At 68.2% G+C, this 56574-nt stretch carries 49 protein-coding genes and 1 pseudogene (2 of these 50 cut by a window edge); 21 read left to right on the top strand and 29 right to left on the bottom strand.

Going from position 1 to position 56574, the window contains the following annotated elements:
- On the bottom strand, nt 1–105 hold the start of the coding sequence (tyrS, locus tag PJ250_RS04865; protein WP_271647415.1) for a tyrosine--tRNA ligase. Its footprint begins 1104 nt before the window's first position; the window shows 105 of its 1209 coding nt (coding positions 1–105); its start codon is at nt 103–105; its stop codon lies off the left edge, out of view.
- A gap of 182 nt (nt 106–287) precedes the next feature.
- Here tyrS and PJ250_RS04870 point away from each other — a divergent pair, with 182 nt between their 5' ends.
- Entirely contained in the window at nt 288–1745 is a 1458-nt protein-coding gene (locus PJ250_RS04870) for a M23 family metallopeptidase (RefSeq protein WP_271647416.1), read from the top strand.
- Nucleotides 1746–1777: 32 nt separating this feature from the next.
- Nucleotides 1778–2896 carry an anhydro-N-acetylmuramic acid kinase gene (locus tag PJ250_RS04875; protein ID WP_271648533.1) on the top strand — a complete coding sequence of 373 codons (1119 nt, stop codon included), beginning with the start codon at nt 1778–1780 and terminating at the stop codon, nt 2894–2896.
- Nucleotides 2897–2954: 58 nt separating this feature from the next.
- Here the strand turns inward: PJ250_RS04875 and gloA are convergent, their stop codons facing one another.
- From gloA to PJ250_RS04895, 4 genes are all read right to left on the bottom strand, one after another.
- Nucleotides 2955–3488: a lactoylglutathione lyase gene (gene gloA / locus PJ250_RS04880; protein ID WP_271647417.1), complete on the bottom strand. Its 534-nt coding sequence runs from the start codon at nt 3486–3488 to the stop codon at nt 2955–2957.
- 104 nt (nt 3489–3592) lie between these two features.
- Entirely contained in the window at nt 3593–4384 is a 792-nt protein-coding gene (locus PJ250_RS04885) for an acetoin reductase (protein WP_271647418.1), read from the bottom strand.
- A 118-nt stretch (nt 4385–4502) separates the two neighbouring features.
- Entirely contained in the window at nt 4503–6089 is a 1587-nt protein-coding gene (locus PJ250_RS04890; RefSeq protein ID WP_271647419.1) for a GMC family oxidoreductase, read from the bottom strand.
- Between the two features lie 46 nt (nt 6090–6135).
- A complete protein-coding gene (locus tag PJ250_RS04895; RefSeq protein ID WP_271647420.1) occupies nt 6136–6690 on the bottom strand; it encodes a hypothetical protein in 555 nt (184 codons plus the stop codon).
- Nucleotides 6691–6947: 257 nt separating this feature from the next.
- On the opposite strand from PJ250_RS04895, the gene PJ250_RS04900 reads away from it, so the two are divergent.
- Entirely contained in the window at nt 6948–7250 is a 303-nt protein-coding gene (locus PJ250_RS04900; protein WP_271647421.1) for a ribbon-helix-helix domain-containing protein, read from the top strand.
- 43 nt (nt 7251–7293) lie between these two features.
- Here PJ250_RS04900 and PJ250_RS04905 read toward each other — a convergent pair whose 3' ends face one another.
- The 3 genes from PJ250_RS04905 to PJ250_RS04915 are packed head-to-tail and all read right to left on the bottom strand — an operon-like array spanning nt 7294 to nt 9642.
- Nucleotides 7294–7521 (bottom strand): hypothetical protein, encoded by a 228-nt coding sequence (locus tag PJ250_RS04905; RefSeq protein ID WP_271647422.1) that lies wholly within the window; start codon nt 7519–7521, stop codon nt 7294–7296.
- A complete protein-coding gene (locus PJ250_RS04910) occupies nt 7499–8845 on the bottom strand; it encodes an AmpG family muropeptide MFS transporter (RefSeq protein WP_271647424.1) in 1347 nt (448 codons plus the stop codon). Before PJ250_RS04910 ends, PJ250_RS04905 begins: the two co-directional genes overlap by 23 nt.
- Nucleotides 8842–9642, bottom strand: coding sequence for an exodeoxyribonuclease III (locus tag PJ250_RS04915; protein ID WP_271647425.1), 801 nt, complete (start codon nt 9640–9642; stop codon nt 8842–8844). Before PJ250_RS04915 ends, PJ250_RS04910 begins: the two co-directional genes overlap by 4 nt.
- A gap of 106 nt (nt 9643–9748) precedes the next feature.
- Here PJ250_RS04915 and pyrE point away from each other — a divergent pair, with 106 nt between their 5' ends.
- Nucleotides 9749–10408, top strand: coding sequence for an orotate phosphoribosyltransferase (pyrE, locus tag PJ250_RS04920; RefSeq protein ID WP_271647426.1), 660 nt, complete (start codon nt 9749–9751; stop codon nt 10406–10408).
- Between the two features lie 21 nt (nt 10409–10429).
- On the top strand, nt 10430–11083 hold the full coding sequence (locus PJ250_RS04925; RefSeq protein WP_271647427.1) for a hypothetical protein: 654 nt from the start codon (nt 10430–10432) through the stop codon (nt 11081–11083).
- Between the two features lie 394 nt (nt 11084–11477).
- On the opposite strand, the gene PJ250_RS04930 is transcribed toward PJ250_RS04925, so the two are convergent.
- The 3 genes from PJ250_RS04930 to coaBC are packed head-to-tail and all read right to left on the bottom strand — an operon-like array spanning nt 11478 to nt 15525.
- On the bottom strand, nt 11478–13826 hold the full coding sequence (locus PJ250_RS04930) for a phosphomannomutase/phosphoglucomutase (RefSeq protein WP_271647428.1): 2349 nt from the start codon (nt 13824–13826) through the stop codon (nt 11478–11480).
- A gap of 17 nt (nt 13827–13843) precedes the next feature.
- Entirely contained in the window at nt 13844–14302 is a 459-nt protein-coding gene (gene dut / locus PJ250_RS04935; protein WP_271647429.1) for a dUTP diphosphatase, read from the bottom strand.
- Nucleotides 14299–15525 carry a bifunctional phosphopantothenoylcysteine decarboxylase/phosphopantothenate--cysteine ligase CoaBC gene (gene coaBC / locus PJ250_RS04940; RefSeq protein ID WP_271647430.1) on the bottom strand — a complete coding sequence of 409 codons (1227 nt, stop codon included), beginning with the start codon at nt 15523–15525 and terminating at the stop codon, nt 14299–14301. The genes dut and coaBC overlap by 4 nt, the downstream gene beginning before the upstream one ends.
- 134 nt (nt 15526–15659) lie before the next feature.
- On the opposite strand from coaBC, the gene radC reads away from it, so the two are divergent.
- From radC to PJ250_RS04965, 5 genes are all read left to right on the top strand, one after another.
- Complete coding sequence (gene radC / locus PJ250_RS04945) at nt 15660–16334, top strand: RadC family protein (RefSeq protein ID WP_271647431.1); 675 nt, start codon at nt 15660–15662, stop codon at nt 16332–16334.
- Nucleotides 16335–16441: 107 nt separating this feature from the next.
- A complete protein-coding gene (gene argS / locus PJ250_RS04950; protein WP_271647433.1) occupies nt 16442–18133 on the top strand; it encodes an arginine--tRNA ligase in 1692 nt (563 codons plus the stop codon).
- Between the two features lie 25 nt (nt 18134–18158).
- Nucleotides 18159–18977, top strand: a complete 819-nt coding sequence (locus tag PJ250_RS04955; protein WP_271647434.1) for an SPOR domain-containing protein — start codon at nt 18159–18161, stop codon at nt 18975–18977.
- Between the two features lie 11 nt (nt 18978–18988).
- The gene (locus PJ250_RS04960; RefSeq protein ID WP_271647435.1) at nt 18989–19414 is read left to right on the top strand and encodes a hypothetical protein; all 426 of its coding nucleotides are present in this window, start codon (nt 18989–18991) and stop codon (nt 19412–19414) included.
- Between the two features lie 10 nt (nt 19415–19424).
- Nucleotides 19425–20177, top strand: a complete 753-nt coding sequence (locus tag PJ250_RS04965; protein ID WP_271647437.1) for an SDR family NAD(P)-dependent oxidoreductase — start codon at nt 19425–19427, stop codon at nt 20175–20177.
- A gap of 21 nt (nt 20178–20198) precedes the next feature.
- Here PJ250_RS04965 and PJ250_RS04970 read toward each other — a convergent pair whose 3' ends face one another.
- The 5 genes and pseudogenes from PJ250_RS04970 to PJ250_RS04990 all read right to left on the bottom strand — a co-directional run bounded on the left by PJ250_RS04970 (nt 20199) and on the right by PJ250_RS04990 (nt 26220).
- A complete protein-coding gene (locus tag PJ250_RS04970; protein WP_271647438.1) occupies nt 20199–21347 on the bottom strand; it encodes an acyltransferase family protein in 1149 nt (382 codons plus the stop codon).
- A complete protein-coding gene (locus PJ250_RS04975) occupies nt 21344–22105 on the bottom strand; it encodes a LytR/AlgR family response regulator transcription factor (RefSeq protein ID WP_271647439.1) in 762 nt (253 codons plus the stop codon). Before PJ250_RS04975 ends, PJ250_RS04970 begins: the two co-directional genes overlap by 4 nt.
- On the bottom strand, nt 22102–23184 hold the full coding sequence (locus PJ250_RS04980; RefSeq protein WP_271647440.1) for a sensor histidine kinase: 1083 nt from the start codon (nt 23182–23184) through the stop codon (nt 22102–22104). The genes PJ250_RS04975 and PJ250_RS04980 overlap by 4 nt, the downstream gene beginning before the upstream one ends.
- A 233-nt stretch (nt 23185–23417) precedes the next feature.
- A pseudogene (locus PJ250_RS04985) lies at nt 23418–24488 on the bottom strand (acyltransferase); the annotation flags it as partial.
- Nucleotides 24489–24732: 244 nt separating this feature from the next.
- The gene (locus PJ250_RS04990; RefSeq protein WP_271647442.1) at nt 24733–26220 is read right to left on the bottom strand and encodes an MmgE/PrpD family protein; all 1488 of its coding nucleotides are present in this window, start codon (nt 26218–26220) and stop codon (nt 24733–24735) included.
- 98 nt (nt 26221–26318) lie between these two features.
- Between PJ250_RS04990 and PJ250_RS04995 the strand changes: the two genes are divergently transcribed.
- Nucleotides 26319–27233: a LysR family transcriptional regulator gene (locus PJ250_RS04995; RefSeq protein ID WP_271647443.1), complete on the top strand. Its 915-nt coding sequence runs from the start codon at nt 26319–26321 to the stop codon at nt 27231–27233.
- A 175-nt stretch (nt 27234–27408) separates the two neighbouring features.
- On the opposite strand, the gene PJ250_RS05000 is transcribed toward PJ250_RS04995, so the two are convergent.
- Nucleotides 27409–27972 (bottom strand): nuclear transport factor 2 family protein, encoded by a 564-nt coding sequence (locus PJ250_RS05000; RefSeq protein WP_271647444.1) that lies wholly within the window; start codon nt 27970–27972, stop codon nt 27409–27411.
- A 123-nt stretch (nt 27973–28095) separates the two neighbouring features.
- Nucleotides 28096–29985, bottom strand: coding sequence for an arginine decarboxylase (speA, locus tag PJ250_RS05005; protein WP_271647445.1), 1890 nt, complete (start codon nt 29983–29985; stop codon nt 28096–28098).
- Between the two features lie 162 nt (nt 29986–30147).
- Between speA and speE the strand changes: the two genes are divergently transcribed.
- The 5 genes from speE (at nt 30148) to PJ250_RS05030 (ending at nt 35138) form a co-directional block, all read left to right on the top strand.
- Entirely contained in the window at nt 30148–31002 is an 855-nt protein-coding gene (speE, locus tag PJ250_RS05010; RefSeq protein WP_271647446.1) for a polyamine aminopropyltransferase, read from the top strand.
- Between the two features lie 232 nt (nt 31003–31234).
- Nucleotides 31235–32275 carry a glycerophosphodiester phosphodiesterase gene (locus PJ250_RS05015; RefSeq protein ID WP_271648534.1) on the top strand — a complete coding sequence of 347 codons (1041 nt, stop codon included), beginning with the start codon at nt 31235–31237 and terminating at the stop codon, nt 32273–32275.
- 240 nt (nt 32276–32515) lie between these two features.
- Complete coding sequence (locus PJ250_RS05020; protein ID WP_271647447.1) at nt 32516–33175, top strand: BUD32 family EKC/KEOPS complex subunit; 660 nt, start codon at nt 32516–32518, stop codon at nt 33173–33175.
- A gap of 165 nt (nt 33176–33340) precedes the next feature.
- Nucleotides 33341–33595 (top strand): ubiquinone biosynthesis accessory factor UbiK, encoded by a 255-nt coding sequence (locus tag PJ250_RS05025; RefSeq protein WP_271647448.1) that lies wholly within the window; start codon nt 33341–33343, stop codon nt 33593–33595.
- Between the two features lie 28 nt (nt 33596–33623).
- The gene (locus tag PJ250_RS05030; protein ID WP_271647450.1) at nt 33624–35138 is read left to right on the top strand and encodes a YifB family Mg chelatase-like AAA ATPase; all 1515 of its coding nucleotides are present in this window, start codon (nt 33624–33626) and stop codon (nt 35136–35138) included.
- 195 nt (nt 35139–35333) lie between these two features.
- Here PJ250_RS05030 and garD read toward each other — a convergent pair whose 3' ends face one another.
- From garD to kdgD, 5 genes are all read right to left on the bottom strand, one after another.
- Nucleotides 35334–36875 carry a galactarate dehydratase gene (gene garD / locus PJ250_RS05035; protein ID WP_271647451.1) on the bottom strand — a complete coding sequence of 514 codons (1542 nt, stop codon included), beginning with the start codon at nt 36873–36875 and terminating at the stop codon, nt 35334–35336.
- A gap of 25 nt (nt 36876–36900) precedes the next feature.
- On the bottom strand, nt 36901–38250 hold the full coding sequence (locus tag PJ250_RS05040; RefSeq protein WP_271647452.1) for an MFS transporter: 1350 nt from the start codon (nt 38248–38250) through the stop codon (nt 36901–36903).
- A 34-nt stretch (nt 38251–38284) separates the two neighbouring features.
- Nucleotides 38285–39475, bottom strand: coding sequence for an OprO/OprP family phosphate-selective porin (locus tag PJ250_RS05045; RefSeq protein ID WP_271647454.1), 1191 nt, complete (start codon nt 39473–39475; stop codon nt 38285–38287).
- A 181-nt stretch (nt 39476–39656) separates the two neighbouring features.
- Nucleotides 39657–41240 (bottom strand): aldehyde dehydrogenase (NADP(+)), encoded by a 1584-nt coding sequence (locus PJ250_RS05050; protein WP_271647456.1) that lies wholly within the window; start codon nt 41238–41240, stop codon nt 39657–39659.
- The gene (kdgD, locus tag PJ250_RS05055) at nt 41240–42157 is read right to left on the bottom strand and encodes a 5-dehydro-4-deoxyglucarate dehydratase (protein WP_271647457.1); all 918 of its coding nucleotides are present in this window, start codon (nt 42155–42157) and stop codon (nt 41240–41242) included. Before kdgD ends, PJ250_RS05050 begins: the two co-directional genes overlap by 1 nt.
- A 327-nt stretch (nt 42158–42484) precedes the next feature.
- Here kdgD and PJ250_RS05060 point away from each other — a divergent pair, with 327 nt between their 5' ends.
- Entirely contained in the window at nt 42485–43402 is a 918-nt protein-coding gene (locus PJ250_RS05060; protein WP_271647458.1) for a LysR family transcriptional regulator, read from the top strand.
- 48 nt (nt 43403–43450) lie between these two features.
- On the opposite strand, the gene PJ250_RS05065 is transcribed toward PJ250_RS05060, so the two are convergent.
- The gene (locus PJ250_RS05065) at nt 43451–44713 is read right to left on the bottom strand and encodes an MFS transporter (protein WP_271647459.1); all 1263 of its coding nucleotides are present in this window, start codon (nt 44711–44713) and stop codon (nt 43451–43453) included.
- Nucleotides 44714–45046: 333 nt separating this feature from the next.
- Here PJ250_RS05065 and PJ250_RS05070 point away from each other — a divergent pair, with 333 nt between their 5' ends.
- Nucleotides 45047–46432, top strand: coding sequence for a 2-oxoadipate dioxygenase/decarboxylase HglS (locus PJ250_RS05070; protein WP_271647461.1), 1386 nt, complete (start codon nt 45047–45049; stop codon nt 46430–46432).
- A 78-nt stretch (nt 46433–46510) separates the two neighbouring features.
- Nucleotides 46511–47425, top strand: a complete 915-nt coding sequence (locus PJ250_RS05075; RefSeq protein ID WP_271647462.1) for a LysR substrate-binding domain-containing protein — start codon at nt 46511–46513, stop codon at nt 47423–47425.
- A gap of 15 nt (nt 47426–47440) precedes the next feature.
- On the opposite strand, the gene PJ250_RS05080 is transcribed toward PJ250_RS05075, so the two are convergent.
- Entirely contained in the window at nt 47441–48337 is an 897-nt protein-coding gene (locus PJ250_RS05080) for a LysR substrate-binding domain-containing protein (protein WP_271647464.1), read from the bottom strand.
- 142 nt (nt 48338–48479) lie between these two features.
- On the opposite strand from PJ250_RS05080, the gene PJ250_RS05085 reads away from it, so the two are divergent.
- Nucleotides 48480–51524: a D-2-hydroxyglutarate dehydrogenase YdiJ gene (locus PJ250_RS05085; RefSeq protein ID WP_271647465.1), complete on the top strand. Its 3045-nt coding sequence runs from the start codon at nt 48480–48482 to the stop codon at nt 51522–51524.
- A gap of 13 nt (nt 51525–51537) precedes the next feature.
- On the opposite strand, the gene PJ250_RS05090 is transcribed toward PJ250_RS05085, so the two are convergent.
- The 4 genes from PJ250_RS05090 to aceB form a co-directional block, all read right to left on the bottom strand.
- Entirely contained in the window at nt 51538–52464 is a 927-nt protein-coding gene (locus PJ250_RS05090) for a DUF2884 family protein (RefSeq protein WP_271647466.1), read from the bottom strand.
- 205 nt (nt 52465–52669) lie between these two features.
- Nucleotides 52670–53041: a hypothetical protein gene (locus PJ250_RS05095; protein ID WP_271647467.1), complete on the bottom strand. Its 372-nt coding sequence runs from the start codon at nt 53039–53041 to the stop codon at nt 52670–52672.
- Nucleotides 53042–53211: 170 nt separating this feature from the next.
- Entirely contained in the window at nt 53212–54504 is a 1293-nt protein-coding gene (aceA, locus tag PJ250_RS05100; protein WP_271647468.1) for an isocitrate lyase, read from the bottom strand.
- Nucleotides 54505–54614: 110 nt separating this feature from the next.
- Nucleotides 54615–56261 (bottom strand): malate synthase A, encoded by a 1647-nt coding sequence (gene aceB, locus PJ250_RS05105; protein ID WP_271647469.1) that lies wholly within the window; start codon nt 56259–56261, stop codon nt 54615–54617.
- A 117-nt stretch (nt 56262–56378) separates the two neighbouring features.
- Between aceB and PJ250_RS05110 the strand changes: the two genes are divergently transcribed.
- A protein-coding gene (locus PJ250_RS05110) for a LysR family transcriptional regulator (protein ID WP_271647471.1) crosses the window boundary here: on the top strand, nt 56379–56574 show its start. 767 nt of this gene lie beyond the right edge of the window; only the first 196 of its 963 coding nucleotides appear in the window; it begins with the start codon at nt 56379–56381; the stop codon falls past the right edge of the window.

Consider the following 56574-nt stretch of genomic DNA (forward strand, 5'->3'; position numbering starts at 1 on the left):
GATCCGCAGCGGCCGGCCGGTGCGCAGGCGCTGCTCGAGTTCTTCGAGCTTGAGGATTTCATCGGCCCCACGACCGATCAGTTGCAATGCTTCCGCGTGTGACACGTGACTTCCTGAATGAATGAAGACAGGCGGGCCGTGACGACAAACTTGAACGTACGGTTAAACCAAGGTTAACGACGATCTGGACGAAAAATCCAATCGGCTCAAAGGTTTGACCTGCACTTCCCGCCTGTCTATGGTAGCCGGATTGGGCCTTCCTCTTGGGCCCCAGGGTGAAGACATCGATGCAGATACCGGGGGACGGCAGCCGCCGCAATAAGCAGCGTTTCCGCGAAAGACTGGAAGTTCTCAGGGAATCGGCGATCCATCAGCACGTGACCCGGCACCTGCCCAAGGGTCGCTGGACGCGTCGGCAGTGGATCCATGCCTCCTTGTTCACGACCATCGGCATCATGGTGGCGACGATCGTGCCGGGCTTCTCGACGGCCATGCAGCCGACGATCAAGCCATTGGCCACCTTGCCACTGGCGCTGCCGCCGCTCGATGCGGACAAGGCCAGCGCGGCCCTTCCCGATAACTGGATGACCGTGAGCGTGCGCCCCGGTCAGACGCTCAGCGGCATGTTCGAGGACATGGGCGTGCCGGCCTCCACCCTGGCGCGCATCCTGGAGAACAAGGATGCGGCCCAGGCGTTGAGCCACCTGCATCCGGGCGATGAGCTGGCCTTCGATCTGCCGCAGGGCGGCGCGCTGCGTGCGCTGCGCTACGACCGGGACATGGCCACGCGCGTCCAGCTCGACGTGACCGACAGCGCGGTTGCCGAAAGGGTGATCAAGCGCGACGTCAGCACGCGCACCGCCGTGCTCAGCGGGCGCGTGGGCACTTCGCTCAATCGCTCTGCGCGCAAGGCGGGACTGACCGCGGCCAACATCAACGCGCTGACCGACGACATCTTCAAGTACGACATCGACTTCAATTCCGACCTGGACGCTGACGACCGCTTCAGCGTGGTGGTCGAGCAGACCTGGCGCGAAGGCCAGCTGGTGGCCACCGGTCCGGTGCAGGCGGCGACCTTCACCGTGGACGGCAAGCTGCATTCAGGCTTCCGCTTCACGCCGCCGGGCGGCCAGGCGCAGTATTTCACCGCCAACGGTCGCCCGCTGAAGAAGAGCTTCATCCGCATGCCGATTCCCTACGCGCGGCTGAGTTCGCGCTTTGGCGCGCGCCACCATCCGGTGCTGGGCAAGATGCGGATGCACAAGGGCGTGGACTACGCGGCCGCCAGCGGCACGCCGATCATGGCCGCCGGTGACGCGCGCGTGCAGTTCGTCGGGCAGCAGCGTGGCTATGGCAACGTCGTGATCCTGGATCATGGCCGCGGCCGCACCACCCTGTACGGACACATGTCGCGCTTTGCCAAGATCCACCGCGGCGAGCGGATCGCCCAGGGGACGGTCATCGGCTACGTGGGCATGACCGGACTGGCGACCGGTCCGCACCTGCACTACGAATTCCGCGTCAACGGCGTGCACCGCAACCCGCTGACGGTCACCATGCCGCCGCCGGAGCCGCTGTCGGGCAAGGTGCTGGCCCAGTTCAAGACCCAGACCTCCAGCGCAATGGCACGGATCCGCACGGTGGAAAGCGCGATCTATGCCGATGCCGCGCCGGCGCCATCGCAGGGCAAGGTCAGCCTGGCCCAGGCGCTGGACGCCTCGCACAGCCCCCTTTCCAAACAGTGACTCCGCCAGGCGCGCCACGTGCCGGCGGACCGCTGGCGCGCAAGGCCGCGCCAGGCGACCTCTATCTCGGCCTGATCTCCGGAACGAGTGCCGACGGAATCGACGCGGCCCTGGTCCGCTTCGACCCCGATCCGCAGCTCGTGCTGGGCCGCACCTATCGCTGGGACGACGCGCTGCGCGCCCGCCTGATCGAGCTGGGCCAGGGCGGCGAGGCGACTTCGCTGGACGAACTGGGCGAGCTGGACGTGCAGGTGGCCCTGGCCTTTGCCCATGCCGCCGGACGCCTGGTCTCTCAGGCCGGGCTTGAACCCAAGCAGGTGCGCGCGATCGGATCGCATGGGCAAACCGTCCGCCATCGCCCTGAAGGGGCCTTCCCTTTCACCTGGCAGATGGGCGACGGCAACGTGATTGCAGAGCGCACCGGCATTTCCACGGTGGCCGATTTCCGCCGCCGCGACGTGGCCGCTGGCGGGCATGGCGCGCCACTGATGCCCGCCTTCCACGCCGCCATGCTGCACAGCGCCCAGGAAGACCGCGCGGTGCTGAACCTGGGCGGCATCGGCAACCTGACCTTGCTGCCCAGCCAGGGCGAGATCCGTGGATTCGACACCGGCCCGGCCAATGCCCTGCTCGATGCCTGGTGCGAGCGCCACACCGGACAGGCCTTCGACGCGGGTGGCGCGTTTGCGGCCAGTGGCCAGGTCGATGCCGACCTGCTCGAGCGCCTGCTGGACGAGCCCTGGTTCGCCCTTCCTCCGCCGAAGAGCACGGGACGTGAGCAGTTCCACCTGGACTGGGTGGACGCCAAGCTGGGAGACGCGACGCTGGCGCCGGCCGACGTGCAGGCCACGCTGGTGGAGCTGAGCGCACTGACCGTCGCCGAGGCGTTGCGCGCGACCCAGGCCGAGACCAAGCGGGTCATGGTCTGCGGAGGCGGTGTCCACAATCCGCTGCTGATGCAGCGCCTGGCCTTGCGCCTGGTCGGCATGACGGTCGAGTCGACCGAGGTCCACGGCCTGCATCCGGACTACGTGGAGGCGATGGGCTTTGCCTGGCTGGCCCGCGAAACCCTGGCCGGCCGACCGGGCAACCTTCCCAGTGTCAGTGGCGCCAAGGGCCTGCGCGTGCTGGGCGCGCTCTACCCCGCGTAAGCCTTGAGTTTCCTTCGGGAGCGCTACACCCCTTGGGGTGCAGCGCACGGTGTCCGGATCAACGGCCCAGATTGGCGTTAAGGCTGGGCTGGACGATCTCGATCCAGTAGCCGTCCGGGTCCTTCACGAAGGCCACGTCCTTCATCCTGCCCTGCTCGGGCCGCTTGACGTATTGAACCCTGTTGTCGTCGAACCACTGCACCGCCTTGGCCAGATCCGGCACGGCAAAGCAGATGTGGCCGAAGCCCTGCGGCTGCGCGTTGCCGTCGTGGTAGGCGAAATCGGCCTGGTCCTCGGTGCCCCAGTTGTGGGTCAGCTCCAGGATCCCGCGCTGGGCGAAGGTCCAACTGGTGCGTGCGCCGACATCCTCAGGCACCTGGTCCTCGTCATTGAGCCGGGCCAGGAAGTAAAGCGAGAACTTCATCTCCGGGAAGTCGAGCTTGCGCAGCAGGCTCATGCCGAACACATGCGTGTAATAGGCCAGCGACACCGCCGGGTCCTTGACCCGCAGCATCGTGTGGTTGAGCACGAAACCTTCGGTGTCGGCGGTCGGCGGCTTGACGCCGGGGTGGGATTCGGAAGTGAAGGTCATGGGGGATCCTTAAGTTTTGGCACAACCCGCTGCAGAGGCGTGTCGCCCAGGCAAACGGTGCGGCGTTGGGGGAGGAAGCGGGCCACGGACGGCGCAAGCCGCGATCAGGAGAACTGGATCCCGCCGTCGATCATCACCGACTGGCCGGTCATGTAGTCCGAATCGGGCGAGGCTAGATAGGACACAAATTGTGCGACATCCTGGGGCACCGAGACACGCCCCAGCGCAATGGCCTCGGAATACTTCTTGAGTGCCTCGCCCTTCTGCATGCCCTCCTCGGAGGCGAGCTTCTCGTCGATCAGTTCCCACATGTCGGTCCCGACGATGCCCGGGCAATACGCGTTGACGGTGATCTTGTGTTTGGCCCACTCCATGGCCGCGGCCTGGGTCAGGCCCCGCACGCCCCACTTGGAAGCCGAATACGGGCCCAGCAGCGCGAACGGGCGATAGGCCACGATCGAGGCAGCACCGATGATCTTGCCACCACCGCCCTGCTTGATCATCTGCCGCGCCGCGGCCGTGTAGCACAGGAAGGCCCCGCGCAGGTTGACCGACATGATGCGGTCCCAGGTCTCCACATCGACCTCCAGCAGCGAGGTGACGTTGGCGATGCCGGCGTTGGCGACCATCACGTCCAGCTTTCCCAGGTCCTTGGTCACCGCATCGACCATCGCGGTCACATCGGCCTCCTTGGAGACGTCGGCCAAGGCAACGGTGCTGCGCACGCCTTTGGCGTGGATCTCCTCGGCGGTCTTCTCGGCCAGGGACTGGTTGGCGGGGACGTCGTTGATCGCCACATCCAGGCCATCGTCGGCCAGGCGCAGGGCGATGGCCTTGCCGATGCCGCGACCGGCACCGGTGACCAGGGCGACGCGATTGGAGCTTGCTGCATTCATTGGAGGGTTTCCTTTTGCTCAGCGGGGGAACACGCGGCCGCGCCCGGCGCGGAAACGCCGGATGGAGCCGTAAGTCGAAGCGGTGGGGCGCCACGCTGCGCGGCGCGGGTGAGCCGGCCTACACGGCGCGTGCCTGCATCTGCGCGGCGATGTACTCGGCCTGGCGGATGGCCAGGGTCACGATCGTTAGCGTCGGGTTTTCCGCGGCCGAGGTGGTGAATTGGCTGCCGTCGGACACGAACAGGTTGGCGATGTCATGGCTCTGGCCATGCTTGTTCACCACCCCATCGGCCGCCTTGGCACTCATGCGACAGGTGCCCAGGTTGTGCGTGGACGGATAAGGCGGCGTGCGATAGGTGCGCTTGGCGCCGGCAGCCATGTAGATTTTCTCGCCCGCCTTGAACGCATGCTCGCGCATCGCGTTGTCATTGGCATGGTCGTCGTAGTGCACGTTGGCCACCGGAATGCCCCACTGATCCTTCACGTCGCCGTTGAGGGTCACCCGGTTGCTCGCTCGAGGCATGTCCTCGCCAACGATCCACATCCCCGCCATTCGCGCATAGCTGTCCATGGCCTCGGTGAACTCCGAGCCCCAGCCGCCCGGATTGAAGAACGCCGCCATGAACGCCGGTCCCAGGGAGATGGTTTCCAGTTCGTAGCCACCGACAAAGCCGCGCGATGGATCATGCCGGGCTTCGTCACGCACGATGCCGGCCATGGTGGTGCCGCGGAACATGTGCACCGGCTCGTCGAACACGCCCCAGACGCTACCGGTGGTGTGGCGCATGTAGTTGCGGCCGACCTGGTCGGAGCTGTTGGCTAGGCCGGTATCGAAGGTGCCGGAGGCCGAATTCAGCAGCAGGCGCGGGGTCTCGATGGAGTTGCCGGCCACCGCGACGATGCGCGCCTTCTGGCGCTGTTCCTTGCCGTCCTTGTCGAAGTACACCACCGCGCTGACCTCGCCCCTGGCATCGTGCTCGATGCGTGAGACATGCGCGCCGGTACGCAGTTCCAGGTGCCCGGTGGCCAGACCCTTGGGGATCTCGGTATACAGCGTCGACCACTTGGCGCTGTAACGGCAGCCCTGGAAGCAGAACCCACGCTGCATGCAGTGCGTGCGCCCATCGCGCACCACCGGGTTGATCGCCATGCGACCGGTGCTGACGTCCTTGTAGCCGGCCTTGGTCGCGCCATTGTACATCACCTTGAAGTTGTTGTTGCCCGGCAGGCCAGGCAGGCCTTCGGTGCGGGTGATGCCCATCTTCTTCTCGGCCAGCGTGTAGTACGGCGCCATCTCTTCCAGCGTTACCGGCCAGTCGAGCAGTTGCGCACCGTCCAGGTCGCCATAGGTGCTGCGCGCGCGAAACTCGTGCGCATCGAAGCGCAAGCTGGCGCCGGCCCAGTGCACCGAGGTGCCGCCGACGGTCTTGCAGATCCAAGCCGGCAGGTTGGGAAAGTCGCGTGCCACGCGCCAGTCGCCGGTGACCGTGCGCATGTCGGTCCAGGCGAGCTGCTGGAAGGACGGCCACTCATCGGCGATGAAGTCGCCCGGGGTGTGCAGGGCCCCAGCTTCCAGTAGCACCACATCGATGCCCTTCTGGGCCAGTTCGTTGGCCAGGGTGCCGCCGCCGGCGCCGGACCCGATGACCACCACCACGCTGTCGTCGGTGTTGGCGTAGGTCTTCTTGTTGTCGTATTCGCCCATGGCGATGTCTCCTGATCTGTGTCTGGAAGGAAGCGCGCGGTGCGCGCTAGACCGTCGGCACCGGGCCGCTCGCGGCCAGCGGTGGATCGGGCAGCCAGGTCAGATCGTTGAAGCCACGGAAGATGTAGCCGGCGTCGCCTTCTGCGCCGCCGTAGCCGAAGTACGCGTAGGCCATGTCGTTGCTGTAAAGGGACACCACGGCGGTGGAGCGCACCTTCTCGAAGAACGGCGTGCCCGCCAATGCCTTCACCTTGTCCGCCTGCGCCTGCGGGCTGGCCTTGAGCCAGGCACCGTCCCGGTCTAGCTGGGTCACGCCCTCCAGCAGCAGCTTGCGCACCGCTGGATCCTTGGCCGCCGCCGCGTCCAGATCCTTGACCACCAGGGCGTAGACCGCATCCTCCATGTCCTTGTGCGGATACAGGTGGCGGGTGAAGGTGAGCAGCACCTTGCCCTGCGTCTCGTCGAAGGCCTGCATGGGCAGCGCCCAGCTGCGCGAGGGTGAAAGCAGCGCCACAGGTCCCGCGGCGAACAGCAGCGTGCCTGCCAGCATCCCGCCGGTTCTGCGCAGGAACCGCCGACGCGTGAGTTGAAGTTCGGACATCGTGCAACCCCTCCCGAGGTGTCGTTCCGATGCGAGGCCAACCGGCCACCCCATCGATGGGCGGCGATGCAGCGACTGCCTCGCCATGCCGTCCACGCTAAGCGCCCTGGGCATGAGGCGGGTAACAGCGACGTACTACAGCGACTTAGGTCGCATACGTCGGTTCATGCCCCGGTGCTAAGGTGCCTTGACTGCGGCGCGGCATGCTGCGTCGCGACATCGCGAGCACAGCCATACCTCAACGCCAGGAGTTTTCGATGTGTCATGTCTATGCGTCGACCGAGCCGTCGCGCTATGAGAGCACCACCCGTTCGGTCCGCCTGCAGGGTTACGTGACCAGCGTGCGGCTCGAGAACGAGTTCTGGGGCATCCTCGATCTCCTCGCCGCGGATCAGTCGATGACGACCGCGCGTTTCATCAGCAAGCTCTATGACGAGGTCACCGCCGACAAGGGCGGCGTGTCCAATCTGGCCTCGATGCTGCGCGTGGCCTGCGCCGTTTACCTGCACGGCCAGGCCGAACTGGCACGCGCCGCCGAGCCAGTGCGCGTTCGCGCCTGAATGCTGCGGTCGCGACGCATGGGCGCGACCGCCACCTGAGGCTTCAGAACGTCGCGCCCTGCGGCACGGCTCTGAGGGCGGCAATGGCGTCGGACAGGGCGCTGACTTCGGGATCGCTGAAGCCTCCACGAACCTCGGACTCGACCGAGAACAGTCCGTGTTCGAGCAAACGGATGATGGTTTCGGGGATGCTCCAGCCACGGGCGGCCGACACCCGCTGGATGCGGTCGGTCAGGATTGGGTCGAGGTCACGGATGAGCAGGTCGGTCATGGGCTTCGGGGGCAGCGCCTGTCCTGGATTCGGGCTCCTTGATACGACGCCACAGCCACGCAAGCAAGCCCAGGGTGGGGATCACCGTCAGCGCGCTCAGGGTGAAGAAGGCTGAATAGGACGTCGCCTCGACGATATAGCCCGACACGCCGCCCACGAACTTGCCCGGCAGATTGGCCAATGAGACCAGCAGGGCGTACTGGGTCGCGGTGAAATTGCGGTCGGTCAGCGAGGACATGAACGCCACCAGCACCGTGCCGGCAAAGCCCTGCGAGAAATTGTCCGCGCTCAACGCCGCGTAGAAGGCCCACAGCTGTCCCGGGTGCTGGGCCATCAGCAGGAAGGCCAGGTTGGACAGGGCCACGGCCAGCGCCGCCACCAGCAGCATCCGCCGGAAGCCGAAGGCGGCGATCGCCACGCCCCCGCCGAAGGCCCCCACGATGCTCATCCACACCCCGAACAGCTTGGAGACCGTGGCGATGTCGGCCTTGGTGAAGCCCGAGTCCAGGTAGAACGGGCCGGCCATCACCCCGATCACCTGGTCCGGAAACTTGTACAGCCCGACGAACAGCAGCAGGCCCAGCGCCAGCTTCCAGCCATTGGTGGTGAAGAAGCTCACGATCGGCTGCCAGAACGCCCCGGCGAAGTCGATCCGGCGCACCACGGTGGCCTCCGGCTGCACCGGCTCACGACTGAGCAGCGTGGTGAGCACCGGGATGAGCATCAGCGCGGCCATACCGAAGTAGGCGATGCGCCAGCCCTCGAACTGGGCCAGGTACAGCGCGCCGGCACCGCTGACGATCAGCGCCACGCGGTAGCCGAGGATGTAGGTCGCCGCCAGCGCGGCCTGCGCGCTCTCCGGCGCGATCTCGATCCGGTAGGCGTCGACCACCGAATCCTGCGTCGCCCCGGCGAAGGACCCCACCAGCACCCAGGCCACCAGCCCGCCCACACCCAGCTCCGGACGCATCGCGCCCAGGGCGAACAGGCTGACGGTGACCAGGACCTGCGCAGCCAGCAGCCACGAGCGACGTCGGCCCAGCCCGGCCAGCAGCGGCAACCGGTAGCGGTCGATCAGCGGCGCCCAGGCGAACTTGAGCAGGTAGAAGAAGCTGGCCAGGCTGATCAGGCCGATCTCGCCCAGCTGCAGGCCCACGTCGCGCAGGCGCGTGGACAGGGTCTGCGAGGCGATCAGCAGGAACGGCAGGCCGCTGCCGAAGCCCAACAGGGCCATGGTCAGCGCCGAGGGCGTGCCGAAGGCGTCGCGGATGCCACGCCAGCCCTTGTAGCGCCGCGCCGGGGCAGGCGCCTTGCGATCGCTCATTGCGCGTAGTCCACGATGAACGGCGCATGGTCGGAGAAGCGTTCGGCCCGATAGATCGCGCAGCCCTGCAGACGCTCACGCAGGGACGGGGTGGCGAACTGGTAATCGATGCGCCATCCCACGTTGTTGGCCCGGGCCTGGCCGCGATTGCTCCACCAAGTGTAGTCCTCACCGGCCGGATGCAGCGCGCGATAGACATCGACCCAGCCGCGCCCACTGGCCAGGTCGGCATCGGCTGCCTGGTCGGCGCACAGGCCGTTGAGCCAGTCGCGCTCCGGTGGCAGGCAGCCGGAGTTCTTCTGATTGGATTTCCAGTTCTTGATATCCAGCGCGCTGCGCACGATGTTCCAGTCCCCGCACAGCACGTAGTCGCGGCCACTGGCCAGCCACTGATCCAGGATCGGCCGCAGCCAGTCCATCACCTTGAACTTGTAGTCCTGGCGCACCTCGCCCGACGAGCCGGACGGGATATAGAACGACACGACGCTCAGGTTGCCGTAGCGCGCCTCGATGTAGCGCCCCTCCTCGTCGAAGGCCTCCCAGCCCAGCGCGGTGCGCACTTCGTCCGGCTCGCGGCGGCTGTAGATCGCCACACCCGAGTAGCCCTTCTTGGTGGTGGCGTCGCGAAACCAGGCCTTGTAGCCGGCCGGCAGGAACGCCGGCCCGGTGAGCTGGTGCTCCTGGGCCTTGGTCTCCTGGACGCACAGCACGTCGGCGTCCTGCTCGTTGAACCAGTCGAAAAAGCCCTTGGAGGCGGCCGAACGCAGGCCGTTGGCGTTGAAGCTGATGATGCGCATGAGGTCTGACAAGTCTGGAGCAGCGGACAAGCCCCCAGCATACCGTCCAGCGACCGGTGCGCTGCCTGTTACCCTTTCGCGCCCCCCACTTCCAGGCCTGTCCGCCATGTCCGACCATCGCTCGCGCTTCCTGCAGCTGGCCCTGCGCGCCAACGCGCTGCGCTTTGGTGAGTTCACCCTCAAGTCCGGGCGCCTGAGCCCGTATTTCTTCAACGCCGGGCGCTTCGACAGTGGCGCGGCCATGGCCGAGCTGGCCGTCTGCTATGCCGATGCCATCGAGGCGGCGGGCGTCGAGTTCGACCTGCTGTTTGGGCCTGCCTACAAGGGCATCCCGCTGGCCACGGCGCTGGGCGTGGAATTTGCCCGCCGCGGGCGCGATCTGCCGCTGGCCTTCAACCGCAAGGAGGCCAAGGACCATGGCGAAGGCGGCACCCTGATCGGCGCGCCGCTGGACGAGCGCCGGGTGCTGATCGTCGACGACGTGATCACCGCAGGCACCGCCATCCGCGAGGCCCTGGCCCTGATCGACACCGCCGGCGGCCGCCCGGCCGGCATCGTGGTGGCGCTGGACCGCCAGGAAATCCTGAACGAGGCCGGCGAGCGGCGCTCTGCCGCCCAGAGCGTAGCCGCCGAGACCGGCGTGCCGGTGATCGCCGTGGCCAGCCTGCAGGACCTGCTTGCATTCGCCGGGGAAAACGCCGAACTTGTCGGCCATCGCGAGCAGTTGCTGGCCTATCGGGCCCGTTACGGCTCGGCCGCGACGTAACCGACAGCAGGGGGCTGTCTCATGTCCAGGTCCATCCTCGCTCTGCTCCTGATTCCGCTGGCGGCGACGGCCCTGCCGGCACAAGCCGCGCAGGACAAGGCAAAGCCCAAGAAGCTCTACTGCTGGAACGACCCCAAGAGCGGTCGTACCTGCAGCGATGCGCTGCCGCCGGACCAGGTGAACAGTGCCCGCGACGAGTTCAGCGCCAAGAGCGGGATGCGCGTGGGCGAAGTGGATCAGGCCATGAGTGCCGATGAGCGCGCCGAGGCCGCCGCCGCCGCCGCACAGGCCCGGGCCGACAAGGCCGCCGAGGACACCCGTCGGCGCACCGAGCAGGCCATGCTGCTGTCCTATCCCAATGAAGAGCAGCTCAAGCGCGTCTTCGACGAACGCACCTCGATCGTGGACAACAGTGTGGACACGGCCCGCTACAACGTCGCCAGTCTGCGCGACGGCCTGGTCAGCAAGCTGCAACAGGCCGGCAGCGCCGAGCTAGCCAGCAAGCCGGTCAACGCCAAGTTGGCCGATGAGATCCGCCAACGCCACCTCGAACTGATGCGCCAGCAGGCGCTGCTGCAGAGCTTCGAACAGCAGCGCCGTGAACTCAGCAGCGAGGTCCAGGACACGCTGCAGCGCTACCGGGAACTCAAGAGCGGCAGCACGCCGACCGGCTGATCCCAGCGCCGGACCAGCGTCTCAGGGAGGAGACCTTGCACCAGGACGGCCCGCACGCCGCCAGACAGGTCGACGCCATCGCCCAGGCGAGACTGCAGCAGTGCGTCCACCACCAGAGCTGGCCCACGCCCCCGCCGCTGCCTGTGGTCACTATGTGCGTCCCGGGTTCCAGCGAGCCGCGAGACCGTGGCCGTGCTTGGCATCGCCGTGATAGCCACGGCGGGCTTGTGGATGGCACAGCCCAAGGAGCACGTCGCGCCGACGCTCTGCCTGGGGTCGCCGGGGCTGTCGCCGTGCATCAAATCCCCACGCTAGCGCGGCTCGCCTTCTGCAGTCACATCAGCGGCAGCTCTGGTCGGCTGCCGCTCGGCCCGCTCGGCCCTACCAGGCTCGGCTAGAACGTGAGCGTCAGGTCCGGCGCGACGGCCTTGAGCTGCTCGCGGAAGGCGGAGCGGACCCGCTCCAGCGCGGCGGTGTTCTCTCCCTCGAAGCGCAGGACCAGGATCGGCGTGGTGTTGGATGCCCGGATCAGACCCCAGCCGTCGTCCCAGTCCGCGCGCAGGCCATCGATGGTGGACAGCCGCGCGCCATCGAACTGGGCCGACGCCAGGAACTGCTCGACGATCGCATGCGCATCCCCACTGGCGACCGGGACCTTGATCTCGGGAGTCGACACACTGTCGGGTAAGGCGTCGAGCACCTCGTCCGGGGTCTCGTCGCGGGCCGCCAGGATCTCCAGCAGACGCGCCGCCGCATACAGGCCGTCGTCGAACCCGTACCAGCGCTCCTGGAAGAAGAAATGGCCACTCATCTCACCGGCCAGCTCGGCGCCGGTCTCGCGCATCTTGGCCTTGATCAGCGAATGCCCGGTCTGCCACATCAGCGGCGTCCCGCCGTTGCGCAGGACCCAGCCCTGCAGGCCACCGGTGCATTTGACGTCGTAGATCACCATCGCACCGGGATTGCGCTCGAGCACGTCGGCCGCGAACAGCATCAGCAGGCGATCGGGGAACACCACGCGGCCGGCCTTGGTCACCACGCCGAGCCGGTCGCCATCGCCGTCGAAGGCCAGGCCGATATCGGCATCGAAGCGCTTGACCGTCTGTTCCAGGTCCTTGAGGTTGTCCGGCTCGCTCGGATCGGGATGGTGGTTGGGGAAGGTGCCGTCGATGTCGCAATACAGCGGCACCACCTCGGCGCCGATCGCCTCCATGAGGATCGGTGCCAGCTCGCCGGCCACGCCATTGCCGGCATCGACCACCACCTTGAGGGGACGGGCCAGCTGCACGTCCTCGGCAATGCGCTGGACGTAGTCCTCGGCCACTTCGCGCTGCTGCAGGTTGCCGCGCTCGGCGCTGTGCAGACGGTTCTCGCTGATCCGCGAGTACAGGTCGGTGATGGTGGCGCCGGAGAGGGTCTCGCCGCCGATCACGACCTTGAAGCCGTTGTAGTCCGGGGGGTTGTGACTGCCGGTGACCGCCACGCAGGTGCCGGTGCGCAGGTGGAACGCCGCGAAGTACGCCACCGGCGTGGGCACCATGCCGATGTCGATCACATCGCGGCCAGCCTTGCGCAGGCCTTCGATCAGGGCCGAGGACATTTCCGGGCCGGACAGGCGGCCGTCGCGGGCCACGACCACTTCGGTCAGGCCCTGCTCGGCCATCACCGAGCCGATCGCCTGGCCGATGAGTTCGGCCACCGGCACGCTCAGGGTCTTGCCGACCACGCCGCGGATGTCATAGGCGCGGAAGATGCCCGGATCCACCGTGACCGAACGCGCGGCCTTGGCCACGACAGCGGCCTCGGCGCTCGCGGCTGCGGCGGCCGGGGTCTCGGCGGGGGTCCCGGGCGCGCCCGGCGAGGGCGGCGCAGACGCCCCGACCTGCAGGGCCTGGCCCAGGGTCAGGCCCGAATCCTCTTCCTCGCCTGCGCCCTTGCGCGCCAGCTTGGGCACCTTGAGCCGGCCCATGGCCAGCAGCGCCACCAGGATGGCCAGCACCACCAGCAGCCCCGCCACGATCAGGCAGGGCATCGCGCCCAGACCCATCGGACCCTCGGTCTTGGCCGGCAATCCCGCGACCACGCGCAGACCGGAGCTACCCACCGGGCGTGACAGCGCATCGGCGCTGCCGGACAGATCGGTCTGCCCGATCTCGCGCAGTGTGTAGTCTCCCTGCCGCAGGCCGAGGTAGGCGTCAGACACGCGGGCCTGGTCCAGCGCGCCGGTCAGCAGGGTGATCGGCAGGCGCACATAGAGCAAGCGCGAACTCACCGGCACCGCCATGCCCAGGCCGGTGTCCTTGCCATCGCGCACGGCGCGTACCACCGCACCCTTGGCCTGTGCGGCCGACTCCAGCAGCGCCAGGCGGCTGTAGCCGAACGTGGCCGCATCGGCATAGGCCTGCTGCAGCTCGATCGGCAGCAGGGCCACGCTCTGCACCTCCGGCCAGCCGCTCTGGATGGCCGCGCCGACGGCCACGGTGTCATCGGCCGCCACGGCGGCCTGCATGGCCGGGCTGGCCACGCGCTCGTTGAGACGATCGGTCTGACGCTTGATGGTCTGCGTCAGCGCGGTGACCGCGGCATCGCGTGCTTCGATCAGCGCGTCATGGCGCGCGTCCTCGCGCATCTGCACCCAGCCACTCCAGCCGAACCATCCAGCCAGCAGTATCAACAGGACCGACAGCAGCAGGATCTTCTGCGTCGAATCCTGCTTGGCGTTCCCCAGTTTCGATCCGGCCATGCGTACATCTGCCCCTGTCAGCGGACGCCCGTGTGGCCAAAGCCCCCTTCTCCACGCGCGCTTTCTACGAAAGTATCCACGATCTTCAACTGAACGCGCGCGATGGGCAACACCACCAACTGCGCGACGCGGTCCCCGGGCTGGATCACGAAGGACTCCGCGCTGCGATTCCACAGGCTGATCAGCAGGGGGCCCTGATAGTCGGCATCGATCAGGCCGGTGCCGTTGCCCAGCACGATGCCGTGGCGATGCCCCAGGCCCGAGCGCGGCAGCACCACGGCACACAGGTTGGGATCGCCCAAGTGGATGGCGATGCCGCTGGGGACCAGCGCCGACTCGCCCGGGGCCAGCGTCAGCGACGTTTCCAGGGCCGCGCGCAGGTCCATCCCGGCAGACGCGGCGGTGGCATAGGCCGGCAGCGGCCAGCTGTCGCCGAAGCGCGGGTCGAGCAGTTTCACTTCCATGGGCAGGCTCATGCGGTCAGGCGCTCCTGGATCAGTTCGACCAGCGCATCGGCCAGTTCGGTCTTGGGGGCCGAAGGGAACTCGCGCTGACCATCCTTCCAGAAGGCGGTCATCGCATTGCGATCGCTTTCGAAACCGCCGTCGGGAATGCCCACGCGGTTGGCCACGATCATGTCCAGGCGCTTGGCCGCCAGCTTGCCGCGCGCGTAGTCGGCGACGCGCTCGGTCTCGGCGGCGAAACCGACCACCAGCTTGAGCGGCTCCTCCGAAGCGGCGACCTCGGCCAGGATGTCCGGCGTGCGCACCAGGTCCAGGGCCAGCGACTCGCTGGACTTCTTGATCTTGTTGGGCGCCGGCACCCGGGGGGTGTAGTCGGCCACGGCGGCCGCGCCGATGTAGATATCCGCCGGCAGCGCGTCGAAGACCGCCGCGCGCATCTGCGCGGCCGAGCGCACGTCGATCCGGGTGACGCCCGACGGGGTCTTGAGGTTCACCGGGCCGGCGACCAGGGTGACCTTGGCTCCGCGACGCACCGCCGCCTCGGCCACGGCAAAGCCCATCTTGCCGCTGCTGCGGTTGCCCAGGTAGCGCACCGGGTCCAGGTCCTCGTAGGTCGGCCCGGCGCTGACCAGCACGTGCAGGCCCGACAGCGGGCCATCGGACACCATGGCTACCGGCGCGGAGTCGGCCGACCGCCCAGCCAGGGCGGTCACGATGGCCTCCGGCTCGCTCAGGCGCCCCGGCCCGGACTCGCCCTCGGCCAGCGGGCCGTCTTCCGGACCGATCACCTGCACGCCACGGGCGCGCAAGGTGTCGACATTCGCCTGAGTGGCGGCATGCCCCCACATGATGTGGTTCATCGCCGGGCACACGGTGATCGGCGCGGTGGTCGCCAGCGCCAGCGTGGTGACCAGGTCGTCGGCCAGGCCGTGCGCCAGATGGGCCAGCAGGTCGGCGGTGGCCGGGGCGATCAGGACCCGGTCGGCCCAGCGCGCCAGTTCGATGTGTCCCATGGACGCCTCGGCGGCGCTGTCCCACAGGCTGGTGCGGGTGGGCTGGCCGGACAGGGCCTGGAAGCTCAGCGGGGTGACGAACTGCTGCGCCCCGGCGGTCATGGCCACCTGCACCTGCGCGCCGGCCTGGCGCAGCCGGCGCACCAGTTCCAGAGATTTATAGGCGGCGATGCCACCCCCGACACACAACAGGATGCGTTGTCCTTCCAGGGCCTGGGCCACGTCAGATTTTTCCGAACCGAAACAGGCCGACAGCTTACCCGACCGCCCCGCGCGCCCTGATAGCGCCTGGGCACCGACGCACGCACAGTGGGCATGAGGCCGCACGGAGGCGGCCGCCCGGCAAAGGACCCGCCATGCACATCCGCGACTGGCCCGTCGACGAGCGCCCCCGCGAAAAACTGCTGGCGCGCGGCGCCGGCGCCCTGTCCGACGCCGAGCTGCTGGCGATCTTCCTCGGCTCGGGCCTGCCCGGGCGCGACGCGGTGCAGACCGCGCGCGACCTGCTCGGCGCCCACGGCCCGCTGCGGGGACTGCTGGACCGCAGCCCCAAGGCCATGGCCCGGCTGCCGGGGCTGGGACCGGCGCGCGCCTGCCAGCTGGCCGCCGCGCTGGAGCTGGGCCAGCGCCACCTGGCGGCCGGCCTGGAGCGCGGCGAGGCCATGACCGACCCGCACGCGGCCGGTCGCTATTTCGCGCTGAAGCTGCGGGCGCAGCCGCGCGAGGTGTTCGCCGCGCTGTTCCTGGACACCCGGCATCGGGCCCTGGCCTTCGAGGAACTGTTCAGCGGCAGCGTGGACGCCGCCGAGGTCCATCCGCGCGAAGTCGTGCGCCGGGCGCTGGCCCACAACGCCGCGGCCGTGATCGTCGGCCACAACCACCCCAGCGGGAACCCCGAGCCCTCGGCCGCCGACCGCGCGGTCACCGCGCGCCTGAAAGAGGCGCTGGCGTTGGTCGACGTGCGCCTGCTGGACCATTTCGTGATCGCCGATGGCCCGCCGGTCTCGCTGGCCGCGCGCGGCTGGGTCTGACCACGGCGTCCTGTCCGCGAGGACCTCGAAGCCATTCAGGCGGGCCGGCGCGCGGCCCGGTCTGCGCTAAAATGCGCGGTCCCGCGTTTGCCGCAGTGACCTCCCACGTGAAATCCGAACTCCGCGCCCTCATCGACCAGGGCATCGACGCCCTGCGCCAGGCCGGCACCCTGCCTGCCGAGACCGCCACCCCGGACTTCACGGTCGAGCGCCCCAAGACCCGCGAACACGGCGACTTCGCCACCAATGCGGCCATGCTGCTGGCCAAGCCGGCGCGCACCAATCCGCGCGCCCTGGCCCAAGCGCTGGTCGACGCGCTGCCGGCCAGCGACGACATCGCCAAGGTCGAGATCGCCGGCCCGGGCTTCATCAACTTTCATCTGGCCAACGCCGCCTATCAGCGCGAGGCCGTGGCCGCGCTGACCCAAGGCGCGCAGTACGGCCGCAACGCCTCCGGCGCCGGCCGCACGGTGGGCGTGGAATACGTCTCGGCCAATCCGACCGGCCCGCTGCACGTGGGTCATGGCCGCGCCGCGGTGATCGGCGACTGCCTGGCGCGCGTGCTGGCCGCCAACGGCTGGAACGCCAAGCGCGAGTTCTATTACAACGACGCCGGCGTGCAGATCGAGAACCTGGCCAAGTCCACCTCCGCGCGCCTGCACGGGCTCAAGCCCGGCGACGCCGACTGGCCGGAGGCCGCCTACAACGGCGACTACATCGCCGACGTCGCCGCCGCCTACCTGCGCGGCGATGCGATCGAAATCGAAGGCCACACCATCACCGGTGCGGCGGACATCGAGGACCTCGATGCCATCCGCCGCTTCGCTGTGGCCTACCTGCGCCGCGAACAGAACGCCGACCTGGCCGCGTTCGGGGTGGGCTTCGATGTGTATTTCCTGGAAAGCTCGCTCTACAACGACGGCAAGGTCGACGAGACCGTCGCCAAGCTCAACGCCTCGGGCCACACCTACGAGGAAGGCGGCGCACTGTGGCTGCGCTCGACCGATTTCGGTGACGACAAGGACCGCGTGATGCGCAAGTCCGACGGCACCTATACCTATTTCCTGCCGGACGTGGCCTACCACCTGTCCAAGTGGCAGCGCGGCTACGAGCGTGCGATCACCGAGCTGGGCGCCGACCACCACGGCTCGCTGGCGCGCGTGCGCGCCGGCCTGCAAGCCCTGGATGTCGGCATCCCCAAGGGCTGGCCCGAATACGTGCTGCACCAGATGGTCACGGTGATGCGCGGCGGCGAGGAGGTGAAGCTCTCCAAGCGCGCCGGCAGCTACCTGACCCTGCGCGACCTGATCGAGGAAGCCGGCGCGGATGCCACGCGCTGGTTCCTGATCGCGCGCAAGCCCGATTCGCAGCTGACCTTCGACATCGACCTGGCCCGCGAGCAGAGCAAGGACAACCCGGTCTTCTACGTCCAGTACGCCCACGCCCGCGTGTGCAGCCTGCTGCGCCGGGTCGAGGAGAAGGGTTATGCGGCCTATGACCAGGCGGCCGGCATCGCCGCCTTGCCGTCGCTGACCGACGCGTCCTCCATCGCGCTGATGGTGGAGCTGTCGCGCTATCCGGAAGTGGTCGAGGCCGCTGGCCTATCGCTGGAACCGCACGCCATCGCGCAGTACCTGCGCGAGCTGGCCTATGCTTTCCAGGCCTGGTACGACGGCGAGCCGATCCTCATCGACGATGCCCACGCCCGCAACGCCCGCCTGGCCCTGGCCTGCGCGGTCCGCCAGGCCCTGGCCAACGGTCTGGAGCTGCTGGGCGTCTCCGCGCCCGAGCGCATGTAACCCCTTTCAAGAGACGAACACACCGATGCCGGCAAAACGCGGGAAATCCCAGGCCAAGCGCAACACCAGCCACGGCACGCCCGGCTGGGTCTGGCTGATTGCAGGACTGGTGCTGGGCGCGGCCGCCTTCTTCATCGTGCCGGGCCTGCTGAAGAAGGACGGTAACGACTTCGTGCGTCCGCGCCCGAATCCCGACGCCCAGCCTGCCGCGGCCGCCAGCGACGACGAGCTGCCGCCCCCGGTGGCCAGTGAGGACGGCCCGGCCACCACCGCCGGCAAGACCAAGCCCAGCAAGCCGGCCGACAAGCCCACCCAGTACGATTTCTATACCCTGCTGCCGGGCCGCGAAGTGCAGATGTCCGACGCCGAACTGGCCGCCAGCGCGCGGGCCGAGGAAGAGCGCAAGGCGCGCGCGGCGTTGACCCAGCAGGCCGAAGCGGCCAAGGACGACAAGGCCCTCGGCAACGGCAAGCCCAACCCGGATGCGGCCCCGTTGGCCTCCCAGCAGCCCACGCCGCTGGACGAGATGACCAAGACGCCCAGCGCCTCGCCTGCCCCGACCTCGGTCGCCGCCGCGGCCCAGTCCAATGCCGTGGCCAGCGCCGCCGGCGATGTCGCCTACATCCTGCAGGCCGGCAGCTTCAGCGCCTCCGGCGATGCCGAGGCGACCAAGGCCAAGATCGCGATGCTCGGCCTGAGCGCGCGGGTCGAATCCGGACAGTCCGGCGGCAAGACCGTCTACCGGGTGCGCATGGGACCGTACGGCACCGCCAGCGAACTGGCCGAGGCCAAGCGCAAGCTCAGCGCCAGCGGACTGCCGGCGATGGCGATCAAGGCCCGGTGAGCCGGGCTGCGATGAGCCCGCGCCGGCGCATCGTGGTGGCGGCGGCGATCGCCTTCGCCCTGGATTTCGCGCTGGGCTTCCTCGCCGCACGCCTGTTGCCGGGCCGCCTGTTGATGCTGGAGCTGGGTGGCAACAGCTTCGTCCAACCGGCCAGCTGCGTGATCCTGGCCCTGTGCATGGCGCTGGGCGGATGGATCGCCGGGCGGCGCTTCCTGCCGGTGGCCGTGGTGCTGGTCCTGGTGCTGCAGCTGGTGGCGACCGGATTGCTGGTCCAGATCGCACACACGACGATGCCGCACAGCCCCCTAAGCTTGGTCGGTCAGATGGTGCTGCGCAGCTACGCGCTCGGCTTCGGCCTGCAACTGCTGGCCACAGCGCTGGGCGCCCTGGCCGGCGCCGCGCTGCATCGATCGCGCCCGTTCCCGCTGCTTCGCTAGGAGTTCCTGCATGTCCAAGACTGTCCTGATCACCGGTGCCACGTCCGGCTTCGGTGCTGCTGCCGTGCACTTGTTCGCCAAGGCCGGTTGGAAAGTGATCGCCACCGGCCGCCGCCAGGAACGGCTGGCGCCCCTGGTCGAGGCCTTCGGCCGCGACGTCGTCCACGCCGCCGCATTCGATATCCGCGACGCGGCAGCGATGGATGCCGCCATGGCATCGCTGCCCACGGAGTTCACCGACATCGACGTCCTGGTGAACAACGCGGGCCTGGCACTGGGCACCAAGCCGGCCCAGGACGCGGACCTGTCCCAGTGGCGGCAGATGATCGAGACCAACATCACCGCCCTGGTGACGCTCACCCACCGCCTGCTGCCCGCGCTCATCGCGCGCAAGGGCGCGATCATCAACATCGCCTCGGTGGCCTCGAGCTATCCGTATACCGGCGGCAACGTTTACGGCGGCACCAAGGCGTTCGTGAAGCAGTTCTCGCTGGGCCTGCGCAGCGACCTGCACGGCACCGGCGTGCGCGTGACCAGCATCGAGCCGGGCATGGCCGAAACCGAGTTCACCCTGGTGCGCACCGGCGGCGACCAGGCCGCCTCGGACACGCTGTACGGGGGCGCCAGCCCGATGACCGCGCAGGACATCGCCGAGCAGATCTTCTACGTAGCGAACCTGCCGGCGCACCTCAATATCAACCGATTGGAGATCATGCCGGTCAGCCAGTCCTTCGCTGGCTTCCAGGTCGCGCGCAACCCGTGACGGCCTGATCCCACGCGCGGCTCAGGCCGTCTCGCGGGCCACGACCGGCGGCCTGCGCGTGCCCAGCACCCGGCCGCGCAGGCGCAGGCCCGGCCGTTCCACCGCGTAATACAGCACGGCCGCCACCAGCAGCGCGGCCCCGCCGTAGACCAGTACCTGGGCCACGCCCAGGCCGGCGATGGCATCGCCCAGGTGCAGCTGGACCTGCTTGAACACCGCCTTGTGCACCAGGTACAGGCTGTAGGAGATCCCCGCCAGCCAGCCCACGCCCGGCACCTGCCAGCGCCCAATCAGGCTGCCACGCGCAGCCCCGGCGAATACCAGCAGCGCCAGCCCAGCCGACAGCACCGGCCAGCCCAGGGCGTTGGACATCAGATCGACACGGGCCCGTGTCAGCCAGAAGGCGAGTGCCATCACGGCCAGGCCCAGCATGAGCACCCCATTCGCCTTGGCCTGCGCGCGTGCCCACAGCGCCGGCCGGAACACCTTCAACGTCGCCAGCAGCACGCCGCACAGCAGGCCATCGAGCCTGTTCCAGGTCGGGTAGTACAGATCCTCGACGAACCAGTTGCGCTGTGGCGCGCCCGCCGCCTCGGCCGCGGTGTCGTGCAGCCAGATCCCGCTCCGCAGCGCGACGCCGCCGACCACCACGCAGGTGGCCAGGACGCTCACCTTCCACACCGCCGGCCGGCGCATCAATGCCCAGGCCAACAGCGGGAACACCAGGTAGAAATGCTCTTCCACGCACAACGACCAGGCGTGCGAGAACGCCGAGCGGCTGTAGTCGTTGTCCAGGTTCATCACCATCAGCGCGAACTTCCAAAGCGGCTCCATCAACGGCGCCTCGCTCCAGGCCGGGACCAGCACGTACAGCGCCAGCACCACCCAGTACGCCGGCAGGATGCGGAAGGCCCGGCGCAGATAGAAGTCGCCAAAGCGCAACGGCTCGCCCCGCGACAGCGGCGCCAGCACCTGCTGTCCGATCAGGAAGCCGCTGAGCACGAAGAACAGGTCCACCCCCATCCAGCCGTAGTAGGACAGCCAGCGCCAGTCCGGCCCCAGTCCACCGACCACCCAGGAGTGGAAGAACATCACCCACACGATGGCGATGGCGCGCAACACATCCAGGCCTGGAAGATGTCCCTGTGCGGGGCTCGGCGTCCGGGTCATGTCCGTCCGCCCTGCAGTCGCGCGCGCAGTCCATCCACATAGGTCCGACTGACCCGGATCACCGCGCCTTCCTGGGTCCGCACCAGCGCATCGCGGTTGGTCAACGCACGCAACTCGGCAACCGCCTCCACGCGCACCAGGGTCGAGCGGTGCACACGGACGAAACCTTTCGGCTCCAGCTCCGCCTGCAACTGTTGAAGGGAACGCCGCAACAGCCCGTGTCCTTGCGCGGTATGCAGTTGCACGTAATCGCCATCTGCCTGGACCCAACGCAGATCCACCAGCGCGATCCAGCGCACCACATGCCCGACACGGACGGCATAACGTTCCGGCGCTCGCGTCAGTCCGGCCTCGCCGCCGACATCCGCACGCGCCTCCGGAACCGACCTCAGCCGCCGCCGCGTCCTAGCCAGCGCATCGTCGAAACGCTCATCGTCGATGGGCTTGAGCAGATAGTCGATGGCGTCCAGGGCGAATGCCTCAAGCGCAAACTGCGCGTGGGCGGTGAGCAGGATGACGTGTGGCCGCTGGGCCGGCGCCAGGCTACGAATCCACTCAAGTCCGGACCGGCCGGGCAACTGGATATCGAGCAGCACCAGATCGGGGCGTTGCTGATCCAGACACACGGTCGCCGCCTCCACGTCCCCAAACTGGCCTATCAGTGTGAAATCCGGACACTGTCCAAGTCGCAGCGCGATGCCTCGCCGCGCCAAGGGTTCATCGTCCACGATCATGGCGCGAATGGGTGCCGACATCATGTGCCGGCGTCCTGCTCTTTGAACCCAGTGAACGGGATCGTGATCTCCACGCGGTAATCCGACATCCCGAGCCGCCGGGCCTGAAACGCGTACGCGCCCGGATACAGCTGCTTCAGGCGGCTGACGAGATTGGCCTGACCAACCGGGCCCGCGGGCGGGGCGGTCGCCATATCGGCGGCGGCGTCGACACCTTCATTCTCCACGCGCAGGTGCAGACGCTCGCCCTCGCATGTCGCCTTGATGGACAAGCGCCCTGGCTCACGACGGCGGGCGATGCCATGACGGATGGCGTTTTCGGCGAGCGGCTGCAGCAGCAAAAAAGGCACACGCGCCGCCAATACGTCAGGGCCAATGTCCCATTGCACCTTCAAGCGCTCGCCCAGCCGCGCCTGCTCGATCGCCAGGTAGGTTTGGGTCAGGGCGATTTCCTCGGCCAGTGGCACCTCGTGCGCTGGCGCATCCAGCGTGGTGCGCAGCAAGCTGGCCAGATCGGCAATCATCCGCAGCGCCGCCTCATGACGCCGGTCGGCCACCAGGGTCGAGATTCCATTCAACGCGTTGAACAGGAAGTGCGGCTGCAGCTGCTGACGCAGGGCGCGCAGCTCGGCCTCCCTGGCCACCAGTTCCATGTCGCGCAACCGGCTCTGTTCACGCTGCAGCGCAATGGTGTGGACGACCAGCGCGTGTAACGCACAGAAGGCGAGCAGCGCCCACCAGCAGTCATCCAGCCCACCGAACAGGGACAGCCGGGACCAGCGACGCTCCGGTTGCCAGGCCAACGCCTGCGACATCGCGATGCCCAGCACGTTGTTGACGACCGACATGGCGTAGGTCACCACCAGGATCAGCCCGATCCAGCGCCAGGCCGACCAGTTCCGGCGCCACACGCGCCATTGCAGCGCGGCCAGGACTGGGAACCAGACCAGGCAAGCTGCCAGATAGAGCGTGCGATAGATCGCCCCACGCGGGCTGAAGGCCAGCATGCCCATGATCAGCATGCACACCACCATGGGCAGGGCCGCCACCCAGACCAACGACCAGGACGGCTGCACCCGTGCCAGCTGCCCGGTCCTGGGCATCCTCGACAGGAGAGCGAGAGAACGATCTGGCAAAGGGGCGCTCACGACAGAAGATGCTGCACATTGGAGCCCAGGTGCGCCGCACACGCCAGCGATCGGGCGCGATGTTGCGCTCAATCGTGCATCGTGCGCGACAAACCGGGGCGACCGGGGGTCGCCGGCTCGCGCGCATTCTGGAAGCCCGGCCTGGGGGACACGTCCTGTGGGTCACGTCGCCGCGCCAGCCAGCGCGCGCGCAGCCGCAAGCCCGGGCGTTCGACGGTGTAGTACAGCAGCGCACCGCCAGCGAGGGAGGCACTGGCATACGCGACGAAACTCAGCACGCCGTGGCCGTCGACCCAGGGGCCCAGATGCCGATGCACCAGGCCGGCCACGGCGGTGTGGGTGAGATACAGGCTGTAGGACACGCGCGCCAACCAGCCCATCCCGGGTACCGGGCGCGCACCGATCCAGCTGTGCGGCGAGGCGCCGGCGAAGACCAGCAAGGCCATCCCCGCAGACAGCAGCGGCCAGCCGATCGTGTTGCCGACCGGACTCAGGCGCGACCAGAACGACCACAGCGCCAACCCCACGCCCAGCGACCCGAGCAGCAACGCGGCATTAGCGTGCACCTGCAGCGATGCCCAGCGCACCGGGCGATACACACGCAAGGCGGCCAGCATCACGCCCGACAACAGGCCGTCGAGTCGATTCCAGGTCGGGTAGTACAGGTCGCGGCCGAACCAGTCCGCCGCCGTGCCGCCCCTGGCCACCTGCAGCTGCGCGTCGTGGACCCAGATCACGCCACGTAGTACGACGCCGGCGGCCACCACCACCGCGCATGCCCAACCGAATCCACGCCAGCTCAGCCGCCCGCTGCAAGCCCAGGCCAGCAGCGGGAACACCAGATAGAAGTGTTCTTCCACGCACAGCGACCACACCTGCGCGAACACATCCTGCCCTGGGGCATAACGCAGGTTGTAGACGAACAGCGCGTAGTGCCACCACGGCGCCATCTGCTCTCGCTCGCGAAAGCCGGGCCAGGCCAGGTAGAGCGCCAGCACCACCCAGTACGCCGGCAGGATGCGGAAGGCCCGGCGCAGGTAGAAGTCGCCAAAGCGCAATGGCTCGCCCCGCGACAGCGGCGCCAGCACCTGCTGTCCGATCAGGAATCCACTGAGCACGAAGAACAGGTCCACGCCCATCCAGCCATGCCGCGCGAACGCATCCCCGACCGGCCCCAGTCCGCCAACCAGGTAGCTGTGGAACAGCATCACCCAGACGATGGCCAGGGCACGCAGCAGGTCCAGTCCGGGCAATCGCACGACGCATCCTTGCGGGCGGGAATGCCCGATTAGAAACCATGCGCCGCACGCATGCCATCTCCCAGCGCGCGGTGGCGCAACCCGCATTGACCGGCGGGACGCGGATCATGCACATCACGGGGCGGATCTTTCCGCCACCGGCGGTCCGCACCAGCGGCCGCAGGCCCCGTCCTGTCTCGGTGGCCTGGCAGTTCGCTCGTCGCCCACTCCGCCGCAACACAAACGGCGCGGGACAAGGCCGGCTTCAGGCGTCGTGCGCGGGCACGGCCAGACGCGCGATCTGCGCGGCGTCCTGCAGTTGGGCGACATTCCAGCAGGCCCCCATCAGCTGGCGCACCTGGGCATCGGGCAGGATGTCCTTGGCCAGGTCGGCAAACTTGGCCTCAAGCTGCGCATCGCTCATCGGCACTTCCAGGCTGCCGACCGCGTGGGTGATGAACTTGTGCAAGGTGCGGCCGTCGGCCAACGTCATGGTCATGTCCACCTGCTCCGGCTTGATCGCCGGGTCGACGGTCGCGGTGACCTTGTCGCGAAGCGCGACCACCACCGGGTCGTGCACGGCCTGATCGCTGAACTGGCGTTCCCCGGCCGCGCCCTGCACCAGCGCGATCGCCACCGCGTGGTAGATGCTGAACTTCCCTTCCAGGCCGGTCTGCGGCGCCTTCTTGCCAGTGAGTTCCAGCACCAGCGGATGCACCTTCAAGGCGACGCTGGCGATCTGCGCGGGCTGAAGGTGGTACTGGTTGCGCAGCTTTATCGCCGCATCCAAGGCCGGATGGATGACGATCCCGCAGGCGAAGGGCTTGTAGGTGTTGAGCGCCGCCTCGTAGTGCTCGCCCAGGCCATCGGTGATCTGACCATAATCCTGCTTGGTGCTGAGGACGTTGGCCCAGCCACGCTTGGCTTCGATCATGGCGTCGGAACTGGTGAAGTCGCGCGCGGCCAGCAAGGCGGCGAACAGGCCATTGGCCGCGGCCCGGCCCGGATTGAAACTCTTGTTCATCGAACCGAACGACTCGCGCAGTCCGACCGGCTGGGAGGCGGCCAGCCCGAGCGCCCAGACCATCTGCTGCTCGCTCAGGCCCAGCACCTTGCCGGTGGCGGCGGCCGAGCCGAATACGCCGGCAGTGCCGGTGATGTGCCAGCCGATGTCGTAATGGTTGGGATAGACCGCGTTGCCGATGCGACATTCGGTCTCCACGCCCAGCACGACCGCGTTGAGGAAGTCACGGCCCGAGACCGGGTGGTATTCGGACAGCGCCAGCAGGGCCGACACCACGGGACCGGCGGGGTGGATGATGGTCTTCAGGTGGGTGTCGTCGAAGTCGAACACGTGGCTGGCGACGCCGTTGACGAAGGCCGCGTTCATGATGTCGAAGCGCTCGCTGCGGCCCAGCAAGTGCGCCTGCGACGGCGCCGCGAACGGCGCCAGCGCCGCCACCGCGCGATCGACGGTCTCGTGATGCGATCCGCCGACCGCCACGCCGACCCAGTTGAACAGCGTCCGGGTTCCTTCCTTGCGAACCTGCTCCGGAAGGTCCTCGTACTGCGCACCCACGAGGTAGCGCGCCAGGGTCCGGGTCACGCCCTGTCCGGCCCGCACGGTGTCGGCGTCGGGCGCGGGCGCAGCCTGGCGGTCATTGCCCCCACTTGTCGCGAAGACCGGCACGGCAGCGGTCAACGGTGCAAGGGCGCCCGCCTTCAGCAGCATTCGACGATTGATGTTATTCATGCATGATCCTCCGGCATCAACGATGGCAAAACCTGCGAAATGCCATGCTGACGGATCCATTCCGCGTTTAGAACTGCAAAAATCTGAGGGCCTTATGCATGGCGAGCATAAATACAGACCTGAGCGACCTTCGTGCCTTTGTCGCCGTCGCTGAGCGCGGCAACTTCAGCGCCGCGGCATTGGAGATCCATCTTTCCCAGCCGGCGCTGTCCAGACGTATCGCCAAGCTGGAAGGCGCCCTGGGCGTTCGTCTGCTCGAACGCACGACGCGTCGTGTCGACCTGACCGCGTTCGGGCGCAACTTCGCGCGCAGGGCGCGCGAGCTGATCAACGAATTCGATGCCTCGCTCCTGGGCGCCAGTGAACTGTCCGCGCGCGTCGCAGGCGAGGTCACCGTGGCGTGCGTGCCGTCAGCCGTCACCCATTTCCTGCCCGAGGTACTGCGCGACTTCCATGCGCGATTTCCCAGGATCCTGATCCGCGTAGTCGATCAAGGCGCCAGCGACGGGCTGTCCAGCGTGATCCGCCGGGAGGCCGATTTCGGCCTGAACTACATCGGCGCGCAGGAGCCAGAGGTGGAATTCCGACCGGTGCTGACCGAACCGTTCGTGGTGGCCTGTCACCACGCGCATCCGCTGGCCAGCCGCTCCGAGTTGCGCTGGGCCGACCTGGCCGGCCACGACTACATCAGCGTGGCGCGAGCCAGTGGCAATCGCTTCGTTCTCGATCTGGCCCTGGCCGGCGCTCCTGAGCTGCCCCGCCCTTTCTGCGAAGTCCGCCACATCATGAGCGTGGTCAGCCTGGTCGAGGCCGGGGTCGGCATCGCCGTGGTGCCACGTCTGGCACTCCCGCGCCAAGGCCACCCACTGCTCACCGCCGTGACGCTGGTGGATCCGGCAGTGACGCGCACGATCGGCCTGGTCAGCCGGCGTGGTCAGCTCCTGTCCACGGCAGCGCACCAGTTCTACAACGCGATCCTCGCGCGCGGCGAGGACGCCTCCCTGACAGGGTGACGGTCCCACCGTCGCGACTTGTCGTTCATGCAGGCGAGCCGGTTGGGTCGGCTTCCAGCGCGCATCGGACAGCGCGGACGAGCGCTTGGCAGCCGCCACGCCCTGCGCGTGATCGCCATGGGCCTCAGATCGAGTCGAATGCGCAAACCTGGACCAGGCGCTTGTCCGCCAGGCGTCATCGAGCGCGTCCAAGATCGGGCAACGGCGCTTCCACGCGGGGCGCGGGCGCGGGGTCGCGGATCGACCAGATCACCGAAATGATCTTCCAGCCAGCCTCGGTGCGGACCAAGTGCCACATTTCCCGCCCCCAGTTGGTCTGCCTGCCGTCCTCCAGGTAGGCATAGTCGAAATCCACGGACGCCACCTCGCCATCGGTGTCGATCCTGATCTCCGAAAACACCTCCTCGCTGGACTTCGCACTGGAGACGACCGAATCGATGAAGTTGAGGTAATTGGACGCCGGGATGTACCGGCTCTTTTTCGCATCGGGCTTGAGGCTGTGGAATCGCGCCATGCGCGCGTCGTCGTTGACGAACTGCCAATTCACCCGCTCGGGGTTTTCGGAGAAGAAGAGCCTGGTGAACCTGGCCTTGTCCTTCTCGACGATGGAGGTTCGGAACGCTTCGACGACCTGGCGCACGGCGGCCACGTCGCGCGGATCATTGGGCGCGGCAAACGCCGGCCACACGGCCAGGAAGGAAAGAATGACCAGGGTGACCGTGCTGGATCTGATTTTCATGGGGAACGGAGCCGTCCGCGAAGAAGGCCCCATTCCCCCACAGGCCAGAAGGCAACGCCATGCGCCGGCCCGGTCGATGCGACCAACCGTGCCCGCCCTGCGACGAGCAGGCAGGCCGCGAGGTCAGCCCAGCGGCTCGTCGCTCAGGTAGGTGTAGCCGGTCAGGCCGGCTTCCAGCGCCTGGGACAGTTCGTTCGCGCGCTCGGCCGACAGGCCGGCGGCGGCCACGCGCTGGGCGTAGGCGCTGCGCAGGTCGGCCAGCGAATAACCCACGTAGTCCAGCATCACATCGGTGGTGTCGCCACGGCGCTGCTGGGTGATGCGGGTGGCGCCATCGGCGCAGGTGACTTCCACCGCGTCGGTGTCGCCGAACAGGTTGTGGATGTCGCCCAGGATCTCCTGGTAGGCGCCCACGAGGAAAAAACCGATGCGGTAGCTTTCCCCGTGCTTCAGCGGATGCAGCGGCAGCGAGGTGTCCAGGCTCTCGTTCTCGACATAGGTCTTGACCATGCCGTCCGAGTCGCAGGTCATATCGCAGATGATGCCGCGCCGCGTCGGCGCTTCGTCCAGCCGCTCGATCGGCAGGATCGGGAACACCTGGTCGATGGCCCACACATCCGGGATCGACTCGAACACGGAGAAGTTGACGAAGTACTTGTCCACCAGGCGGTCGTTGAGCTCGTCCAGGATCGGGCGATGGCTCTTTTCCTCGTGGCTCAGGCGCGCACGCACGGCGTGGGCGATGGCGTAGAACAGGTCGTCGATGCGGGCCCGGGCGGTGAGGTCGATCTGCCCCAGCGCGTAGGCGCTCAGGCCTTCGGCATGGAAATGCTGCGCTTCCTGGAACAGTTCCACCGCCGGACGCTCGTCCAGTTCGGCATGGATCTCGCGCAGATGGCGCACGGCGGCCGGCTCGTCGTCATGGGCATCGGGCACGCGGCCTTCCGGCGCTTCTTCGACTTCCGAGACGTTGGCGATCAGCACCGCGTGGTGCGCGGTCATGGCGCGGCCGCACTCGGTGACGATGCGCGGCGCAGGTAAGCCGTGTTCCTCGCAGGCCTCGGCCAGCGGCTGGACGATGTTGCCGGCGTAGGAATTGAGCCCGTAGTTGATCGAGTAGTAGCTGCGCGAACGCGTGCCTTCGTAGTCGATGCCCAGGCCGCCACCGACGTCGACGTGGCTGATCTTCGCGCCCAGGCGCGAGAGCTCGACGAAGTAGCGCACCGCCTCGCGCATGCCGTTGGCGATATCGCGCACGTTGGAGATCTGCGAGCCCATGTGGAAATGCAGCAGGCTCAGGCACTCGGCGTATTCGGTATCGCGCAGCGACTTCCAAAGGTCCAGCACCTGGCGCGGGGACAGGCCGAACTTGGCCTTGTCGCCGCCACTGTTCTGCCACTTGCCCGCGCCCAGGCTGGTCAGACGCATGCGCACGCCCAGACCCGGCTTGACGTCCAGCGCGCGGGATTCCTCCAGCACCAGCTTCAGCTCGGAGGGCTTCTCGATGACGATGAAGGTCTCCAGCCCCAGCTTGCGGCCGATCAGCGCCAGGCGGATGTATTCGCGGTCCTTGTAGCCGTTGCAGACGATCAGCCCGCCCGGGCGCGAGAGCGCCAGCACGGCCATCAGTTCGGGCTTGCTGCCGGCCTCCAGGCCAAAACCCTCGCCGTGGTGGCTGGCCAGGGTGCCGGCCACGCCACGATGCTGGTTGACCTTGATCGGGTACACGGCGGTGTAGCCGCCGGGATAGTTCCAGTCGGACTGGGCCTGGGCGAAGGCCGCCTGCAGCTTGCCCAGGCGCTGACCCAGGATGTCCGGGAAGCGCACCAGCAGCGGCAGCTTGGCGCCATTGGCGCGCGCGGCATCGACCACTTCGGGCAAGGCCACGGCCGGACCACCCGGCCCCTGCGGGCTGACCATCACCCGCCCGGACGCGTCCACGTCGAAATACCCGTCGGCCCAGTGCGGGATCGAGTAGGTCTTGCGGGCCTGGTCGGCGGACCAATCGCTCATCGGGACGTGCGCCTGTCTGCGGGGAAAACGGCCGCGGATTGTAACGTCTGGGGAATTGCGCTTCGTTACAATGCGCCGCCTCGCGCGCAGGACCCTGCCGCACCCTCCCTTTTCCGCCCGGCGCCGGCCCTTGTGCCCGCCACGCCCGCACAGGACCTCCTCATGAGCGACAACTGGTACATCGAACACTTCCAGCCCACCGGCTCTGCGATCGGCTTCCGCCTGAAGGGCAAGCTGGACGAGGTTCAGTCGCCGTTCCAGAAGATCGAGATCTTCGAGAGCACTGACTGGGGCAACCTGATGGTGATCGACGGCGCGATGATGCTGACCACCAAGGACAACTTCTTCTATCACGAGATGATCAGCCACCCGGTACTGTTCACCCACCCGAATCCCAAGCGCGTGGTGATCATCGGCGGCGGCGACTGCGGCACCCTGCGCGAGGTGCTCAAGCACCCGGGCGTGGAAAGCGCCACCCAGTGCGACATCGACGAGCAGGTCACGCGCATGGCCGAGAAGTACTTCCCCGAGCTGTGCGAGTCCAACGGCGATGCGCGTGCCGAACTGCTGTTCGACGACGGCGTGGCCTACATGGCCAACTGCCCGGCCGGCAGCGTGGACGTGGTGATCGTGGATTCCACCGATCCGATCGGCCCGGCCGAGGGGCTGTTCAACCAGGCCTTCTTCGAGAGCTGCTTCAAGGCGCTCAAGCCCGATGGCCTGCTGGTGCAGCAGTCCGAATCGCCGCTGGCCCTGCTGGATTTGATCAAGGACATGCGCGCGGAAATGGGCAAGGCTGGCTTCAAGGCTTTCAAGACCCTGCCCTTCCCGCAGCCGTGCTACCCGACCGGCTGGTGGAGCGTGACCATCGCCTCCAAGGACGCCGGCGCGGATTTCGCGTTCCGCACCCAGGACGCGCAAGCCAAGCCGTTCGACACGTTGTACTACACCGCCCACCAGCACACCGGCACCTTGGTGCCGCCGCCGTTCGTGGCCGAGGCCCTGGGCGAAGGCTGAGGCGCGCCCTCGCCTGCCGGGCCGACACCCAAACCGCGCGGCAGCCCGCCGCGCGGTTTTCTTATTTCGTAGGCCGCACCGGCGCGCTGTCATGCGCTTGCCACCGCCACCGGCCAGCGTGCATGGTCACCGATCCCGCGTCCCCGCCCCGGAGTCCTGCATGATGCCGATGCGCCTGTTGCTGCTGAGCTGCGTGGGCGCCGCCGTCTTCTCGCAGGCCCAAGCCCAGGACATGACGCTCACCCCGCTGCCCACCGATCGCCCGCTGGTCATCGCCCATCGCGGCGCCAGCGCACTGCGCCCCGAGCACACCCTGGCCGCCTACGCCAAGGCCATCGAAGACGGCGCGGATTTCATCGAGCCGGACCTGGTCGCCACCCGCGACGGCGCGCTGGTGGCCCGCCACGAGAACGAGATCGGCGGCACCACCGATGTGTCCGCACATCCGGAGTTCGCGGCGCGCAAGACCAGCAAGACCATCGACGGCCATGCGGTCACCGGCTGGTTCACCGAGGACTTCACCTTGGCCGAACTGAAAACGCTGCGCGCGCGCGAGCGCCTGCCGGAGCTGCGCGGCACCGCCTTCGACGGCCAGTTCCAGATCGTCACCCTGGACGAGATCATCGACTTCACCGCCGCCGAGGCGGCCGCGCGCGGACGGATGATCGGGCTGATCCCGGAGATCAAGCATCCCAGCTACTTCCAGCAGCGCGGCCTGGCGATGGAGCGCAAGGTGCTCGACACCCTGCAGGCCCACGCCTACACGCGCACCGCGCCGGTGGTGATCCAGTCCTTCGAAGTGTCCAACCTGAAGGAACTGCACGGATTACTGGGACCGGAGCGATCCAACATCGCGCTGCTGCAGTTGATCGACCAGCCCGATAGCCAGCCCGGCGACGTGCTGGCCGCCGGCGGCACCCAGACCTATGCCGACATGATCACGCCGGCGGGCCTGCGCGCCATCGCCGCCTACGCGCAGTACCTGGGGCCATCGGTGCGGGCGATTGTCCCGGTGGAGGACGGCCGGCTGGGCCCACCCACCGCGCTGGTGGGCGATGCCCACGCGGCCGGGCTGCGGGTGGCGCCATGGACCCTGCGGCCGGAGAACTTCTTCCTGCCCGCCTCCCTGCGCCAGGGCGATGCACCGGCCGCGCGCGCCATTGAAGGCACGCTGGAGGAAATGCATCGCCTCCTCGGCACCGGCGTGGATGCCTTCTTCACCGACGACCCGGCACTGGGCCGGCAGGCCGTCGACCGTCTCATGGATCGCTGAGGCGCCGGGCGCAGCACCGCGCCCTTCTCGGACCGTTCAGCCCTCGGGCACGGCCTGCCTGAACCCAAAACCTCGGATAACCGCTGCGCGTGCAACGGTGTGTCCGCACGTCCTGTCGGAAAAACGTTACATCCTGATGTCGTAAAGACGTTAGAATTGATTGCCGAACCACAAAGTACAGTAATCATTTTCCTGCCGTCTGCCGTGACACCGGCGTCGCCAGCGGGAGATGTCACCCCCATGAATTCCGCCCTGCTTCCCTTCCATCCCGGCGCCCGGCTGCCGGCCAGCGCCAAACTGCTCAAACGCGGCGAGCGCGTCCTGGAGCCCGACGTCTACGTGACCCCGTATGAGGGCCGCCCAGTCGTGGTCAAGGACTACCGCCGCTATGCCGGCACGCCGATGGCGCCGCTGGCGCGCCTGCTGGTCTGGCGCGAGGCGCGGATGCTTCGGCATCTGGCGGGCTGGCGTCATGCCCCCATGCTGCTGGGCACTGCGGGCGGGCTCTTGCTGGGCATGGAGTTCATCACCGGCACCGCGCTGGGCGGCGAGGCCGCACAGGCCGGAACGGCGGTCTTCCGCCAGCTGCGCTCGCTCATCGCCCAGCTGCACGCGGCCGGCATCACCCACAACGACCTGCATACGTCCAATCTGATGGTCAGCGGCGGCACCCTGGTGCTGCTGGACTACGCCTCGGCCATGCGCCTGCCGCGCTGGATGATGCGCCTGCCCCTGCTGCGTGAGCTACGTCGCTCGGACCTGGCCAACGCGCTGAAGATCCAGCAGCGCCTCACCGGTCGCCAGATCACCGGCCAGCGCGCCCAGGTGGTCGCCCAGCGCGGCTGGGTGACCGGGGTCCGCAACGGCTGGAAGCGCTTCTACCGCTGGGCCAAGGCCTGAGCCCACGCGCCCGGCGCATTGCGCAGCCGGGCGTCGATCCGGTCCAATGCACACCCGCCCGCGGGGCAGGCTCGGAATTGTCCGACCCTGCCCCGCGGCATCGGCCGATGGCCGCTTCCGCCCTGCGGATGCGAGCCTGATGCCCGTCCCCGGCAGGAGTGCCCCATGATCGACCTCAATCCCATCGACGACCTCGCCCGTCGCCTCAGCGACCTGGTGCCCCCCGGCCTGCGCGAATCGCGCGAGGACCTGCAGCGCACCTTCAAGAGTGCGCTGCAATCCGGCTTGTCCAAGCTGGACCTGGTGACCCGCGAGGAGTTCGAGGTGCAGCGCGCGGTGTTGTTGCGTACCCGGGAAAAGCTCGAGGCCCTGGAGCGCGAAGTGGCCGCGCTGGAAGCCCGGAGCGCGCCGCAGCGCTAGCCCCCTCCGGCGGACAAGGAGCGTCCCCATGAGTCTTGCCCTGGTCCACAGCCGGGCCCGCGCCGGCGTGCATGCGCCCGGCGTGCAGGTCGAAGTGCACCTGTCCGGCGGCCTGCCCTCCACCCAGATCGTCGGCCTGCCCGAAGCAGCCGTGCGCGAAAGCCGCGACCGGGTGCGGGCGGCGATGCTCTGTGCCCAGTTCGAGTTTCCCGCCCGGCGCATCACGGTCAATCTCGCACCGGCCGACCTGCCCAAGGAGGGCGGCCGCTTCGACCTGCCCATCGCCCTGGGAATCCTGGCGGCCAGCGGGCAGATCGACCGGCAGGCCCTGGCCGGCTGGGAATTCCTCGGCGAGCTGGGCCTGACCGGCGAGCTGCGCCCGGTCGATGGCGCGTTGCCGGCCGTCCTGGCCGCCGCGCGGGCCCAGCGGCGCCTGCTGGTGCCGCTGGGCAACGGGCCTGAGGCGGCGCTGGTGCGCGATGGCGGCGCCTGCACCGCGCGCACCCTGCTGGAAGTCTGCGCGATGCTGTCCGGCGCGCGCCCCCCGGTGTTGGCCGAGCCTGCGCAGGTGGCGGCCGTGCCGATGCCTGACCTGCGCGATGTCCGCGGCCAGGCTCATGCACGTCGGGCGCTGGAGGTCGCCGCCGCTGGCGGGCATCACCTGCTGTTCGTCGGCAGCCCTGGCTGCGGCAAGACCCTGCTGGCCTCGCGCCTGCCCGGCATCCTGCCCGAGGCCAGCGAAGCGGAGGCGCTGGAGAGCGCGGCGGTGGCCTCGGTCAGCGGCCGTGGGCTGGACCCGTCCCGTTGGCGCCAGCGTCCGTTCCGTTCTCCTCACCACACCGCCAGCGCGGTCGCCCTGGTCGGCGGCGGTGCGCAGCCACGCCCGGGCGAGATTTCCCTGGCCCACCACGGCGTGCTGTTCCTGGACGAACTGACCGAGTGGGACCGACGCGCGCTGGAGGTCCTGCGCGAGCCCCTGGAGTCGGGCACGGTCACCATCTCACGCGCGGCGCGCAGTGCCGAGTTCCCGGCCCGGTTCCAGCTGGTGGCCGCGATGAATCCCTGCCCCTGTGGCTGGGCAGGCGATACGAGCGGGCGCTGTCGCTGCAGCGCGCAGGTCATCGCCCGCTACCGCGCCAAGCTCTCCGGCCCGCTGCTGGACCGGATTGACCTGCAGGTCGAGGTGCCCCGGGTTCCGCCGCAGGATCTGCGCCCGGATGCCGCGCCCGGCGAGGACAGCGAGGCGGTGCGCGACCGGGTGCAGACCGCGCGCGCCCGGCAGATCGCGCGCAACGGAACGCTCAACGCACGCCTGGGCCAGGCCGAGACTTTCGCCTGCTGCCGACTGGCCGACGCCGACCAGGCCCTGCTGGAACGCGCCATCGACCGGCTGCAGCTCTCCGCGCGCGCGATGCAGCGCACCCTGCGCGTGGCCCGCACCATTGCCGACCTGGCCGGAAGCGAGGACATCGCCAGCGTCCATCTCACCGAGGCATTGGGCTACCGGCAGCACACAGCGGGCACACAGCCGCACGCGGCTTGAGGCAACCCGCACACCGGGTCAGGCCACCGTGACCCCATGCGGCATGGGCGAAGAAGTGCCGACGTCAGCCCGCCGCGAGCATGCTTTCGCCGGCACGCGGATGACGCAACGTCTTTGGCCAGCGCAGCCGCCAGCCTCGCCGAGCAAGGCAAGCGCGACGGAATGCGCCGACCTTCCGCGCCCCTCGGGCACCGATTACGTGATTGGTGCGGGGTTGAACAGCGCCAGATCGTTGTGCAGGTGGTGGTGCTCGGCCCAGGTCTGCTTGCCGCTGGCCACGTCCAGATAGAGCTGGAAGATGTCCCAGCCCAGGTCCTCCAGCGACTTCTCGCCGGTGGCGACCACGCCGGCATCGACGTCCATCAGGTCCGACCAACGCCGCGCCAGCTCGCTGCGGGTGGCGACCTTGATCACCGGCACCATCCCTAGGCCATATGGCGTGCCGCGGCCGGTGGTGAAGATGTGCAGGTTCATGCCGGCGGCGGTCTGCAGCGTGCCGCAGACGAAATCGCTGGCCGGGGTCGCGCAGTACTGCAGACCGCGCCCCTTGACTCGCTCGCCCGGGGAGACCACGCCGTTGATCGGCGAGGAGCCGGACTTGGCGATCGAACCCATCGCCTTCTCCACGATGTTGCTCAGCCCGCCTTTCTTGTTGCCCGGCGTGGTGTTGGCGCTGCGGTCGGCCTGGCCACGTGCCAGATAGTTGTCGTACCAGGCCATTTCACGCACCAGCGCCTTGGCGACCTCTTCATTGGCCGCGCGTGGCACCAGCAGCTGGATGCCATCGCGCACCTCGGTGTTCTCCGAGAACATCACCGTCGCGCCGGCGCGCACCAGCAGGTCGGCCGCCACGCCCAGCGCGGGGTTGGCGGTGATACCGGAGAACGCGTCACTGCCGCCGCACTGCATGCCCACCACCAGCTCGGAGGCCGGGATGGTCTCGCGCCGGCGCTGATCCAGGTGCTTCAGCCGCGTTTCGGCCAATTCCATGATCGAGGCGACCATGTCCTGGAAGCCCATGCTGGCCTCCTGCAGGCGATAGACGGCGCTGTCGCTGGCGTCGGCATCGTCCTGCAGCAGCTTTTCCGGGACCAACTTCTCGCAGCCCAGGCCGACGATCAGCGCCTGTCCGCCGAAGTTGGGGTTGCGGCCGATGTTGCGCAGGGTGCGGATCGGGATGATCGCCTCCGGCGCGGTGATCGCCACGCCGCAGCCGTAGACATGGTTGATCGCCACCACATCGTCGACGTTGGGATACTTGGGCAACAGCTCGGCGCGGATGCGCTCCACCGCATGGCCAAGCACGCCGACCACGCACTGCACGCTGGTCATGATGCCCAGGATGTTACGCGTGCCCACGCTGCCATCGCGGTTGCGATAGCCCTGGAAGGTGTGACCTTCCAGCGGCTCCGCCGGAGGTGCCGGTCGCAAGGTCATGTCCAGCGCATCCAGCGCCGGCGCGGCGGGCATGTCGAGCAGCTGTTCGCTGACCCAGGCGCCGCGTGCGATGTTCGCGTTGGCATACCCGATGGCGGTGCCGTAACGCAGCACCGCCTGGCCCTTGCCGATGTCCACCAGCGCCACCTTGTGTCCCTGCGGCACCGGCTCCAGCGTGGTCACGCCGTCTTCGAACGTGGCACCGGCCGGGGCGCCGCCATCGTTGACCACGACGGCGACGTTGTCTTCCGGGCGCAGGCGGATGCTGCGCCACTGGTCGGGGGTGGGAACTGCGGACATCACGGTCACCTTGCTTGCCTTGTCGTTAATGCTGAAGCGCTGCGACCTGGCCGCTCGCGCCGCCCTGCGGCGGATCGCGCAGCTCGATGCGCTCGATCTTGCCGACGATCACCAGGTAGCTGACCACCACCAGCGCGCCATTGGCCGCCACGAAGGCCAGCGCGGAGGCGAACGAGCCACTGCTGCCGACCAGGTAGCCGATGACGATCGGCGTGGTGATCGAGGCCAGGTTGCCGAACATGTTGAACATGCCGCCGGCCAGGCCAATGATCTGCTTGGGCGCGGTGTCCGACACCACCGCCCAGCCCAGCGCACCGACGCCCTTGCCGAAGAAGGCCAGCGCCATCACCGCCACCACGATCCATTCGGTGGACACGTAGTTGGCCACCACGATCACCGCCGATAGGCCCATGCCCAGCACGATCGGCAGCTTGCGGGCGAACGTCAGCGAGTGGCCGCGGCGCAGCAGCCAGTCCGAGAAGATGCCGCCCAGCACGCCACCGGCGAAGCCGCACAGCGCCGGCAGCGACGCCACAAAGCCGGCCTTGAAGATGGACATGCCGCGCTCCTGCACCAGGTACACCGGGAACCAGGTCAGGAAGAAGTAGGTCACGCCATTGACGCCGTACTGACCCAGGTACACGCCGACCATCATGCGCTTGCGCAGCAGCTGCTTGACGTAGAACCACTGGTTGCCCGACTTCTTCTCGCCCGGCTTGTCCATGTCCACCAACGCGCCACCGGCGGCGATGTAGTCGATCTCGGCCTGGTTGGCGTGGGGGTGCTCACGCGGGTTGTAGATCACCACGCGCCACACCAGCGCGGCCAGGATCCCCACCGCGCCCATCACCAGAAACACGTGGTGCCAGCCCAGCGTGGCCACCATCCAGCCCATGATCGGGGCGAAGATGACGGTGGCGAAGTACTGGGCTGAGTTGAAGAACGCCGAGGCCGAACCGCGCTCCTTGGTCGGGAACCAGGCCGCGGTAATGCGGCTGTTGCCAGGGAACGAGGGCGCTTCTGCCACGCCCACCAGGAAGCGCAACAGGAACAGGGCCGGCACCATCATCCCGCCAGGCAGGATGTGGATGGCGCCCTGCAGCGCGGTGAACACCGACCACAGCGCGATGCCCCAGCCGTAGACCTTCTTGGCACCGAAGCGGTCCAGCAGCCAGCCGCCGGGGATCTGGCAGATCACATAGGCCCAGCCGAACGCCGAGAAGATGAAGCCCAGCTCCTCGGCGCTGATGCCAAGCTCCTTCTGCATCGAGGAGCCGGCGATGGACAGCGTGGCGCGGTCGGCGTAATTGATCGTGGTGACGATGAAGAGGAAGACGACGATCCACAGCCGCATCCGCGTTCTCTTTTCAGACATTGCGTTCATCTCATGTGCTCCGAGGTCAATGCGATCAGAACGCGATCTGCATGCGGCCGGTGATCGCGTCGGTCTCGTCGCGGGTGAGGTGGGCCAAGTGATCCTGGGTCTGGCTGTGGATGTAGTTCAGGCGGAACAGGACGTTCTTGCTGGCGTAGTAGTTGACGCCTACCGAACTGGCCTTGACCTCGATGTCGCGCGTGGCCTGCTCGCCGTGTGCGGTGTCGTAGCGCAGCGCGACTTCCCAGGCGCCGTGCTCGCCGATGTTCTCCGGGCGGGTGAAGCGGGCCTTCTTGAAGTCGTAGCCCCGGGTCTGGCCGGTGATGAACCAGCCCACGGTGGCATAGCCGGTCTTCAGGTCACCGTCCTGCGCACCATCGTCGTAGTGCGCCTTGCCGGCCTCGGACTGCACGTAGAACGGGCCACGCGAGTACGCGACTTCCCCCACGTACTTGTTGATGTCCACCCGGCTGCCGTCGTTGAGCGAGATCAGGGTGAAGCGGGACTGGTCGGACAGATGCCCGGCCGCGCGCACCGAGGCGCTGGCGCCGGTGTAGACATCGTTCTGGTTGCGGCCGATCTCATCGTGGCCACCGCTCACGCCCAGGTGCAGCAGGCCGTCCTGCTTGGGCAGCGGCAGCCAGACCACGCGCGCCGACTCGCCCAGGCCGCTGTTGCGGTCGGTATCGGTGTTGGCTTCGTTGTAGAGGTTCACCCCGTAGACCCACTGCGCCGTGTTGCCGACCCAGGAGGCGCCATAGCGATAGCCCAGCGCCTGGGTGTCGGCCACCCACGAGCGCTCCTGCATGGAAGCCCACAAGTCGTCGGTGGTGTACTCCAGCGAGTAGAACGGCTTGATCTGACCCACGCTGATCGAGCCGGGACCGAGCTTGTGCGAGATGGCGATGGTCTGCCCGGTCGCCTTGTTGTTGGCGAAGTCGTAATCGATGACGTAGCCCCAATCGCCAAGCTTGCCCGAAAAGGCCAGGCGCACGCGGCGCAGCTCGGTGCCGGCCATGTTGTCCTGGCCGCGGTCGTCGTTGTCGAACCAACCGCCGTCGAACTGCACACGGCCGTGGATGCCGAAGGTGTACTGGCCATCGTCGGACGCAGCGTTGAAGCCATTGCTGTCCAGCTTGGTGTCGGCCTGCGCCAGCGGCGCGAACAAGGCGCTGGTCATGGCCAGCGTCAACAACGTGGTGGTGCGATAAGGCTTGGACTTCATCATCCCCTCTCCTGACGATGCAGGCGCGATGCACGCGGCGCCTGGCGATGCGGTGACATGGTGGCGCAGCGGTCAATGGCCTCCCGGCCCGCTGCGTGATCAGGACGCCATCCGGCGCCCGGCTCTTCGGTGTTGCGTGCCGCATGTGCCGATGCGTGAGGCATCGGCGCATGCGGGAAGATCAGTCCTTGCCCAGCACCCCGTCGCTGCGGCGCCAGATGCCCAGCGGGTTGCCGTCGGCCAGTGCCTCGGGCAGCAGTTCGGCGAACAGGTCCTGGTAGCAGACCGGGCGCAGGAAGCGCTTGATCGCCAGGGTGCCCACCGAGGTGCTGCGGCTGTCGGAAGTGGCCGGGAACGGACCGCCATGGACCATCGCATGGCAGACCTCGACGCCGGTCGGCCAGCCATTGGCCAGGATGCGGCCGGCCTTGCGCTCCAGCACCGGGAGCAGCGCCTTGGCCATGGCCGTGTCGCCCTTGTCCATCTGCAGCGTGGCGGTCAGCTGACCTTCCAGGTGCTCGCTCAGCGCGATCAGCTGGGCCTGGTCCTTGCAGCGGATCAGCATCGACGAGGCGCCAAACACCTCGGCCTGCAGTGCCTCATCGGCCAGGAAGGCATCGGCGTCGGTGGAGAACCATGCCGCTTCGCAGCGGTTGGGACCCTCGCCCGGCAGGCCACGCGCCAGCGTAGTCACCTGATCGTGTGCGGCCAGCCTGGCTACGCCATCGGCGTAGGCCTGGCCGATGCCAGGAGTCAGCATGACGCCGGCCGGGGCCGCCTTGAGGGCCCGGACGGCCGCGGACACGAAGGTGTCCAGCTCCGGCGAGTCGATCGCCAGCAGCAGGCCCGGGTTGGTACAGAACTGGCCGGCGCCCATGGTCAGCGAGCCGACGAAGGCCTTGCCCAGCGCCTCGGCGCGCGCGTTGAGCGCCTCGGGCAGCAGGTAGACCGGATTGATGCTGCTCATCTCGGCATAGACCGGGATCGGCTCGGCGCGCGCGGCCGCGACCTGGCACAGGGCCATGCCACCAGCGCGCGAGCCGGTGAAGCCCACCGCCTTGATGCGCTTGTCCGAGACCAGCGCGGTGCCGATCTCGTTGCCCGCGCCATACAGCAGGGAGAACACGCCCCCGGGCAGGCCGCACTTGGCCACGGCCCTCTGGATGGCGGTGCCGACCAGTTCGGAGGTGCCGGGGTGCGCGTTGTGCGCCTTGACCACCACCGGGCAGCCTGCGGCCAGGGCCGAGGCGGTGTCGCCACCGGCCACCGAGAAGGCCAGCGGGAAATTGCTGGCACCGAACACGGCCACCGGGCCCAGCGCGATATGGCGCTGACGCAGGTCGCTGCGCGGCAGCGGGGCGCGGTCGGGCAGGGCCGGGTCCAGGCGGGCCTCGAGCCAACTGCCTTCGCGCACGACCGAGGCGAACAGCTTGAGCTGGCCGACGGTGCGGCCGCGCTCACCTTCCAGGCGTGCACGCGGCAGGCCGGACTCGGCCATGGCGCGCTCGATCAGGTCGTCACCGATCGCCAGAATCTCGTCGGCGATGGTCTCCAGGAAGCTCGCGCGAGCCTGCAGCGAGGTTTCACGATAGGCGTCGAAAGCAGCAGCCGCCAGCGCGCAGGCGCGCTCCAGATCCGCGGCGGTGGCCAGGCCGTAGGCCGGCTCCAAGAAGGCGCCGGTGGAGGGATTGATGCCCTTGACCGTGCCATTGCTGCCCATGATGGCGCTGGCGCCGATCAGCATGTTTCCGGTGAATGCACCCATTACCTGCGGTCTCCAATCAGCTTGGTGAGGGTTTCGAGTTCTTCGCCGGTCAGGTCGGCCAGCGGCGTGCGCACCGGGCCGGCGGTGCGACCCACCACGGTCATGCCGGCCTTGACGATGGACACCGCATAGCCGGCGCGGCGGTTGCGCAGCTCGGTGTAGGGCAGGACGAAGTCGTTGAGTTCGCGGTAGACGTGGGCCACGTCGCGGGCGCGCACGGCCTTGTAGAAGTCCAGCGCCCACTCCGGCAGGAAGTTGAAGATGGCCGACGAATACGTGGTCACGCCCATCTCCAGGTACGGCAGGGCGAAGGTCTCGGCGGTCGGCAGGCCACCGACGTACAGCAGGCGCTCGCCCAGGCGCGCGTAGATGCGGGTCATGCGGTCCACGTCGCCCACGCCATCCTTGAAGCCGACCAGGTTGGGGCAGCGCGCGGCGATGCGTTCGACCGCGTTGGCGTCCAGCTTGCCGTTGGCGCGGCTGTAGACGATCACGCCCAGCTTGGTCGACTTGCACACGCGCTCGACGTGGTCGGCCACGCCACTGGCGTCGCACTCGGTCAGGTAGGGCGGGAACAGCAGGATGCCGTCGGCGCCGGCGGCCTCGGCGGCCTGGGCCATCTCGATGGCCATCGCCGTGCCATAGCCGGCCGGGGCGATGATCGGGGTCTTGGCGCCGGCCTCTTCCACCGCGGCCTTGACCACGCGGTTCACCTCGCCCGGGGTCAGCGAAAACAGTTCGCCGGTGCCGCCGGCCGCGAACAGGCCCGAGGCCGGATAGCCGGCCAGCCAACCCAGGTTGTCGCGGTAGGCCACCTCGTCGAAGGAGAAGTCGTCGGCCTTGAAGTGCGTGACCGGGAAGGACAACAGGCCAGCACCGAGAGCCTGGGCCATTTCCGTGGGGGTGTATTTGCTCATGAACCTTCGTTCGCGCCGTGGGGTCAGGGCGCCGATCCTAGGAGCCGGCCTTGATGCAAGTCCAAGCCAATTACGGCATCGAATGATGCCGAACATGCATCGTTTAGACTTTGGTCTGAGGCCAGAAAAATTCAGAAGGCCGTCGTGACCGATCGATCTAACTGACTGAACTTAAAAATAAATTCAGTCAGACGCGGAGGCCCGACCGCGCCCTCGGCCACTCCCCGCGGTGCCGTGTGGCCCTGGCAGGATTCACTGGGCTCGGCTTGTCCTCCACCATGCGCGAACGCCACGATTCGTGCGTCGCGCCATCCAGGACGGGTATCAATGTTCGACCTCAACCAGTTGCGCTGCTTCGTCACGGTGGCCGAGGAACTGCACTTCAGCCGGGCGGCCGCGCGCCTGCACATGACCCAGCCGCCGCTGAGTCGGCAGATCCAGTTGCTGGAGCACAACATCGGTACCGCGCTGTTTACCCGCAGCAACCGCGTGGTGCGGCTGACCCCGGCCGGGCGCACCCTGCTGCCGGAGGCGCGCACGATCCTGCGCCTGGCCGAGAGCGCCAGCCTCTCGGCCAGGCGTGTGGGCCTGGGCGAGGCCGGCAGCGTCAGCATCGGCTTCACCGCCGCGGCCGGCTACCGGTTCCTGCCTGAGGCCATCGCCCACCTGCGCAAGGCCCTGCCGGATATCGACCTGCAGCTCAAGGAAATGGTCAGCCATTCCCAGTTGGAGGCCCTGGACAACGGCCGCCTGGACCTGGGCCTGCTGCGCCCGCCGATCACCCGCGACGGCATGCGCAGCCGCTGCGTGGTGCGCGAAACGCTCATGGCCGCCCTGCCCCAGGACCATCCGCTGGCGCAGGAGCCCAGCCTGAAGCTGCGCGATTTCGACCGCCAGCCGCTGGTGATGTATTCGCCGGACGAGGCGCGCTACTTCTACGAGTTGGTCGGCCGCATCTTCAGCCGCGTGGGCGTGGCGCCCCATTACGAGCAGCACGTCAGCCAGGTGCATTCGGTGCTGTCGCTGGTGCGCGCCGGACTGGGCGTGGCCCTGGTTCCCGAGGCCGCCAGCAGCCTGCGCTACGAGGGCATCGTCTACCGCAACGTCACCGGCCTGGCGCCGGCGCGTCCGGTGGAGCTGCACATGGTGTGGAAGGACGACAACGACAACCCGGCGTTGCCGCAACTGCTGCCGCTGATCGGGCAGGAGCGCACCGCGCCCCAGCCGGCCGGAGCGGCCAGCTGAGGTGGCCTGCGCCCCGCCGTCGCGGGCGGGGCGCACGGGTGGCCGCACTTATTCCCGGACCGGGTCGTACTGCTTGTCGCGGATGAAGATCGCCGGGATCAGGCCGCAAATCAGGTAGGCGGCGCCCACCAGCAGGAAGCCAAAGCCGATCGAGTCACGCGTGGCGAAGAAGCCGATCACCGCCGGCGACAGCGCCGCGCCGATGCGGCCCACGTTGTAGGCCCCGCCCACCGCCGAGCCGCGGTACTTGGCCTCGAAGCTCTCGGTCATGTAGGTCGCGTTGACGCTGTAGGGCACGCCGTAGAGGAAGCCGAAGACAATCAACAACCACAAAATGTTCTGCGGATTGTTGAACAGCACGATGATCGGCAGGAACAGCGCCGTGCCCAGGCAGCCGAAGGCGAAGACCGTGCGCCGGCCGACCTTGTCGGCGACGTAGCCGGCCAGCACCTTGCCCAGGATCGAGGCACCGTAGGTGCCCACCAGGAAGGTGGTCATGGTCTTGAACTTCATCCCCAACTCGCTTTCCAGATAGCTGGGCATCCAGTTGTTGACGCCGTAGTTTCCGAACTGCAGGAACCCGGCCGTCACCGCCCACAGCGCGAACATGCGCGCGGCCTTGGGGCTGGAGAAGATCTGGTTGAACTTGCCCTTCTCCTTGACCAACGTCGCGCCGCTGGCCGCAAGGCGCTTGGCCTGCTCGCGCACGCGCAGCCAGGTGGCCGGCTCGGGCACCATCTTCCACATCAGCAGCGCCATCGCGATCGGCACCGCGCCGGTGTAGAACAGCGGGCGCCAGCCATAGCTGGGCAGGATCCACTTGGCCAGCAGCGTGGCCACGATGTAGCCCACCGACCAGCCGGCCTGAAGACTGCCCAGCACAGTGTTGCGATAGCGGGTGGGCACGTATTCGGCCATCAGCGTGTTGCACACCACGTAGACCGAGCCCAGGCCCAGCGCCGAGACCCCGCGCACCACCGCGAACTCCACATAGCTGTGGGTGAAGCCCAGGAAGATCGTGCCGATGCTGAAGAGCAGCACGCTGAAGACCACCGCCTTGACCCGACCCAGGCGATCGGCCAGCCAGCCGCCGTAGATGCCCCCCACCGCCATGCCCGCTAGCGTGTAGCTGGCCAGGCTGCCGGCCTCCAGCGAGGTCAGGTTGAACTCGTCCTTGAGGCTGCTCAGGCTGTAGGCCAGCAGCATCACGTCGGCCCCGTCGATGACCATCGTCAGGAAGCAGAATACGAAGGCCGTGATCCAGATCCTGTTGCCTGTCGCGTTGACCCCGGTTTCCACGCTGTTGGACATCTCCACCCCTTTTGGACTTTGTTGAATCGATTGAAAAATCGCCATGCGCAAGTCGCCGCACATGGCGCCCGGGCGATGCGATCCGCCTGGGCTGCATGCAAAAAATGCGTCCATCGTTTCCCGGGGCCGGCCTGCGCGGCAAGCGACTTTGCGGAATCCCCGCATTCCAATCGCGCATGACCAGGAGATCGGCGAGTGAGGCCCCAGGCCCGTCGCCGATGGAGATCACGGGACATTCCATCGAGGAATGATTTATTTCCCAGATCTCGCTTGCCAGTTGCCCCTGGCCCTTACAGCATTACGTCCCTGACCCTGATCAAGCCAGCCATACCAATGTCGAATAGCTCATTCGTGGACCGCGATCTATTGCGCGCCCGTTTCTCTGATGCGATGTCGCAGATGTATCGCCGTGAGGTGCCCCAGTACGGCACCTTGCTCGAACTGGTGGCCGACACCAATCACGCCGTCCTCGCGGCCGATCCCGCCCTGGCCGAACGCCTGCGCGCCAGTGGCGACCTGGAGCGCCTGTCGGGCGAGCGCCACGGCGCCATCCGCGTGGGCACGCCGGAGGAACTGCGCGACATCCGTCGCCTGTTCGCGGTGATGGGCATGACCGCCGTGGGCTACTACGACCTCAGCCCGGCCGGCGTGCCGGTGCACTCCACCGCCTTCCGCGCCGTGCATGAGGACGCCCTGCGGATCAGCCCATTCCGCGTGTTCACCTCGCTGCTGCGCCTGGAACTGGTCGAGGACACCGCGCTGCGCGAACTGGCCGCCGAGCTGCTGGCCAAACGCCGCATCTTCACCGACCGCGCGCTGGCCCTGATCGACCAGTGCGAACAGGCCGGCGGCCTGACCGAGGCCGAGGGCGAGGAATTCATCGCCGAGGCGCTGCACACCTTCCGTTGGCACGCCCAGGCCACCGTCACCGCCGCGCAATACAAGGCCCTGCACGACCAGCACCGCCTGGTCGCCGACGTGGTGGCCTTCAAGGGCCCGCACATCAACCACCTCACGCCGCGCACGCTGGATATCGACGCGGTCCAGCGCGACATGCCCGCGCGCGGCATCAGCCCCAAGGCGGTGATCGAGGGCCCGCCGCGCCGCGCCTGCCCCGTGCTGCTGCGCCAGACCAGCTTCAAGGCCTTGCAGGAACAGGTCGCCTTCGTCGACCAGCCCGACGCCCCCGGCGCGCATACCGCCCGCTTCGGCGAGATCGAGCAGCGCGGCGTGGCCCTCACCCCAAAGGGACGCCAGACCTACGACGCCCTGCTGGCCGCCGTGCGCGCGGAATTTGGCGGCACGCCCGACGAGGACAGCGCGCAACGCTACTACGCCCTCCTGGACAAGCATTTCCAGGCCCTGCCCGATGACGAGGCCGGCCTGCGTGCGCAGGGACTGGCCTACTTCACCTACCACGTCATCGATGCCGGTCGCGCCGGACAGGCGCGCGACATCGAGGCACTGGTGGCCAATGGCACGGTGGGCTTCACCCCCATCGTGTACGAGGACTTCCTGCCGGTCAGCGCCGCGGGGATCTTCCAGTCCAACCTTGGCGAAGGCGCGCGCAATGACCACCTGGCCAGCTCCAACCAGGCGCAGTTCCATGCCGACCTGGGCGCCGAGGTGCTCGACGAACTGGCGCTGTACGCGCAGACGCAGGAACGCTCCATCGCCCGCTGCCTGTCCGCGCTTGGCATCGCCTCCGCGGCCGCCTAGGCTGCGCGCTCGCCCTACCTTGTCGGTGATCGCGCCGGCATGGTCCGGGCGGCGCCAGCCCCGCTGGTGAGTGTTTCGATGAAGCAGAAAAAGCTCCTGCCCTCCATGGTCTCGTTGCAGTGCTTCGAGTCCGCGGCCCGGCATATGAGCTTCACCAACGCCGCCCAGGAGCTCAACCTCACCCAGAGCGCGGTGAGCAAGCAGGTCGCCCAGCTGGAGCAGGCCTTGCAACGCCGGCTGTTCGAACGGGTGCGCAACGGCCTGGCCCTCACCCCGGCCGGCGAGCTCTACCACGCCGAGGTCAGCCAGGTCCTCAGCCAGACCGACATCGCCAGCCGCGCGGTGCTGTCCTTCGGCGGAGAGACCGAGGTGCTGCGCATCGCCACCCAGCCGACCTTTGGCGCGCGCTGGCTGATCCCGGCGCTGGCCGGGTTCGGTGACCAGCATCCACACCTGCGCCTGAGCATCCGTAACGCGCTGGAACCCTTCGACCTGGTCCGCGCTACGGCCGATATCGCCTTCTTCTACGGCGCCGGCTCCTGGCCGGGCGCGGTGTGCGAGGCACTGTTCCGCGAAACCGTGGTGGCGGTGTGCACGCCGTTGTTCCTGCAGACCCACCCGGTCAGCGCCGCCGAGGACCTCACCCGCAGCACGCTGCTGCAGTGCACCTCACGCCCGGAGGCCTGGTACGACTGGTTCGGCGGCCAGGGCATCACGTCCACCAACAGCTACCACGGCCCGCAGTTCGACACCTTCGACCTGTGCATCCGCGCCGCCCTGGCCGGTTATGGCGTGGCGCTGGTGCCGCGCTTCATGGTGGCCGACGAGCTGCGTCAGGGCACGCTGGTCATTCCATGGGCGCATGCCCGGCCCGGCAGCGGCGCCTACTACCTGGCCCACGCCGAGCACACCGGCGAGCTGCCCAAGGTCCGCGCCTTCGTCGAATGGATCCGCACCCGAGCCGCCGGCGAGCGCGAGCCTGCCGCCGACTGAGCCGGTGCGCCCCGATCAGGGCGCTGGCGGCAGGTCCGCCAGCAACCAGTCGCGGAAGGCCTGCAGCGCGGGCAGTGCAGCCAGGCGACGCGGATAGGCCAAGTGATAGGTGCGCTGGCTGCGCAGCGGCTCGCCGACCTGCACCAGGCTGCCTGCGCGCAGTTCGTCCTCGACCAGCAGCTGCGGCACCAGGCCCACGCCGATGCCCGCACGCACGGCCTGGATCAGGTGCGAGGTCAGCTCGAAGGTCGGCCCATCGCGCATGGCCTGCAGCGGCAGGCCGTGTCGCGCCCACCACTGCGTCCACAGCGGCGGATGGCTGGCCACGCGCAGCAGCGACTGCGCGGCGATCACTTCCGGCGCGGGTGCGGGTTCTCCGCCGACCACCGCCGGACTGGCGACGACCACCATCGATTCGGCCATCAGCGGATGCACCTGCACGTCGCCGCCCTCGGCCAGGGCCACGCCGATCGCGGCGTCCACCTGCGCCAGCTCGAAATCCACCGGCTTGATGTGCGAATGAATGTGCACCTGCACCCCAGGGTGCGCGGCGTAGAAGGCATGCAGGCGCGGCAGCAGCCACTTGGAGCCGAAGGTCGGCAGCAGCGCCAGGCGCAGCGCGCCGCCGCCTTCGCCGTGCGACAGCACCTGCAGGGTGGCCTGGCGGACCTGGGCAAGCGCCCCGTCCAGCCCGCGATGGTAGAGGCGGCCGACCTCGGTCAGGGCGATGCTGCGGCCTTCGCGCGCGAACAGGCGCACGCCCAGCTGTGTCTCCAACGCCTGCACCTGGCGGCTGACCGCGCCCTGGGTCAGCGACAGCTCGCGCGCCGCGCGGGTGAAGCTGGCGTGCCGGGCCGCCGCGTCGAAGGCCAGCAGCAGGGACATGGAGGGGGTCAGTCGACGGCTTTGCATGCATAAAGCTCATGGATGAGGCACCAACTTTACGCTTGATCGCCTCCGCAGCGCAGGAGGAAAATCCTGGATCCCAAGGTGCGCCATCGCATGACCCATGCATGCGATGCATGTGGCACCCCAGGCTTTCCAAGGACGTCCCGTGCTTGCTCCACTCCCGGTCTCCCATCCCACCGCCGCCCCGTATGTCGCCTTTCTGGACGCGCTGCGGACTGCGGGCTTCCGCGGCGAGATCCGCCAGGACCACGCCAGCCGCACGGTGCTGGCCACGGACAACTCCATCTATCAGCGCTTCCCGCAGGCGGCGGTGTTTCCCCGCGATGCCGACGATGTGGCGCTGGTCGCCCTGCTGCTGGCCCGGCCCGAGCACCGCCAGGTCACCGTGGCCCCGCGCGGCGGCGGCACCGGCACCAACGGCCAATCGCTCACCGACGGCGTGGTGGTGGACCTGTCGCGGCATATGAACCAGATCCTGGAGATCGACCCGGAGCAGCGCTGGGTGCGGGTGCAAGCCGGCGTGGTCAAGGACCAACTCAATGCCGCGCTCAAGCCCTACGGCCTGTTCTTCGCCCCGGAGCTGTCCACCTCCAACCGCGCCACCATCGGCGGCATGGTCAGCACCGACGCCAGCGGCCAGGGCAGCTGCACCTACGGCAAGACCCGCGACCACGTGCTGGCATTGGACACGGTCCTGCTGGGCGGCGAGCGCCTGCACAGCCAGCCGCTGGCGCCCGAGGCGCTGGCTACCCAGGCCGCGCGCCAGGATCGCGTGGGCGAGGCCTACCGCTGCGCCTCTCGCATCGCCGACGAACAGGGCGAGCTGATCCAGGCGAAGTTCCCCAGGCTCAATCGTTGCCTGACCGGCTACGACCTGGCCCACCTGGGCACGGCCGACGGCCGCTTCGACCTCAACAGCGTGCTGTGCGGGTCGGAGGGCACGCTGGGGTTCGTGGTGGAAGCCAAGCTCAACGTGCTGTCCATCCCCAAGTACGCGGTGCTGGTCAATGTGCGCTACGGCGCCTTCATGGATGCGCTGCGTGATGCGCGGCACCTGGTCGCGCTGGCGCCGTTGTCCATCGAGACGGTGGACTCCAAGGTGCTGATGCTGGCCATGCAGGACATCGTCTGGCATAGCGTGGCCGAGTATTTCCCGCAGGAAGGCGATATTCCCACCCAAGGCATCAACCTGGTGGAGTTCAGCGGCGATGACCCGACCGAAGTCGATGCGCGGGTGGCCGCCTTTGTCGAGCACCTGCGCACCGATGCCAGCGTGGTCCGCCTGGGTCACACGCTGGCCACCGGCAACGCGGCGGTCAACACGGTCTACGGGATGCGCAAGCGCGCGGTCGGCCTGCTGGGCAACGTGCAGGGCGAGGCGCGGCCACAGCCGTTCGTGGAGGACACCGCGGTGCCGCCGGAACACCTGGCCGACTACATCGCCGAGTTCCGCGCCCTGCTGGATCGTCACGGGCTGGCCTATGGCATGTTCGGCCACGTCGATGCCGGCGTGCTGCACGTGCGCCCGCTGCTGGACATGAAGGACCCGGCACAGGCCGCGCTGGTACGGCCGATCTCCGACGCGGTCGCTGCGCTGACCCAGCGCTACGGTGGGCTGCTGTGGGGCGAGCACGGCAAGGGCGTGCGCTCGGAATACGCACCGGCCTACTTCGGCGAGCTGTATCCGTCCCTGCAGGCGCTCAAGCGCGCCTTCGACCCGCACAACCAGCTCAATCCCGGCAAGATCGCCACGCCCGCCGCCGACGCCGCACCGCTGTTGCGCGTGGACCAGGTGCCGATGCGTGGCCAGCTGGATCGCACCATTCCCACCGCGGTGTGGCAGGACCACGGCGCGGCGATGCACTGCAACGGCAACGGCGCCTGCTACAACTTCGATCTGGACGACCCGATGTGTCCGTCGTGGAAGGCCACGCGCGACCGGGTGCAATCGCCCAAGGGCCGCGCCTCGCTGCTGCGCGAATGGCTGCGCCGCCAGCACGCGGCCGGCACCGACCTGACCACACCGCCGCCGAGCGGGCCCGGCACCTTCCTGCGCACGCTGCCGGCGCGCTGGCGCAACAGCCGCCGGGAACCGGAGGATTTCTCGCACGAGGTCTACGGCGCGATGGCCACCTGCCTGGCGTGCAAGTCCTGCGCGGGCCAGTGCCCGGTGAAGGTCAACGTGCCGGAGTTCCGCTCGCGCTTCCTCGAGTTCTATCACGCGCGTTACCTGCGACCGCTGCGCGATTACCTGATCGGCTCGCTGGAATTCACCCTGCCGCTGTTCGCGCGCGTGCCCGGCCTCTATAACGCCACGCTCGCCTGGGGCCCGGCCGCGCGCGTGCTGGCCGGGCCGGTGGGCATGGTCGACAGCCCGCGCCTGGGCCGCTTCGACCTGGACGCGACCTGCCGACAGTGGAACGTCACCACGGCCACGCCGCAGGCGCTGGCCGCGCTAAGCGAGGCCGAGCGCGCCCGCAGCGTGGTGCTGGTGCTCGATGCCTTCACCCGCTACTTCGAGACGCCGCTGCTGGCCGCGTGCATCGAGCTGTCCGCACGGCTGGGCCAACGCGTGTTCCTGGCGCCGTATCTCGCCAATGGCAAGCCGCTGCAGGTGCAGGGCTTTTTGCCCGCCTTCGAGCGCACGGCGCGGCGCAATGCGGCGATGTTGTCGGCGCTGGCCGCGCACCGCGTGCCGCTGGTGGGCATCGACCCGGCCATGACCCTGACCTACCGTCAGGAGTACACCAAGCTCAAGGGCCTGGACGTGCCCAGGGTGCAGCTGCTGCAGGAATGGCTCACCGATGTATATGCAGCGCGCGACGCTGCGACCGAGTCATCTGCCCTGCGCTACCGCCTGATGGCGCATTGCACGGAGAAGACCAACGCCGCGGCCAGCGTGACCCAGTGGACCGAGGTCTTCGCCCGCGCCGGGCTGTCGCTGGCGGTGCAGAAGACCGGCTGCTGCGGCATGTCCGGCACCTACGGCCATGAGGCACGCAATGTCGAGACCTCGCGGCGCATCTTCGACCAATCCTGGGCGCCCGCACTGGCGATGGCCGATGCGCCCGAAGCCCTGGCCACCGGCTACTCGTGCCGCAGCCAGGTCAGCCGCCTGCAGTCCGACACGCTGCGCCATCCGGTGCAGGCCCTGCTCGACGTGCTGCGCGGACAGGCATCCGCCGCCTGAGGACGGTCCGGTTTCAGTGCTGGCTTTGGGGCGACACCGCGATGCGCCCGTCGCGCGGAGCATCACCGGCATCTGCTGCAGCCGCGAGGCTGGCTGCGTCCGCTGCCGCTGCATCGTCGGGCGTTGATGCCGGCGCGTCTTGCAGCGGTCGCAACATCTGCAGCGGCTGCCCCTGGTAGCGGAACGCCAAGGCGTCCTGTAGCGCACGCAAGCGCTCGACCTGGGCGCACAGGCCATCGGCCTGGGCTTCGATCGCAGCGCCGCGCGCCTCCAGCTTGGCATCGAGCGCGTCGCCCATTGCGTCGGCGCGTGCCTCCATGTTGTCCGCACGCCCGGTGAACACCTGGAACAAGACGTGGCGCGCGATGCTGCCCTTGAACGCTTCGGCCTGGTCCTCGACGTACTGCTCGAAGTTGCCGTCGAACGCCTCCTGGTCCCAGCGCCCCTTGCCCAGCGTGCCGTCCACGTAGCCGTTGGCCTGCTTGCGCATGCGCTCGACCTTGCGTGCGTTGCGCCCGCTGCCGGTCAAGATCTCCATCACACCCCCCAGCGCGTCATAGGTGAGGTCCACCACCTGGTGAGCGATACCGGCCACGCGCGGCATCAGCGCGCGGGCATCGCGTTCCATCTCCCATAGCCGCTGGACGTCTTCCGGACTGACCTGCTGCACCTTGCGATCCACGCTCAACTCGCCGCCGTGGAAGAAGATCTCCTGCGGCGTGCCGGTTTTGCGGTACAGCCAGATGCCGCCGTCATCGGCCAGCACGTTGAAGTCCGTGGACAGGCCGCACTGCTGCGAGGACAGCTGCGGACGATGGTTGTGCGGGTCCGCCTGTGTCTCGGCCCCTGCCGGGACGTCCTGCCGTCCGGCCTCGTCGGCCTGGGCGAACGCCAATGACGGCAGACACAGCGACAGCAGCAAGAACCAGGACACGCGCATGGGAATTGGCCTGCATCACGGGATGAACTGCAGGGTCGCCGCCAGCGCCCGCGGCGCTCGCGTGCCTAAAGTCATTGGCAGGGCCGTGCGCCGACACGCGGGCAGGCACGCGGGCAGGCACACGGTTGGATCCGAGCACAGGAGCCACCCGGTCGCGTGGCGATGGTCGCCATCGCCACCGGCGCGGCCCTACGCCCCTCGATCACTAGGCGTCCTCCCCCATCGCCAGCACGAGTTGCATGTCGTCCCGCTCTCCGGCGATGCGCAGCTGGCCGCGGGCCTTGCCGGCCAGGGCGCTCACCCGCGCCCCGCAGTCGGCCAGGTCGGTCCACTTGAGCTGCCACACGAATGGCACGCGCCCGGCGCTGTCCAGCACCAGGCGCGAGACCGACTCGGTAACCTCCAGGCTGACGTTGTCCACGCCGGGGATGGCGTGTCGTCGGCCGATCGCGTCGGGCTGCGGACTGGAAGCCAAATGGTCGAGGATGGAAGCCAGCATGGCGATGCCGGGGCGATCCCCGCGAAACATCAACGCATCCTGGCCGCGATAGCGGTTGGCATGACGGGCTCGAAGCATGGCGCACCTTTCTCAGTGGGTGAACAACGCTGGTTGGGGTTTTGACTGCGGTGGAGCGGTGGAGCGCGGAACCCGCGCCCGGCATGCGTGCCGGGCGCGTCTTGCACCTTGGAGCTGTCCGCGTGGTCCCGCGTGCGCTGGTCAGCGCCGCGGGAGCGCGGGGCAGCGCCTTATGCCGCCTTGTCGGCGGTGAACTGTTCTTCCTCGGTCGAGCCGGTCAGCGCCGTGGTCGAGGACTGGCCCTGCTGGATGGCCTGGGTCACCGCATCGAAATACCCGGTGCCGACCTCGCGCTGGTGCTTGACCGCGGTGAAGCCCTTGGGCGCGGCGGCGAATTCGGCCTCCTGCAGTTCGACGAAGGCGCTCATCTGATTGCGCGCGTAGCCGTGGGCCAGGTTGAACATCGAGTAGTTCAGACTGTGGAAGCCGGCCAGGGTGATGAACTGGAACTTGTAGCCGTAGCTGGCGATTTCCTTCTGGAACTTGGAGATGGTCGCGTCGTCCAGGTTCTTCTTCCAGTTGAAGCTGGGCGAGCAGTTGTAGGCCAGCAGCTTGCCCGGGAACTTGGCATGGATCGCTTCGGCGAATTTACGCGCGAACTCCAGGTCCGGCTTGCCGGTCTCGCACCAGATCAGGTCGGCGTAAGGCGCATAGGCCAGGCCGCGGCTGATGGCCTGGTCCAGGCCCTTGTGGGTCTTGTAGAAGCCCTCCACGGTGCGCTCGCCGGTGGTGTGCGGCTTGTCGTTGGCATCGATGTCGCTGGTCAGCAGGTCGGCGGCCTCGGCATCGGTGCGGGCGATCAGCACGGTCGGCACGCCCATCACGTCGGCCGCCAGGCGCGCGGCGTTCAACTTCTCCACGGCCTCGCGGGTGGGGACCAGCACCTTGCCGCCCATGTGCCCGCACTTCTTGACCGAGGCCAGCTGGTCCTCGAAGTGCACGCCCGAGGCGCCGGCCTCGATCATGGCCTTCATCAGCTCGAAGGCATTCAGCACGCCGCCAAAGCCGGCCTCGGCATCGGCCACGATGGGCTGCAGGAAGTCCACGCTGTCATCGCCCTCGGCATGGGACAGCTGGTCGGCGCGCAGCAAGGTGTTGTTGATGCGCTTGACCACCGCCGGCACCGAGTCGGCCGGGTACAGCGACTGGTCCGGATACATCTGCCCGGCCAGGTTGGCATCGGCGGCCACCTGCCAGCCGGACAGGTAGATCGCCTTCAGCCCGGCCTTGACCTGCTGCATGGCCTGGTTGCCGGTCAGCGCGCCCAGCGCGTTGACGAAGTCCTCGGTGTGCAGGGAGCTCCAGAGCTTATCCGCACCCAGCTTGGCGATGGAGTGCTCGACCGGGATCGTGCCGCGCAGGCGCACCACGTCGGCCGCGGTGTAGTTGCGGGTGATGCCCTTCCAGCGCGGATTGGTGTCCCAGTCCTTCTGGATCTCGGCGGCGCTCGGCAGCTTGCTCATGGTGTCGTCCTCGTGTGGATCGTGCGATGTCGTGGAATGCGGCGGCCGACCCGACATGCCGGGCCAGGCGCTGCAGATGAATCCGGAAAAACGTGTGCGCTGCGGCGGCGTCAGTCGATCAGCGCGTAGGCCGGCAGGGTCAGGAACTCGGCCAGCGTGTCGCGGCGTGAGAGTTCATCGAGCAGCGCGATGGCCTCGGAGACCTTGGCCGCGCCCGGCACGCCGGCGCCGTGTCCAAGCACGGTGGGCAGGTGCTTGAGGGTGGCCTGCAGCAGCGCCAGGTCGATGGCGGTGCCGTCGTCCAGGTGCAGTCCCTCGGTGTGCAGCCACTGCCACAGCTGGGTGCGCGAGATCTCGGCGGTGGCCGCGTCCTCCATCAGCCAGTGGATCGGAACGCAGCCGTTGCCGTCCAGCCAGGCGGCCAGGTAGCGCACGCAGACCTCGACGTTGCCTTCGAACCCGGCGCGGGTGATGGTGCCGGTGGACGGCCGGATCAGGTCGTCGCGGGTCACGTGCACGTCGGCGCGCGCCACGGCGTGCTGGTTCGGCTGCGGCATGTGCGCGTCGAAGATCGCGCGGGCCACCGGGATCAGCGCCGGATGTGCGACCCAGGTGCCGTCATGGCCTGCGCTGACCTCGCGCAGCTTGTCGGCGCGCACCCGGGCCATGGCCTGCTCGTTGGCGGCCGCGTCGCCGTTGATCGGGATCTGTGCGGCCATGCCGCCCATGGCATGCGCAGCGCGCCGGTGGCAGGTCTGGATCAGCAGTTCCGAGTACGCCTTCAGGAACGGCTGGGTCATAGTGACCTGGCCGCGCTCGGGCAGCACCCGGTCGGCGTGGGCGCGAAAGGTCTTGATGTAGGAAAAGATGTAGTCCCAACGGCCGCAGTTCAGGCCGACGATGCGGCTGCGCAGCGCGTGCAGGATCTCGTGCATCTCGAAAGCCGCCGGCAGCGTCTCGATCAGCACGGTGACCTTCATCTGCCCCTGCGGCAGGCCCAGGGTGGCCTCGATGTGCGACAGCGCGGTCTCCCACAGCGCGGCCTCCTCCATCGACTGCAGCTTGGGCAGGTAGAAGTACGGCCCGCGTTCCTTGGTCTGCAGCGCCCGCGCGTTGTGGAAGGCGAAGGTCGCCACGTCGAACAGGCCGCCGGCCATCGGCGCGCCATCGACCAGCACGTGTTTCTCGTCCAGGTGCCAGCCGCGCGGGCGCACGATCAGCACCGCCTGCTCGGCGAATGGCTTGAGCGCGTAGTGCTTGCCCGGCTTGTCGCCACGGGCCGGCGTGTCGAACTGCAGGGTGCCGGCGACCGCGTCGATCAGGGCGCGCTGGCCGGTGATCAGGTTGGTCCAGGTCGGCGAGGTGGAATCCTCGAAGTCGGCCATGAACACCTTGGCGCCGGAGTTCAGCGCGTTGATCACCATCTTCGGGTCGGTCGGTCCGGTGATCTCCACGCGGCGGTCGGTCAGCGCGGCCGGGATCGGGGCGACGGTCCAGTCGCCCTCGCGGATCTGTGCGGTGTCGGCGCGGAAGTCCGGCAGGGCGCCGGTGTCGAACTCGGCCTGGCGGGCGGCGCGGGCGGCCAGGCGGGCCTGGCGCTCCGGCTCGATGGCCCGGTGCAGCGAGGTCAGCAGCCCCAGCAGGCCCGGCGGCAGCAAGGCGTCCTGACCGGGCACCTGGGCGGTGAGGGCGATGCCGGGCGTGGCCCCGGTCAGGGCCGAATCCCGGGGCGGCAGGGCGAAAGCGGTCGCGGACATGGCGGATTCCCTTGCAGTTCGACTGGGCCATCACCGTGCTCCGCAGAGGTATTATTTGACAACTTAGTTTTATCAATCCGAATTATAAATTCTTCTAATACAACCGCTTTCAAGCGCATGCCCAATCACGCAACTCCGCGTTTTTCCTACAAATCCGACCGGCTCAAGCCCCTGCGCGCGTTCTGCCAGGTGGTCCGGCTGGGATCGGTTTCACGGGCCGCCGAGGCGCTGTACATCAGCCAGCCGGCGGTTTCGCTGCAGCTGCAGGCGCTGGAACGCGAGTACGGCGCGCACCTGTTCGAGCGCAGCGGGC

The sequence above is a fragment of the Pseudoxanthomonas sp. JBR18 genome (assembly GCF_028198165.1).
In the GTDB taxonomy this organism is placed as follows: domain Bacteria; phylum Pseudomonadota; class Gammaproteobacteria; order Xanthomonadales; family Xanthomonadaceae; genus Pseudoxanthomonas_A.

Bases quoted from the DNA above. Each gene is read 5' to 3' on its own strand.
- PJ250_RS05030 (WP_271647450.1), top strand. From the start codon at position 33,624: ATGAGTCTTGCCCTGGTCCACAGCCGGGCCCGCGCCGGCGTGCATGCG.
- PJ250_RS04900 (WP_271647421.1), top strand. From the start codon at position 6,948: ATGTGTCATGTCTATGCGTCGACCGAGCCGTCGCGCTATGAGAGCACC.
- PJ250_RS05040 (WP_271647452.1), bottom strand. From the start codon at position 38,250: ATGTCTGAAAAGAGAACGCGGATGCGGCTGTGGATCGTCGTCTTCCTC.
- PJ250_RS04905 (WP_271647422.1), bottom strand. From the start codon at position 7,521: ATGACCGACCTGCTCATCCGTGACCTCGACCCAATCCTGACCGACCGC.
- PJ250_RS04885 (WP_271647418.1), bottom strand. From the start codon at position 4,384: ATGAATGCAGCAAGCTCCAATCGCGTCGCCCTGGTCACCGGTGCCGGT.
- speE (WP_271647446.1), top strand. From the start codon at position 30,148: ATGAGCGACAACTGGTACATCGAACACTTCCAGCCCACCGGCTCTGCG.
- PJ250_RS05060 (WP_271647458.1), top strand. From the start codon at position 42,485: ATGTTCGACCTCAACCAGTTGCGCTGCTTCGTCACGGTGGCCGAGGAA.
- aceA (WP_271647468.1), bottom strand. From the start codon at position 54,504: ATGAGCAAGCTGCCGAGCGCCGCCGAGATCCAGAAGGACTGGGACACC.
- PJ250_RS05020 (WP_271647447.1), top strand. From the start codon at position 32,516: ATGAATTCCGCCCTGCTTCCCTTCCATCCCGGCGCCCGGCTGCCGGCC.
- PJ250_RS04995 (WP_271647443.1), top strand. From the start codon at position 26,319: ATGGCGAGCATAAATACAGACCTGAGCGACCTTCGTGCCTTTGTCGCC.
- PJ250_RS04965 (WP_271647437.1), top strand. From the start codon at position 19,425: ATGTCCAAGACTGTCCTGATCACCGGTGCCACGTCCGGCTTCGGTGCT.
- radC (WP_271647431.1), top strand. From the start codon at position 15,660: ATGCACATCCGCGACTGGCCCGTCGACGAGCGCCCCCGCGAAAAACTG.
- gloA (WP_271647417.1), bottom strand. From the start codon at position 3,488: ATGACCTTCACTTCCGAATCCCACCCCGGCGTCAAGCCGCCGACCGCC.
- dut (WP_271647429.1), bottom strand. From the start codon at position 14,302: ATGAGCCTGCCCATGGAAGTGAAACTGCTCGACCCGCGCTTCGGCGAC.
- PJ250_RS05065 (WP_271647459.1), bottom strand. From the start codon at position 44,713: ATGTCCAACAGCGTGGAAACCGGGGTCAACGCGACAGGCAACAGGATC.
- pyrE (WP_271647426.1), top strand. From the start codon at position 9,749: ATGTCCGACCATCGCTCGCGCTTCCTGCAGCTGGCCCTGCGCGCCAAC.
- PJ250_RS05095 (WP_271647467.1), bottom strand. From the start codon at position 53,041: ATGCTTCGAGCCCGTCATGCCAACCGCTATCGCGGCCAGGATGCGTTG.
- PJ250_RS05090 (WP_271647466.1), bottom strand. From the start codon at position 52,464: ATGCGCGTGTCCTGGTTCTTGCTGCTGTCGCTGTGTCTGCCGTCATTG.
- speA (WP_271647445.1), bottom strand. From the start codon at position 29,985: ATGAGCGATTGGTCCGCCGACCAGGCCCGCAAGACCTACTCGATCCCG.
- PJ250_RS04890 (WP_271647419.1), bottom strand. From the start codon at position 6,089: ATGGGCGAATACGACAACAAGAAGACCTACGCCAACACCGACGACAGC.
- PJ250_RS04980 (WP_271647440.1), bottom strand. From the start codon at position 23,184: ATGCCCAGGACCGGGCAGCTGGCACGGGTGCAGCCGTCCTGGTCGTTG.
- PJ250_RS04930 (WP_271647428.1), bottom strand. From the start codon at position 13,826: ATGGCCGGATCGAAACTGGGGAACGCCAAGCAGGATTCGACGCAGAAG.
- aceB (WP_271647469.1), bottom strand. From the start codon at position 56,261: ATGTCCGCGACCGCTTTCGCCCTGCCGCCCCGGGATTCGGCCCTGACC.
- PJ250_RS05050 (WP_271647456.1), bottom strand. From the start codon at position 41,240: ATGGGTGCATTCACCGGAAACATGCTGATCGGCGCCAGCGCCATCATG.
- PJ250_RS04925 (WP_271647427.1), top strand. From the start codon at position 10,430: ATGTCCAGGTCCATCCTCGCTCTGCTCCTGATTCCGCTGGCGGCGACG.
- PJ250_RS05015 (WP_271648534.1), top strand. From the start codon at position 31,235: ATGACGCTCACCCCGCTGCCCACCGATCGCCCGCTGGTCATCGCCCAT.
- PJ250_RS04970 (WP_271647438.1), bottom strand. From the start codon at position 21,347: ATGACCCGGACGCCGAGCCCCGCACAGGGACATCTTCCAGGCCTGGAT.
- PJ250_RS05045 (WP_271647454.1), bottom strand. From the start codon at position 39,475: ATGAAGTCCAAGCCTTATCGCACCACCACGTTGTTGACGCTGGCCATG.
- kdgD (WP_271647457.1), bottom strand. From the start codon at position 42,157: ATGAGCAAATACACCCCCACGGAAATGGCCCAGGCTCTCGGTGCTGGC.
- PJ250_RS04975 (WP_271647439.1), bottom strand. From the start codon at position 22,105: ATGATGTCGGCACCCATTCGCGCCATGATCGTGGACGATGAACCCTTG.
- PJ250_RS05070 (WP_271647461.1), top strand. From the start codon at position 45,047: ATGTCGAATAGCTCATTCGTGGACCGCGATCTATTGCGCGCCCGTTTC.
- PJ250_RS04915 (WP_271647425.1), bottom strand. From the start codon at position 9,642: ATGCGCATCATCAGCTTCAACGCCAACGGCCTGCGTTCGGCCGCCTCC.
- PJ250_RS05075 (WP_271647462.1), top strand. From the start codon at position 46,511: ATGAAGCAGAAAAAGCTCCTGCCCTCCATGGTCTCGTTGCAGTGCTTC.
- PJ250_RS05000 (WP_271647444.1), bottom strand. From the start codon at position 27,972: ATGAAAATCAGATCCAGCACGGTCACCCTGGTCATTCTTTCCTTCCTG.
- PJ250_RS04990 (WP_271647442.1), bottom strand. From the start codon at position 26,220: ATGAATAACATCAATCGTCGAATGCTGCTGAAGGCGGGCGCCCTTGCA.
- PJ250_RS05025 (WP_271647448.1), top strand. From the start codon at position 33,341: ATGATCGACCTCAATCCCATCGACGACCTCGCCCGTCGCCTCAGCGAC.
- PJ250_RS04895 (WP_271647420.1), bottom strand. From the start codon at position 6,690: ATGTCCGAACTTCAACTCACGCGTCGGCGGTTCCTGCGCAGAACCGGC.
- PJ250_RS04960 (WP_271647435.1), top strand. From the start codon at position 18,989: ATGAGCCCGCGCCGGCGCATCGTGGTGGCGGCGGCGATCGCCTTCGCC.
- PJ250_RS04910 (WP_271647424.1), bottom strand. From the start codon at position 8,845: ATGAGCGATCGCAAGGCGCCTGCCCCGGCGCGGCGCTACAAGGGCTGG.
- garD (WP_271647451.1), bottom strand. From the start codon at position 36,875: ATGTCCGCAGTTCCCACCCCCGACCAGTGGCGCAGCATCCGCCTGCGC.
- PJ250_RS04955 (WP_271647434.1), top strand. From the start codon at position 18,159: ATGCCGGCAAAACGCGGGAAATCCCAGGCCAAGCGCAACACCAGCCAC.
- PJ250_RS05080 (WP_271647464.1), bottom strand. From the start codon at position 48,337: ATGCAAAGCCGTCGACTGACCCCCTCCATGTCCCTGCTGCTGGCCTTC.
- PJ250_RS04870 (WP_271647416.1), top strand. From the start codon at position 288: ATGCAGATACCGGGGGACGGCAGCCGCCGCAATAAGCAGCGTTTCCGC.